Consider the following 57671-nt stretch of genomic DNA (forward strand, 5'->3'; position numbering starts at 1 on the left):
CTACTTAAAAAAGTAATTATGAATTTTCAGTTAAGCACCTATTAAGACTTCAAAATTAAAATATTTTAAAACAAGTCAATCAACAAGTGCCCACACAGATTGTCTGATATATTGTTAAAGAGCAAAAAACAACGACGCACTTGGAAACTTAAAGACTTCACAACAGTGCGTCGTTGTGTGCGGTGCATTATAGGGATTTTAAAAACCCTTGCAAGTACTTTTTTGTAAAAATATTTAAAAAAATGATCTTTTGATGGAAATATAAACATTTCATCAAAAAGTGCGGTTAGAATGCTCAAATTTTTATCGCTATAATTTCTTACGCAATGAAACTTCACCACCATTAAACATCTGAATTTTATTGCCACATAATACTTTTAAATAACCGCGTTCATCTATGCCTTGTTCAATACCTGAAATAATACCTTGTTCAGTCAGCACATTTACTCCACTATTTGAAAACGCATTATATGATTGCCATGTTTGTTGGAATTCAGCATTAATACCATTTTTCTCAAAGATATTTAAACGTGCATATAAATTTTGTATGAGTTTTGGTAATAAGGTTTGTCGCTCTACATCAGGATCAATTTCACATAGTTCCGCGTAAGGCTGAGTAATTTCCGTTTGTTTTGGCAACAACACATTAATACCTACGCCAATCACTAAATTGAGCATACCATTTTTATGGCTAGCAATTTCAACTAAAATACCACCTAACTTTCTTCCATCAAACAAAATGTCATTTGGCCATTTCACTTGCACATTTAGCACCTCGACAATCGCCAAACCGATGACTAAACTTAACCCCTCAATTGATCTTTTAGGATCAAATGCCCAATAAAAACTAAACATGATTTGCCCGGCAAAAGGCGATAACCATTGACGACCACGCCGACCGCGTCCTGCAGTTTGATATTCAGCCACACAAAGATCACCTTTTTTTAAGGAAGGAATATTTTGTAGTATCCATTCATTTGTAGAGGAAATAATCGGCTGATAATGGATACTATAAGGAAAAAGTGCGGTTGAAATTTGCTTAGGATTTAATAAAGGAAGGCTAGGCACTAAGCAATAATTTTGGCCATCAACGACAATTTCCAAGCCTAGCTCACGTAATTGTTTAATGTCCTCTTCAATATCTGGAGAAAACTTTTCCAATTCAAACCGCACTTTCGGCTGACAATCAGATAAATATGTCAATAAAGCGAAATTCATCATTTATTCCTTGTAGCAAACGGAGCGAAAATCATAGCACAAATCCAAAAATTTCGTTTTCAAAATCTAGTAAAATCTGTATAATCCCGCCGCAATATTTTTTAACTTCAACTTAGCGAGAATATTGCAATGTCATTACACATTAAACAAGAAGCCCTTACTTTTGACGATGTTCTACTCGTCCCGGCACATTCAACTGTGCTTCCAAATACAGCCAATCTTTCAACCAAACTCACTAAAGAAATTACTTTGAATATTCCTATGCTTTCAGCAGCAATGGATACTGTGACCGAAACCAAACTTGCAATCTCTTTAGCACAAGAAGGTGGCATCGGCTTTATTCATAAAAATATGACCATTGAACGCCAAGCGGACCGTGTTCGTAAAGTAAAAAAATTCGAAAGTGGTATCGTGTCTGAACCTGTCACCGTTTCACCTGATTTATCCCTTGCAGAATTATCAGAACTAGTGAAGAAAAACGGCTTCGCGGGCTACCCTGTTGTAGATAGTGAAAATAACCTAATCGGTATCATTACTGGACGCGACACCCGTTTCGTAAAGGATTTGAGAAAAACTGTTTCACAAGTAATGACGAAAAAAGAAGACTTGGTGACAGTAAAAGAAGGGGCGAGTCGCGAAGAAATTTTGGAATTAATGCATCAACACCGAGTTGAAAAAGTATTAGTGGTTAATGATAGTTTCAAACTTAAAGGCATGATTACCGTTAAAGACTTCCAAAAAGCAGAACAAAAACCAAATGCATGCAAAGATGAATTCGGTCGTTTACGCGTGGGTGCCGCTGTAGGAGCAGGCCCAGGCAACGAAGAACGTATTGATGCTTTAGTGAAAGCTGGCGTAGATGTACTGTTAATCGACTCATCTCACGGTCATTCAGAAGGCGTATTACAACGCGTGCGTGAAACCCGCGCGAAATACCCTAATCTTCCAATCGTGGCAGGTAACGTGGCAACTGCTGAAGGCGCAATCGCATTAGCCGATGCAGGGGCAAGTGCGGTGAAAGTAGGTATCGGCCCTGGTTCAATTTGTACAACTCGTATCGTAACCGGTGTAGGTGTTCCACAAATTACCGCTATCGCAGATGCAGCAGCAGCATTAAAAGATCGTGGTATTCCTGTAATTGCTGACGGTGGTATCCGTTTCTCTGGCGATATTGCAAAAGCCATCGCTGCGGGTGCAAGCTGTGTAATGGTTGGCTCTATGTTTGCGGGTACTGAAGAAGCACCAGGCGAAATCGAACTTTATCAAGGTCGTGCATTTAAATCTTACCGTGGTATGGGTTCATTAGGTGCCATGGCGAAAGGTTCATCAGACCGTTACTTCCAATCAGATAACGCGGCAGATAAACTCGTACCAGAAGGTATCGAAGGTCGTATTCCATACAAAGGTTATTTAAAAGAAATCATCCATCAACAAATGGGTGGCTTACGTTCTTGCATGGGCTTAACTGGCTGCGCAACCATCGAAGAATTACGCACAAAAGCAGAATTCGTTCGCATCAGTGGTGCGGGTATTAAAGAAAGCCACGTTCACGATGTAACGATTACTAAAGAAGCACCAAACTACCGTATGGGCTAATCCGCAAGGTGGGCTTTAGTCCACCTTTTGTTGTTAAAAGTGCGGTTGATTTTTAAGAGATTTTAATCTTTATCTAGTTATAAGGAATATACAATATGAAAAAATTGATCATTCTTTCTGTGAGTTTCTTCTTATCTGCTTGTGCAAATGACTGGTCTTCAAGTGGTGTGCCAGATATGTATGAAGGTCAATCACAAGAAAGTGTTCTTAAAGCCTTACAAAAAAATAATTGGATTATAAAAAAACAACATACTGATGAAAAAGGTAATTTGTATTTACTTGCCCAAGGTAAACCAACAAAACAATTTGCTGGACTTTTCGGTTCTGATTGTCGTCAAAGTTCATTTGCAATTTATAAAAAAGAAGGCTTACAAGCTCTTGAAACAGCACCATGCCAGGAAACTAAAAAATAATTTTTTAATTAATAGAGATTTTTATGACAAATATCCACAATCACAAAATCCTGATCCTCGACTTCGGTTCACAATATACTCAACTGATTGCACGTCGCGTACGTGAAATCGGTGTGTACTGCGAACTTTGGGCGTGGGATGTAACCGAACAACAAATTCGTGAATTTGCCCCAACGGGTATCATTTTGTCAGGTGGTCCAGAAAGTACCACTGAAGAAAACAGCCCGCGTGCACCTGAATATGTATTTAATGCCAGCGTGCCTGTATTGGGTATTTGCTACGGCATGCAAACCATGGCAATGCAACTTGGTGGTTTAACTAAGACCTCTGAGCATCGTGAATTCGGCTATGCTTCTGTTTTAATGGATAATCCGACCGCACTTTTTGCTCATCTAAATGATGGCGATAGCAAATTAGATGTATGGATGAGCCATGGCGATAAAGTCACGCGTTTACCTGAAAACTTCCAAGTTACCGGTACGACTCCAACCTGCCCAATTGCCGCGATGTCTGATGAAAGCCGTCGTTTCTACGGTGTACAATTCCACCCTGAAGTAACCCATACCAAAAAAGGTTTGGAATTATTGATGAATTTCGTGGTGAACATTTGTGGTTGCGAAACCAAATGGACTGCAGAAAACATTATCGAAGATGCCGTTGCTCGCATTAAAGAGCAAGTGGGCGATGATGAAGTGATTTTAGGTTTATCTGGTGGTGTGGACTCTTCTGTGGTTGCATTACTTTTACACCGCGCTATCGGTAAAAAATTACACTGCGTATTCGTGGATAACGGCTTGCTCCGCTTACACGAAGGCGACCAAGTAATGGAAATGTTTGGCGATAAATTCGGCTTAAACATTACCCGTGTTGATGCGGAAAGCCGTTTCTTAGGTGAACTTGCAGGCGTATCGGATCCTGAGGCAAAACGTAAAATTATCGGTAAAGTATTCGTGGATGTATTCGATGATGAATCGAAAAAACTCACCAACGTGAAATGGTTGGCACAAGGTACGATCTACCCTGATGTCATCGAATCTGCAGCAAGCAAAACCGGTAAAGCGCATGTGATTAAATCACACCACAACGTAGGTGGCTTACCGGACTATATGAAACTTGGCTTGGTTGAACCGCTACGTGAATTATTCAAAGACGAAGTGCGTAAAATCGGTTTAGCATTAGGCTTACCTGCGGAAATGATCAACCGCCACCCATTCCCTGGCCCAGGTTTAGGCGTGCGTGTATTAGGCGAGGTGAAAAAAGAATACTGCGATTTATTACGCCGTGCGGATGCAATCTTTATCGAAGAATTACGCAATAGCGGTTGGTATGAAAAAACCAGTCAAGCCTTCAGCGTATTCTTACCTGTGAAATCTGTTGGCGTAATGGGCGATGGCCGTAAATACGACTGGGTTATTTCCCTACGCGCAGTAGAAACAATCGATTTTATGACCGCACATTGGGCTCATTTGCCTTATGATTTATTAGGCAAAGTGTCTAACCGTATCATCAACGAAGTGAACGGCATTTCTCGCGTCGTGTACGACATTAGCGGAAAACCACCCGCAACGATCGAGTGGGAATAGAACCAGAATAAATAACGCCTTGTAAAACAAGGCGTTATTTTTTAATTTAACAATATTTTCGCTGCATCTATTACCACTGAAACGGCTTTCTCTTCAGTCTCTTTCATTGTCGCTTCATTTGGAATTTCTTGTTGAGTGCGGTTTACAATCACGCCTGCAACCATTCCTGCTCGTAACCCCAATGCGCTACACATGGTAAACAATGTTGACGATTCCATTTCATAGTTCATAACATTCAAATCTTGCCACTGTTTAAGTAGTCCTTGGTAATCACGATATACTTTACCACTATAGGTATCATAACGTTCTTGACCTGGATAGAATGTATCGGATGATGCAGTCACACCTACATAAGGTTCAATCCCTTTTGCTTTCGCTGCATTATAAAGTGCAGTTGTACATTCAAAGTTTGACACAGCCGGATATTCTAACGGTGCAAAATGGCGGCTTGCACCATCTAAGCGAACAGAAGCCGTTGTAATAAGAACATCACCCACATTAATATGTGGTTGAATTGCCCCCGTTGTACCAATACGTAAGAAAGTGCGAATGCCAAGTTGAGCCAGTTCTTCCACACAAATTGAGGTTGATGGCCCGCCAATACCGGTAGAGCATACAACAACAGGTTGTCCATTAAGATAACCTAACCATGAAGTAAATTCACGCGTGCTAGCAAGAAACTCTGGATTATCAAGTTGTTTAGCAATACGCTCACTACGCGCAGGATCGCCGGGAACAATAGCGAGTGTTGAGCCTTTAAGTTGAGATTTTGTAAGATTAAGATGGAATACATCTGACATAGTCGCCTCCTTATTATTTTTATATTGTATGTTTACATGCAAAAAAAATTAAAGCAATAGCATTGAACCCCATTTGATAATATCAAAGAAGAATTTATTTTCATTCGTCGCGATACCATCAGGATTTTTCGGTGTGCCATCTTCATTTTTCTGCACTTCCACCATGCCATTTTTATATTGACCTTTCACGACAGCCAAATCATCGCGCGCTTCATTACGTAATTTTAAACACGCCTGTTCAGTTAAAGGTTCAACATTACCCACTTCGGTACGGAATTTTTTAAACTGATAGCTTGCATAATTCATCGACTTTTCATCACCTTGAATAATCTTCACATATTGCTCGCCAATAATTTTTTCCAATGGGTAGAAAAAGACATATTGTGAATGAATATAGCTATCTTCTTTAGAAAAATGCTGTTGCAAAATCCGAGTTAAATTTGGGTAAACGCATTGTTCTGCTTGCTTACTTGCAATCGCCCATTGTTTTGCATCTTGATCGGAAAGTTGGTAATCCGCACCCGCAAATTCACCGGGGATTGCGGATTGTGAGCTACCAAACATTGAGCAGCCAGACAGCAATGCTGCCATACCTAAGGTTGCAATTAATTTCACATTTGATCCTTATAAAAGTGAGAATGCGCAAAATTCTAGCAATATCTTCACAACAGATAAAGCAGCAAATGAATTTAGTTTTCCTGATCCGAAAAACTTCCGCTATAATGACCGCACTTTTTTACGTTAATTAAAAGGAATTCTCATGCAAAATCCAAAAGATGATGTGTTATATGCGCCTGTTGAATGGGTCGATCACAGCGAAGGCTATAACGACATTCGTTATCATAAATCCACTGATGGTATTGCTAAAATCACGATTAACCGCCCAGAGGTTCGCAATGCGTTCCGCCCACAAACAGTGAAAGAAATGATCACTGCATTTTCTGATGCACGTTTTGATGAAAACATTGGTGTCATTGTACTAACCGGTGAAGGCGAAAAAGCATTCTGTTCTGGTGGTGACCAAAAAGTGCGTGGCGATTACGGCGGTTACAAAGATGACAGTGGCGTACATCACTTAAATGTATTAGATTTCCAACGCGATATTCGTTCTTGTCCAAAACCAGTCGTGGCAATGGTGGCAGGTTATGCAATTGGTGGCGGCCATGTATTACATATGCTTTGTGACTTAACGATTGCTGCTGAAAATGCTATTTTCGGGCAAACTGGACCAAAAGTTGGTTCATTCGATGGCGGTTGGGGCGCAAGCTATATGGCTCGTTTAGTGGGTCAAAAAAAAGCGCGTGAAATTTGGTTCTTATGCCGTCAATATAATGCACAAGAAGCATTAGACATGGGCTTAGTCAATACTGTTGTGCCTTATGCTGATCTTGAAAAAGAAACCGTACGTTGGTGTCGTGAAATGTTACGCAATAGCCCGATCGCGATTCGTTGTTTGAAAGCGGCATTAAATGCGGATTGTGACGGCCAAGCTGGTCTTCAAGAATTAGCGGGTAACGCGACAATGTTGTTCTACATGACTGAAGAAGGTCAAGAAGGTCGCAATGCGTTTAACGAAAAACGCGCCCCAGACTTCAGCAAATTCAGACGTAACCCTTAATTTATCGTTCTAAAGTGCGGTTAAAAATCTTCGTGAATTTTGACCGCACTTTTGTATTGGGAGCAAACATGGCTGAAAAATCATTTAATCTTTACCGTTATTCCATCCCCGTTGATAGCCAACTTATCCTGCGTGATCGTTTTTTAAAACGCCGTGAAGGCTTAATCGTAAGAGTGAGTTGCAGCCGAGACGGTTGGGGAGAAATCGCCCCGCTACCTGGTTTTAGCGAAGAAACCTTAGACCAAGCTCAAGAACAAGCAATTGAATGGCTAACGACATGGTGCAATGCAAGCTGTGACGCACCTCGCGTACCATTAGATGGCACCTATCCCTCCGTTGCTTTTGGTATCAGTTGCGCAATGGATGAAATGAAAGGTTATTTACAAGCTGAAGGCAATTATCATACGGCACCACTTTGTTATGGCGATCCAGATGAACTGTACGCTAAACTTGCGAGCATGGAAGGCGAAAAAGTGGCAAAAATGAAAGTGGGCATATACGAAGCCAATCGCGATGGATTAATTGCCGATATGTTTTTAGAGGCCATTCCTGATTTACAATTACGACTAGATGCAAACCGCCATTGGTCGTTAGAAAAAGCGTTACAATTTGCCACTAAAGTCAAACCGCAGCATAGAAAACGTATTCAATTTTTAGAAGAACCTTGTAAAACACAAGCACTCAGTCGTGAATTTGCATCGCAAACCGATATTGCAATTGCATGGGATGAATCCCTGCGAGAGCCTAATTTTTGCCTGGAAAAAGAACCACACTTATCGGCTGTCGTAATCAAACCCACTTTAATTGGTTCAATTCAACGTTGTGCTGAACTCATTAACCAAGCACATTCGCTAGGTCTAAAAGCGGTTATTAGTTCAAGTATCGAAAGTAGTTTAGGGCTCTCTCAGCTCGCGCGAATTGCACAACAATACACCCCGAATGTAACTCCAGGCTTAGACACTTTAGATTTGATGGAATATCAAGTACTACGCGCTTGGCCTGGTTCTGATTTACCTATTGTGGATTTAGAATCTGAATTTATCACTAAAATTATCTGATTCGACCACCAAAAATCGAAAAACCAGTATAATGCGCTACACAAAAAGGATTAAAAATGTCGCAAACACACAGAATTTTGCTGTTAAATGGCCCGAACTTAAATATGTTGGGGGCTCGCGAGCCAAAGCATTATGGCAGTATTTCTCTTGCATCAATTGAAGAGAAAATACAAACATTAGCCACTCAGCACAATGTAAAAGTGGAATGTTTTCAAACCAATAGTGAAGAAAAATTAATTAATAAGATCCACGAAAGTTTTCAACAAGTCGATTTTATTTTAATCAATCCTGCTGCTTACACCCATACCAGTGTGGCATTGCGCGATGCACTTTTAGCTGTTTCAATTCCTTTTGTGGAGATTCATTTATCCAACGTGCATAAACGTGAACCATTTCGTCATCATTCTTATTTTAGCGATGTGGCTGAAGGCGTTATTTGCGGTTTGGGCGCAAAAGGTTACGAGTTTGCCTTTTTATTTGCTATCGATTACCTTGCTAAAAAATAAGAAAATCGAGCATTTTTGGCGAAATTCACAGAATTTTATCGCAAATTTGCAAAATTTAAGGTAATCTTTACAACATAAAAATAAGTTTATTCATAACCGCAATTTTTCATTTAAAAGTGCGGTTAAAATTTCAATCTTTTTTAGGAAGAACGTATGGACATTCGTAAAATCAAAAAATTAATCGAATTAGTAGAAGAATCTGGCATTACTGAATTAGAAGTGCAAGAAGAAGAAGGTACAGTACGTATTAGCCGTGCAGCGCCAGCAGTTGCTCCAGCAGCAGTTCAATACGCTGCGGCACCAGTAGTAGCACCAACTCCAGCTGCTGCGCCAGCTCAAACGCCCGCAGCTGCGACTCCAGCACCAGCTGCATCTGATGAATTATCAGGCCATCTTGTACGTTCACCAATGGTAGGAACGTTCTATCGCAGTCCAAGCCCAGAAGCAAAAGCATTTGTTGAAGTGGGTCAATCTGTGAAAGTTGGCGACGCGCTTTGTATCGTTGAAGCAATGAAAATGATGAACCGTATTGAGGCGGATAAAGCTGGCGTAGTAAAAGCAATTCTTATCCACGACGGTGACGCTGTTGAATTCGACGAACCATTAATCGTTATTGAATAATTTCCAATATTTTCGTCGGGCGGACTTTAGTCCGCCTATTTCATATACAAACAATTAGAGCGAATTTATCGTAGGCGATATAAATTGAAATCTGTTCACACCTAATTTTATAGGGAGAACAATATGTCAAAAACCTACATAAAAATTCACGTCTATCTGACTAAACGGACTCTTTTATGTTAGAAAAAGTTGTGATTGCTAACCGCGGTGAAATTGCACTACGCATTTTACGTGCTTGTAAAGAATTAGGTATTAAAACTGTGGCGGTTCACTCCACCGCAGATCGTGATTTAAAACACGTTTTACTCGCTGATGAAACCGTTTGTATCGGTCCAGCGCCTTCCGCAAAAAGTTATTTAAATATTCCAGCTATTATTGCTGCCGCCGAAGTAACAGGCGCAGATGCAATTCATCCAGGATACGGTTTCTTATCTGAAAATGCTGATTTTGCTGAACAAGTTGAACGTTCAGGTTTCACTTTCATCGGCCCAACAGCAGATGTCATCCGTTTAATGGGCGATAAAGTTTCAGCTATTAAAGCAATGAAAAAAGCAGGCGTGCCTTGTGTACCGGGTTCGGATGGCCCTGTAGGTAATGATATTGCTAAAAATAAAGAAATCGCCAAACGTATTGGCTATCCAATCATCATCAAAGCATCAGGCGGTGGTGGCGGCCGAGGAATGCGTGTTGTACGTAGCGAAGACACATTAGAAGAATCTATCGCGATGACCAAAGCAGAAGCGAAAGCAGCATTCAATAATGATATGGTCTATATGGAAAAATACTTAGAAAATCCACGTCATGTAGAAATTCAAGTATTAGCAGATACTCATGGTAACGCAGTTTATTTGGCTGAGCGTGACTGCTCAATGCAGCGTCGTCACCAAAAAGTTGTGGAAGAAGCACCAGCTCCTGGTATCACTGAAGAAGTTCGTCGCGATATCGGCTCACGCTGTGCAAAAGCTTGCGTAGAAATCGGCTATCGCGGAGCTGGTACGTTTGAATTCTTATATGAAAATGACGAATTCTATTTCATTGAAATGAATACTCGTATCCAAGTAGAACATCCAGTAACTGAAATGATTACAGGCGTAGATTTAGTGAAAGAGCAATTACGCATCGCAGCTGGCTTGCCGATTTCCTTTAAACAAGAAGACATCAAAGTTAAAGGCCATGCAATGGAATGCCGCATTAATGCAGAAGATCCAAAAACATTCTTACCGTCTCCGGGCAAAGTAAATCACTTACATTCACCTGGCGGGTTGGGCGTTCGTTGGGATTCTCATGTTTATGGCGGCTATACGGTGCCTCCACATTACGACTCTATGATCGCAAAACTTATCACTTATGGTGATACACGAGAAGTTGCAATCCGTCGTATGCAAAATGCATTATCTGAAACGATTATTGATGGTATCAAAACCAACATCCCACTTCATGAATTAATTCTTGAAGATGAAAATTTCCAAAAAGGTGGAACAAACATCCACTATTTGGAGAAAAAATTAGGTATGCATGAATAATTAAAATTTAAATGGCTAACAGGCGTTAGCCATTTTCGCATATCCCTAAAACTTATTTAATGATAATAAATACTAGAATCAGCAAAACATTTTGAATTATTCAAAAAAGTTGTAAGATTAGCAAACATAAGGGGCGTATAAAATATATGCCCCTTATACCATTCAAAAATATACTTTCACTTATAAAAATTTTAAGGAAGAAACATGACATTAAAACAACGTTACCAACAAGCGGCCAAGGAAGCTAGTTGGGCATTAGGTCTATCTATTTTATATGTGATAGGTTGGTGCTTATGTGCTTATTTGCCTAAAGAAACTCAAGGGCCGATTGGTTTCCCCCTCTGGTTCGAACTCTCTTGTATTTATTTGCCTATTCTGTTTATTGTAATTGGCCATTGGATTATCAAAATTATTTATCAAGATATCTCTCTTGAAATCAAGGATGAGGAGAATCAAAAATGAATTTAGGTATTATTCTCCCTTTAATTATTTATCTTGCATTTATATTTGGTGCTGCGATTTTCGCTTATGTAAAACGTACAAAAGGCGATTTTCTAACGGAATATTATGTAGGTAACCGCTCGATGACGGGTTTTGTGCTCGCCATGACAACCGCGTCAACTTATGCCAGTGCAAGTTCTTTTGTCGGAGGGCCTGGTGCAGCTTATAAATACGGATTAGGCTGGGTATTACTTGCGATGATTCAAGTCCCTGCAGTGTGGCTTGCATTAGGCGCATTAGGTAAAAAATTCGCACTATTATCAAGAGAAACCAATGCGTTAACGATTAACGATCTTTTCCTTTATCGTTATAAAAACAAATATTTAGTCTGGCTATCAAGCCTTGCCCTTCTTCTCGCATTTTTTGCGGCCATGACCGTGCAATTTATTGGCGGTGCGCGTTTATTAGAAACTACTATCGGTATTTCTTATACTCAAGCATTGCTCTTATTTGCTTTAACGGTAGGTATCTATACATTTATCGGGGGATTCCGTGCTGTCGTACTCACGGACACCATTCAAGGTACTGTCATGATTTTAGGTACTATTATTCTCCTTGTAGGAACCATTTATGCGCTCGGAGGGGTAGAAAGTGCGGTTAATAAATTAACAGAAATCGATCCTGCGTTAGTCACGCCTTACGGGCCAAATGGAATGTTAGATTTTCAATTTATGGCTTCCTTCTGGGTGCTCGTCTGTTTCGGGGTCGTCGGTCTTCCACATACTGCTGTTCGATGCATGGCATTTAAAGATAGCAAAGCCTTACATAGAGGGATGCTGATAGGAACAATTGTTCTTTCCATCATTATGTTCGGTATGCACTTAGCCGGTGCACTTGGTCGTGCAGTTATTCCAAATTTAACGGTATCGGATCAAGTGATTCCAACTTTAATGCTCAAAGTATTACCGCCTATTATTGCCGGTATTTTCTTAGCCGCACCGATGTCAGCAATTATGTCCACAATTGATGCGCAACTTATTCAATCTTCTTCTATTTTTGTAAAAGATTTATACCTTTCTACGAAACCTGAAGCGGCAAAAAATGAGAAAAAAGTGAGTTATTTTTCATCTATTATCACGCTGATTTTGACCGCACTTTTAATCTTTGCCGCCCTCAATCCACCAGATATGATTATTTGGTTAAATCTATTTGCTTTTGGCGGACTGGAAGCCGCATTTTTATGGGTGATTGTGCTGGGTATTTACTGGGATAAAGCAAATGCTTATGGTGCGTTAAGTTCAATGATTATCGGCTTGGGAAGTTATATCTTGCTCACTCAACTTGGCATAAAATTATTTAACTTCCATCAAATCGTACCGTCATTAGTATTTGGATTGATTGCCTTTTTAGTGGGTAATAAATTGGGCGAACGCCGTATTGAAAAAACTCAATTAAAAGTTACCGTACTTTAAGCGTCAATCAATATGCTGTCACCTTCTTCTAAATGAGAGGAAGGTGATATTTAATTTTCTCACTTTCAGAAAGTTCTACGCTAAAACACAGAATTGGAACAATTCACAAGGATACATCAATGCTCTATCAAATTCTTGCGCTACTTATTTGGAGCAGTTCATTAATCGTCGGTAAACTCACTTATTCGATGATGGATCCTGTGCTTGTTGTGCAAGTGCGGTTAATTATTGCAATGATTATTGTCATGCCACTCTTTTTACGTCGTTGGAAAAAAATTGATAAACCAATGCGTAAACAGCTTTGGTGGTTGGCATTCTTTAACTATACCGCCGTATTTTTATTGCAATTCATCGGACTAAAATATACATCCGCATCCAGTGCAGTCACCATGATTGGGTTAGAACCGCTGCTCGTTGTATTTGTTGGACATTTCTTCTTTAAAGACAAAGCAAAATGGTTTCACTGGCTATTCGGCGCAATGGCATTTATTGGCGTGGCAATTTTAATCAATGGTGGAAAAAATAATGAAGGCATTGATAACATCAGTTTATTTGGCTGTTTATTAGTGCTAAGTGCTGGGATCATTTTCGCAGCCGTGTTACGTTGGACACAGCGAGTTGTGGCCAAAGTCTCAACGCAAGCTTATACCTCCGTCAGCATTGTACTTGGGACCATCACAACGTTGCCATTTACGCTATTACTCACAGAAAACTGGCAAATATCATTAAATTCCACAGGTATTGCAGGTTTATTATATCTTGCCATTGGCTGTAGTTGGCTTGCCTATTGGTTATGGAATAAAGGCCTTAATAGTGTGGATGCCAATATCTCCGGTATTTTAGTCGCACTTGAGCCGTTATTCGGCATCTTATTTGCCGTATCATTACTTGGCGAAACGCTGTCATTTTCAGCCGCACTTGGTATAACAATCATCATGCTTGCCACACTTGGCTCGACTTTACTGCCGAAACTTTTGAAAAAATCAGTATAATACGCCCCATTTTATGAAATAAAGGAAAAAACAAATGGCTTGGATTCAAATTCGCCTAAATAGCACCAATGAAAAAGCAGAACAAATAAGTGATTTTTTAGAAGAAATCGGCTCTGTTTCTGTGACTTTTATGGATAGTCAAGATACACCGATTTTTGAGCCTTTGCCTGGTGAAACTCGTTTATGGGGCAACACCGATGTTATTGCGTTATTTGATGCAGAAACAGATATGGCAGAAATCGTCCGCTTATTAAAAGAAGCGAAACACTTAGATAGCAATACGGTATACAAAATTGAACAAATAGAAGATAAAGACTGGGAGCGCGAGTGGATGGATAACTTCCACCCAATGCAATTTGGTAAGCGTTTATGGATTTGTCCAAGTTGGCGTGATGTGCCTGATGAAAATGCCGTCAATGTGATGCTTGACCCAGGCTTAGCGTTTGGTACAGGTACTCATCCTACAACTGCGCTATGTTTAGAATGGCTAGATGGCCTAGATTTAAAAGATAAAACCGTCATTGATTTTGGTTGTGGTTCAGGTATTTTAGCCATTGCTGCATTAAAACTTGGTGCGAAAAGTGCAGTGGGAATTGATATCGATCCACAAGCGATTCTAGCTAGTCGTAATAATGCCGAGCAGAATGGCGTAGCTGATCGCCTACAACTGTTCTTATCTGATGAAAAACCCGCTGATTTAAAAGCAGATGTCGTGGTGGCAAATATTCTTGCTGGCCCGCTCAAAGAACTTTACCCAATCATTAGTCAACTTGTTAAACCTAATGGCGATCTTGGTTTATCGGGCATTTTAGAAACTCAAGCTCAATCCGTATGCGACGCCTATACGCAAACATTTGCGTTAGAGCCAGTCGCAGTGAGAGAAGAATGGTGCCGAATTACGGGTAAGCTAAAAACGCTTTAATTTCTTTTTGTCAATCAAAAAAAGTGTATTTTTTAAACAAATTTCACTTTGCAAAGTAAGGCAAAATGCGTATTATAGCCAGCCTTGTCGGTCGTCGACCAGTTCGACACTAATTAGATTTAGGCTTGCTAGGAAGGTAACGTAAAATGCGAATCGGTTCATACCAATTAAAAAATCGTGTTTTACTTGCACCAATGGCAGGTATTACCGACCAGCCTTTCCGTCGTCTTTGTACATATTATGGTGCTGGACTCACATTTTCAGAAATGATGTCCACAAATCCGCAAGTTTGGCATACCGAAAAATCCAAATTGCGTTTGGCACATAGTGAAGATTTAGGTCTCAATGCCGTGCAAATTGCAGGTAGTGATCCACTCGAGATGGCGCAAGCCGCTGCTATCAACGTGGAATATGGCGCTCAAATCATTGACATTAATATGGGGTGTCCTGCCAAAAAAGTAAATCGCAAACTCGCAGGCTCTGCGTTGTTGCAATTTCCTGATCTCGTAGAAAAAATTCTGCGTGAAGTGGTGGCTGCCGTGAATGTGCCGGTGACCTTAAAAATTCGTACAGGCTGGGATAAATCTAATCGAAACTGCGTTCAAATCGGCAAAATTGCAGAACAATGTGGCATACAAGCATTAACGGTGCATGGTCGTACACGCGCTTGTCTTTTTGAAGGCGAAGCGGAATATGACAACATCAAAGCCGTTAAACAAGCGATTGCCATACCAGTTATAGCCAATGGTGATATTGATTCTGCTCGGAAAGCAAAATTCGTTCTCGATTATACCGGAGCGGATGCCATTATGATCGGTCGTGCTGCGCTAGGTAACCCTTGGCTATTTCAAGCCGTGGAAGACCTAATTGAGCATGACTCGATAAGCCAAATGCCAAGTTTAAACGAAAAGTGCGGTCAAATTTTGCGTCATATTCAAGAATTACATCAATTCTATGGAGAACAAAAAGGCTATCGCATTGCGCGTAAACACGTGGCTTGGTATTTACAGGGAATTCAACCTGATTCCGTTTTTAAACAGACTTTTAATGCAATTAGTAATCCAAAAGAGCAACTTATTGTATTGGAAGATTTTTTCAATTTAATTTTGGATAAAGAAAAATGTTAGAACAACAACGTAATCCTGCTGAAGCCTTAACGGTATCAGTATTAAATGCGCAATCACAAGTGACCAACAAACCATTACGCGATTCAGTAAAACAAGCATTGCGTAATTATTTAGCGCAATTAGATGGTCAAGATGTGAATGATCTTTATGAATTAGTATTAGCGGAAGTTGAACACCCGATGTTAGATATGATTATGCAATATACTCGTGGTAATCAAACCCGTGCAGCAAATATGCTTGGTATCAACCGTGGTACATTACGTAAAAAACTAAAAAAATACGGTATGGGCTAAGTTATACGTTTTTTTAGATAGAAAAGGGCGAACATTTTTATGTTCGCCCTTTTCATTCAATCAGATAAAGCACAAGCTATAACCTGTGCTTTAAATTTATCTTAAAATCAACCGCACTTTATTCTACGGTGACGGATTTCGCTAAGTTACGAGGTTGATCTACGTCAGTACCTTTAATTAAAGCCACATGATAAGAAAGCAACTGCATTGGGATGGTGTAAAAAATCGGTGCAACGATATCATTGACTTTTGGCATCGTGATGATTTTCATTCCTTCACTTGGTGTAAAGCCCGCTTCTTTATCAGCAAATACGTATAATTGGCCACCACGAGCACGAACCTCTTCAATGTTCGATTTTACTTTCTCTAATAATTCATTATTTGGTGCCACAACAATTACTGGCATATCAGCATCGATCAACGCTAATGGACCATGTTTTAATTCTCCAGCCGCATACGCTTCAGCGTGAATATAAGAAATCTCTTTCAATTTCAAAGAGGCCTCTACGGCAATTGGATAAAATGCACCACGACCTAAGAAAAGCGCATGATGTTTTTCAGCAAAATCCTCAGCTAATGCTTCAATTTCTGTATCAAAAGCCAACGCTTTTTCAATTTCAGCAGGTAAAGATTGCATTGCTTTAATAATCTCATGCTCTTTTTCTGCAGAAATATGACCTTTAACTTTACCAAGTGCCGTCACCAACATTAATAACGCAGCAAGCTGTGTCGTAAATGCTTTTGTTGATGCCACTCCAACCTCAACACCGGCACGCGTCATAAATGCAAGATCTGATTCGCGTACTAACGAAGAGCCTGCCACATTACAAATTGTTAATGCCGCCATATAGCCCTTTTCTTTCGCTAAACGAAGTGCAGCTAAAGTATCTGCTGTTTCGCCAGATTGAGAAAGTGTAATCAATAAGCTATTTGGACGTGTAACAAATTTGCGATAACGAAACTCTGATGCAATTTCAACATCACAGCTCACGCCAGCCAAAGATTCAAACCAATAACGTGCCACCATACCTGCATTATAAGATGTACCACAAGCAACAATTTGAATATGCTCAACTTTTTCTAAAATGTCTTTTGCACCATTACCGATTGAATCGACAATCACATTTTCATGATTGAGACGCCCTTCCATTGTATTGATAAGTGCGGTTGGCTGTTCGTAAATTTCTTTCTGCATAAAATGACGGAATTTACCTTTCTCTGCCGCATCATTTTCAAGATTAGATTCGTGAATTTCACGCTCAACTTTATTGCCGTAAGTATCATAAATATCAACTGTACGACGTGTAATTTCTGCAATATCCCCTTCTTCTAAAAAGATAAAACGGCGGGTAACACTTAAAAGTGCAAGTTGATCTGAAGCTAAGAAATTTTCACCAAGGCCTAAACCAATCACTAGCGGACTACCAGAACGGGCCGCAACTAAATGTTCAGGATGGCGACTATCCATTACTACCATACCATATGCGCCCGTGAGTTGTTTTACTGCTTTTTTCACAGCTTCTAAAAGTGAATCCGTGCTACGCATTTCCCATTCGACGAGATGAGCAATCACTTCAGTATCTGTTTGTGATAAAAATATATAACCACGAGATTTTAGTAACTCTCGAAGTTCTTCATGATTTTCAATAATACCATTATGTACTACGGCGAAGGTACCTGACACATGTGGATGAGCATTGGTTTCCGATGGCTCACCATGCGTTGCCCAACGAGTATGCGCAATCCCTGTACCACCAATCAATGGTTTCTCCGATACAGTATCGTCTAAGGCTTTAACTTTACCTAAGCAGCGCACGCGTTGTAATTCATGATTTTCATTTACCACTGCTACGCCTGCAGAATCATAACCACGATATTCTAAACGATGTAAACCATTAATTAAGATTTCCGCTACATCTCGTTGCGCTACCGCGCCGACAATACCACACATAAGCTTTCCTTATTGTTCATTAAATAAAAAATACGTCTAATTTTTAACCGTACTTTATACACAAATTACTTCTACGCCATGAGCTAAAATGGCTTGTTTATCTTGTTCTGATAATCCCGTATCAGTAATAAGCACATCAATTTGTTGCCAAGTTAATTCTAAATTTGGCATTTTCCGACCAATTTTCTGAGATTCCACCATCACAACAACTTCGCGAGAAACTTCCGCCATCACCTGACTTAATCCTACAAGTTCATTAAAAGTCGTAGAACCTCGCGCTAAATCAATGCCATCAGCACCAATAAAAAGTTGGTCAAAATCGTAAGAACGCAGCACCTGTTCAGCTACTTTTCCTTGAAACGATTCCGAACGAGTATCCCAAGTTCCACCAGTCATCAGCAATGTTGGCTCATTTTCTAATGCTCTCAATTCCGTTGCCACGGAAAGAGAATTCGTCATTACAACTAAGCCTTGTTTTAAATTAAGTTGTTTAATCAGAGTCGCCGTAGTACTACCGCTATCTACTATAATGCGGTTGTGATCTCGAATACGTTCAGCGGCAGCTTTCGCTATGACAAACTTTCGCTTCGTAAGTTCATCATTTTCGTTTTCATCCATAATTTCTTTTGGCATTAAAATTGCGCCACCATATTTACGCAATAAAAAACCACTTGTTTCTAGCGCACTTAAGTCTTTCCGAATCGTCACTTCAGATATATCAAAAAGCTGCACTAGTTGATCCACACTCACCTCACCTTGCTCTTGTAAAAGTTGCATAATGGTATGGCGACGTTGTTTAGTATTACGAGGCTGGCTATTTTTTTTCATTAAGCTATCTTTAGACACAAAAGTTTCGGTTCGAAAGTTTATATAAACAATATTGTTTTGTAAAGTAAATTTTTGTCAACAAAAAACCCTGCTCATTGGCAGGGTTTAAAATCATTCAAATATTAATTATTTAATTGCGTCTTTTAATGCTTTACCAGATACGAATGCTGGTACTTTAGATGCGGCGATTTTAATTTCAGCACCAGTTTGTGGGTTACGACCAGTACGCGCTGCGCGTTTATTTACTTTGAATGTACCGAAACCGATTAATTGTACAGGCTCTTCCTTTTTAAGACTTGCTGTGATTGCATCTAAAGTAGCTTCTAATGCAGCCTTAGCTTGTTTTTTATTTAATTCTGCTGCGCTTGCAATCGCATCAATTAGATCTGTTTTGTTCATAAATTTGTACCTTCTGTTAAAAGAAAAATTCTACTATTTAAATACGCCAGCGGGCTTTTACCGCAATAGCTTTGCAAAGGATAATCTAACTTTCAAAGAAATAAAAGAAAGATTTTCATTTTTTGTGACAAATATCACATTATTGATGGAATTCTATACCAATATTAGACATACCTTCAGCTCTAATTTCATTCTTTAAGCCTAAAATTAAAGCAATATCTCGCTTTTCACACTCTTTAAGCAAACGATAAACTTGCCATTGTATATCTAATTCACCTTGGATATCTTCACTTTCTTTCAATTCATGTTCAGTCCAATCTCGTCCTGTTTCAGTTTCTAGCAAACTCGTGATTGTACCTAAAGAAATTTGACTAATTTCAACCGCTCTTTCTAAGGTTTCGCCCGCTATGATGCCGTGTAATATCTCTGAAAGAGATTGACACGCATCTAATGCTGGAATAACCCCAAAACTATTATAATCATTTACATCAGGAATAATTTCTTCTAATTTTTCAAGCTGACTCTCAAAATTGATTTTCGCATCTTTTACGATTAAATATTCCCATACTAGATTAAGTATGTTTTGATAAACCTTTACTTCCATTTCAAGATTATTCATCTGACAGAATAAATTGAAATTAGGTGCCATACGTTCACATAATGCAGCCATAAAAGTAAGATGTTGCCAACTTTCTAAATTCTCCAAACGTTTATGAATTGGATTTCGCATGATATTCTCTTATTTATGATAGATTCTAGAATAATGGTGCACGGCATCTACAAAAACTTTAGGTGCATTTTCTGGCACATCTTGATGAATTCCATGCCCAAGATTAAATACATGACCACTTCCAGTACCAAAATCAGCTAAGATCGATTGAACTTCTTGTTCGATACGCTCTGATGATGCATACAATACGCTTGGATCCATATTACCCTGCAATGCAACTTTATGCCCTACACGTGCTTTAGCATCAGCAAGATTCACTGTCCAATCTAATCCAATCGCATCACATCCGGTATTAGCTATGGCTTCTAACCATAAACCACCACCTTTGGTGAACAATGTTACGGGGACTCGACGACCATCATTCTCACGAATCAATCCATCTACAATTTTATGCATATACTGAAGAGAGAAATCTAAATATTCTCTATGTCCCAACACTCCGCCCCAAGTATCAAAGATCATCACAGCCTGAGCGCCAGCCTTAATTTGGGCACTCAAATAAAGCGTGATGGAATCAGCCAGTTTATCGAGTAATAAATGAAGTGTTTTCGGATCAGAATACATCATTTTTTTGATTTTTCCGAAAGTCTTACTTGAGCCACCTTCTACCATATAAGTAGCTAATGTCCAAGGACTACCAGAGAAACCAATGAGAGGGACCTCGCCTTTTAGCTCACCACGAATTGTGCGTACAGCATTCATAACATATTGAAGTTCTTCCTCAGGATCTGGAATAGGTAAATTTTCTACCGCGCTTTTACACTCAATTGGTCGGGTAAATTTAGGACCTTCCCCCGCACCAAAACTTAAACCTAGCCCCATAGCATCTGGAATAGTCAAAATATCAGAAAATAAAATCGCAGCATCTAAATCATAACGACGAAGCGGTTGGAGCGTCACCTCACAAGCTAAGTCAGCATTGCGACAAAGTGACATAAAATCTCCTGCTTGGGCACGCGTCGCTTTATATTCAGGCAAATAACGTCCAGCTTGACGCATCATCCAAACAGGGGTGTAATCCACTGATTCACGTAATAAAGCTTTTAAATAACGATCATTTTTTAATACTGACATTTAGATTTCCTTCTGATTATCCTCTGCTCGACAAAGCTCAAGCGTCGTATGTATAAGTTTATGTGCGATAGTACCTGTTGGCGGTAATTCTGGCAAGGGTTGATCATAAGAAAACCACTGTGCATCATGAATTTCACTTTCTTGCAAAGTAATTTCACCGCTCTCATAATCAGCAAAAAAACCGACCATTTGAGAATTCGGGAATGCCCAAGGCTGGCTACCAAAATAACGAATATTTTTTATCAAAATCCCGGTTTCCTCAAAAACCTCTCTCCGCACCGCTTGTTCAAATGTTTCACCGACTTCTACAAAGCCAGCAAGAGTGGTATACATTCCTCCGTTCGGGTGATAATGACGCCTATGATTTGCCAATAAAATTTCATGGCCACGTCGAACCGCAACAATAATGGATGGGCAAATTACAGGATAAATTCGATACCCGCAGTAAGTGCATTGCACGGCAAGCTCTTCTTGAGTTTGTTGTGTTTTATGACCGCACTTTCCACAGAATTTATGGGTTTTCAGGAAATGATTAATTTCCACACCTCGGCTTAATACATGGAATTCATCCTCTGGCAGTGAAAGTAATCCACGTAAACTTACATATTCCCGTTCATCACTTTCTTGCTCAGCCACAAGCCGTAACGGATGATTTTTCCATTCCCCGATTTGCATTGCCTGCAATCCTTCCATTCCAAGTGTTTTAGCCGTACCACAAGGCAACTCATTATTCAGCAAATAAAGATTCGAACCTTGAGTAAGCAACCAATAACCAAAATCATCTGGATGAAGTGTTTTCATTTTTTACTCCATAAAAATAACCGCACTTTCAAAGTGCGGTTATTATAAATCTTCTTTTTAGCACTCACTAATAATAAGAGTGCTCTCCACGCTGATGTTCGGTTACATCTTTTGCACCTTTTAATTCATTAGGGAATAGGCTAATAAGTTGTTTTTCTACGCCATCTTTTAACGTAACGTCCACCATTGAGCAACCATTACAGCCACCACCAAATTGTAAAATTGCGTAACCATCTTCAGTAATTTCAATTAAGGTTATGCGTCCACCATGACTTGCAAGCTGTGGATTAATTTGAGTTTGTATCACATATTCAACACGTTCAATTAATGGCGCATCATCAGCCACCTTACGCATTTTGGCATTTGGTGCTTTTAAGGTAAGTTGCGCACCAAGTTCTTCGGTAACATAATCAATTTCTGCTTCTTCTAAGAAAGGCAGGCTGACCTCATCAATAAATGCAGAAAAAGTGTCATATTTCATTTCAAAATCACTTTCTTCTACGGCATTCGGTGGGCAATAAGATACGCCACATTCCGCGTTAGGTGTGCCTGGATTAACCACGAAAATACGAATATTCGTTCCTTCTTCTTGCGTGTCTAAAAGTTTTCGAAAATGCGCTTGTGCGGCATCAGAAATAGCGATTTGCTGGGTTGCTTGTTCCATAATATTATGTCCTAAATACTTGAGAGAAAGTATCGGGAATAATACGCTCATCGCGCTTTTTTTTCCAGTGCTTTATATTAAGCCCGCGCCAGCCCCCACACTTGGATCTCCTCTACACCTAATTTTCGCAACAATTTTGATATTTCATTGAGTGTAGAACCAGTAGTAATCACATCATCCACCAATGCTACGCGACGATAAGGAAATTCATTTTTCGAAACAGCAAGAGAAAAGGCATTTTTTAAATTCTGACGACGATCTTTTGCACTCAAACCTCGTTGAGTATGGGTATGTCTCACGCGTTTTACAATATTGTTCAAATTAGGAATATCTAGCCAACGACTTAATTGCCGAGATAATAAATCAGCCTGATTATAACCTCGTCGCCACTGACGAAAATGATATAAAGGCACTGGAATGATTGCTTCTGGCAATTTAAGTTGATGCGTTCGTTTAGCATCACGCACCGCAAGATATAAAAGGCGAGCTAAAGTGCGGTCAATCCAAAATTGATTTTGAAATTTAAAACGGTGAATCAATATAGAAAGTGGCTCAACATAATGCCCAATAATGACTATCTTATCCCAACTAGGCTCTTGTTTAAGACAATTACCACAATGCTGCGCATAATATTGCAATTCCGCACCACAATGACCGCAATAAGGAAAAGATTTAATTTGTTTTTGGCAACGGGAACATAGCCCATTTTTTGCGATATGAAGATTGCCACGACAGTGGATACAGCGAAAATTAAAAAAATTCATCATCTAAAAAAGTTATTTTTTACCCGCACTTTTTTGTTTCAACGCATCTAACGTTTCTCCTGCTTTTAAAATATGCGGCGTCACGAAAATCACTAGCTCACGTTTTTGATGTCGTTCACTTTCTTTACTAAACAATCGTTTAATGCCAGGTATATCGCCAAGTACTGGCACTTTATCTTCGCTTTTCGTGATCGTATCGTGGAATACACCGCCAAGCACAATGGTTTCCCCATCTTTGGCAAAAACTTGAGTATTAATTTCTTGCTTATCAATAGAGACCACCTCGTTTTGTCCATAAGCGACACGAGAACCTGGTGAGTTTTGACTCACTAATAAATCAAGCAAAATATTGTTATCTTTAGAAATATGTGGCGTCACTTCCAAACCAAGCACTGCCTCACGAAATTCCACAGATTGCGTATCATTACGAGTATTACTCACAACATAAGGAATTTCTGTCCCCTGTTTAATGCTTGCACTTTTCTTATTCGTGGTTAGTAAGCGAGGACTTGCGATAATTTCTACATTATTTTCACGCTCCAAAGCGCTCAATTCTAAATCGAGCAATCGCCCATTAATTTTCGCGACTTGTAATGCTATTGATCCAGCAGGTGTCGTCGTTGTCGCAAAATTCACATTAAGATTATCCGTAATATTTTCAAAGCCATTGCCGGCTAAGCTACCCGCTACACGCCCCGCATTTTCCGTTGGATTAAAAATCCCCCACCGGACACCAAGTTCTTTCAAACTCTCATCCGTAATTGTCACAATACGTGCTTCAATAGCGATCTGCTCAATAGGTTTATCCATTTCAGAAATTAGTTTTTTGATATTTTGCACAGAACGAGGCTCATCCTGAATAACCAGTAAATTACTGCGATCATCAAAGGTAATGCTCCCAGCTGGTGAAAGCAAAGAGCCACTTCCTGTCGTTAAGGATTTCATTAATTCAGAGGCTTTAGCAAAATGGAGTTTTACCGTATGACTCACTAAGTGCGGTTCATTTGTAGTAAGATTTCCTGCAATTTGACCTTTGCCTGATAGCCCTCCATTCAGATAGTAAATACCCTCATCTTTATTCAAAGTAAGCTTCTTACTTTTAGCGATTATTTGTAGCAAACGTGGCATATCAATATTGTCTAATTTCAACGAAACATTGCCTTCTAGCGTCTCATCCATCACTAAATTGACATCATGTTGAAAAGCTAATTGCTCCAGTGTTTGAGCTAAAGGCGCTTGCGATAAACGAATAAAAAAACGTTCGTTATCTGTTTTGGGATTAGCAAAAACGATTAATGGCAAACAAAAACACACTAAAAAACAACCGCACTTTAAAAGATATTTCTTCATAATCTTCCTTTAAAAACTTAATTCTTTCTGTTCAGTGCTATCACATTGAGCACCAGACTTACGCATAAATTGAACTTTATTTTGATTGATTTTTGTTACAACATATCCTTCTTGAGCTACATCAACGCCCTCTAAAACGCTGTAAATTTGCAAATCCTGATCCAGCAATAACGCAAACGCTTTATCTTTAGAAATCACTACCCCCGCCAATTTTAAATCCTTCAAAGGAATTTCAGCCGCTTGGCGATTTTCATCCGCTCCGCATAGATTATTAGGTACATCAGAGGAAATTATTTCTGTCTGCTCCATTACTGTTTGTGCGTTATCAAACTGAGAATGGGTGCGCTGTGTTTTATCGAAAGGATCTTGTCCCCAACTGCAATTCATAAAAAATAATGCAACTAGGAAAAACCAATACTTCATTTTGCCTCCTTATCTAGCTGAAAAATGATCTCGGTTTGCAATGGGCTGTCTTCGGGTTTGACAAACTGCAATCGACTCACTGAAAGCTGTGACGTATTAGCCAAAAGTGTGGTTAAAAATGTCTTCGTTTTTTCAAAATGCCCAGTAAGCTGTAAATGCAAAATAGGCTGTTGCCCCATTTCCCAACGTAAATTCTGAGATAAATTGTTACGCGCAGCTAAACGTTGAATTTGTTTATTCAACGGCATAATTTGTGCAGCCAGTTCTGGAGAAAGTTTTCGACCTTCCGACTGCTGCTGTAAAGAGGTTAAAATTTTCTGTTGATGCAACAATTCTGATCTTTTCCCGGCTAATTCACTTTCTATTTCATGGAAACGCGAACTCCCCTCGATATAATCTAAAACGGGGCGAAAAATCACCGCACTTAATAACAATAAAAAAGTTAAACCGTGCACATAAAAAGGCTGACTTAGCCATTTTCCAAAAGGTGTAAAAGGATCGTTAAAAAAGGCTTTCACTTTTCCTCTCCTTGTTCCATATCAAAGCGAAAAAACAATGTATGTTGTTCAGGCTGAACCTGACTTAATTTCACATTGGGAAAATGTTTATTTAAAAATTGATGTACCGATTCAAATTCTGTTTGATCTTGTGCTCGACCTTCCAAACTTAAGTTATGGACATCTTGTTTAAATCGGTTTAATTCGCCTTTCTGAAGAGGCAATTCACTTAATTGCTGCAAACTATTTTGAACTTGCCCATTTGTGAGAGATTGCAAAACTTCACCAACTTTCAACGCACTACGTAACAGATCAATTTGCGTGGCAGTTTTGTGAAGTTGCTGGTTGAGTTGCTCAAATAACTTTTGCTGCACCTGCAAATTTTGTTTCTGTTGTTCAATCAAATGGCTAAAAGCCAAGGCTAAATTGATTGCAAGTAAGATAAATAAAGCGAAATAAAAAACTAAACGACGTAAACGCTTTTGATGTTGATAAGTACGCCAAGGCAATAAATTCATCGACATTTAGTTACCCATTTTTTGTTGATGTAAATCTTTTTGCCATAGTGCGTTACCAAGCGCAATAAAGGGTAAATCCGTTTCTACTCGTTGCCAATTTTCTGGTAATGGTGTATGACTTGAAGGAACTTGATACACAAAAATTTGTTCAATTTTTCCCTCAAAACGTTCCGTAAATTGCTCATAAAGTACAGTGAGATTTTCATGAGATTGTAAAATTTGCGATTGCTGAGATCTTTCACAAATCGCTAAACAATAGTCATCTTCTTGAAATAAAAATAAGGTATTTTCTGACCGCACTTGTTCATTCAACAAATATTGAAATGCACGCAAGATGGTATGAGGAATAACATCTAACACATTAATTCTAAATGGTTGAAAATCCTGCAAATAAGTTCGAGCACTCGCCTCTCGAATGGCCGTAATTTCTAAACAAAAACCTTGCTTTAACGGAGTAGAAATATAATCAAACCACAATTCATCCAAAGGAATAGGTAACTCTTTCTCAATCACAAATTTACATTGTTGATGACATTCTTGTACATTTAATATTTGCGGTAACATTAATACTTTCGACCAAGTCAAATGAGCGGAAATACTTGCCACAAACTGCAAAGGAAAGGTTTTCCCTTGAAATTGTATTTTTAAGTGTTGTAAAAAACGATTTTTAAAATCTTTATCATTGACAAAGATTTGATAACATTGTGGTCGTTCTAACTCATCAAACCACACGAAATCAAAATACCCTTGCTTACGGTGAATACCAATTTGTAAAGTGCGGTGATTTTTCCGGGAGAATTGCATATTCTTTCCTATTCTTTAAAGGCTGAATCTTTTATACTTAGCAGCTAAATCATAGGTCTCTTGACAAGAATATTCATTAACGAAGCGAGAATTTTACGATGCGGATCGCAAAATTAATATTTAGCACCTTATTAACTTTATGTATTTTAGGTTTAGTCGCAGGCGGAATGCTGTATTTCCACCTAAAATCAGAATTGCCCTCAGTAGAAGCATTAAAAACCGTTGAATTACAACAACCAATGCAGATTTATACGGCCGATGGTAAATTAATTGGCGAAGTGGGTGAGCAACGACGTATTCCAGTGAAATTAACAGATGTGCCACAACGCTTAATTGATGCATTTTTAGCGACGGAAGATAGTCGTTTTTACGATCATCACGGATTAGACCCTATCGGTATTGCTCGTGCATTGTTTGTCGCAGTGAGTAATGGCGGTGCATCACAAGGTGCAAGTACGATTACTCAACAATTAGCGCGTAACTTTTTCTTAACCCCAGAAAAAACTATTATTCGTAAAGCTCGTGAAGCGGTGCTTGCGGTAGAAATTGAAAATACCCTCAGCAAACAAGAAATCTTAGAGCTTTATTTAAATAAAATCTTTTTAGGCTATCGTTCTTATGGTGTTGCAGCAGCGGCACAAACCTATTTTGGTAAATCATTAAATGAATTGACCTTATCTGAAATGGCGATTATTGCTGGTTTACCTAAAGCACCTTCAACCATGAACCCGCTTTATTCTTTAAAACGTTCAGAAGAACGCCGTAATGTGGTGTTAAGCCGTATGTTAGATGAAAAATACATCAGTAAAGAAGAATATGATGCTGCATTGAAAGAGCCGATTGTGGCGAGCTATCACGGCGCAAAATTTGAATTTCGTGCGGATTATGTCACTGAAATGGTACGCCAAGAAATGGTTCGCCGTTTTGGTGAAGAAAATGCCTACACCAGTGGTTATAAAGTATTTACCACTGTACTTTCAAAAGACCAAGCTGAAGCCCAAAAAGCCGTACGTAACAACTTAATTGATTACGATATGCGTCGTGGGTATCGTGGTGGTGCGCCTTTATGGCAAAAAAATGAAGCGGCTTGGGATGATGAACGTATTCTAGCATTTTTACGTAAATTGCCAGATTCTGAACCATTTATTCCAGCGGCTGTGGTTGGCATGGCAAAAGGTGGGGCTGATCTATTATTAGCATCTGGTGAAAAAATGACGCTCTCCACTAATGCAATGCGTTGGACTGGCAGAAGTAATCCTGTAAAAGTAGGTGAGCAAATTTGGATTCGTCAACGTGCTAATGGTGAATGGCAATTAGGTCAAATTCCAGCGGCTAACTCTGCATTAGTATCGCTTAACTCAGATAATGGTGCGATTGAAGCAATTGTTGGTGGTTTTAGCTATGAACAAAGTAAGTTCAACCGTGCGACACAATCCTTAGTTCAAGTGGGTTCTTCTATTAAACCATTTATTTACGCAGCGGCATTAGAAAAAGGTTTAACACTTTCTAGCGTATTACAAGACAGCCCAATTTCTATTCAAAAACCTGGACAAAAATTGTGGCAACCCAAAAACTCACCAGATCGTTATGATGGCCCAATGCGTTTACGCGTAGGATTAGGTCAATCCAAAAATATGATTGCTATTCGCGCTATCCAAACGGCAGGTATTGATTTCACAGCAGAATTTTTACAGCGTTTTGGTTTTAAACATGATCAATATTTTGCTAGTGAAGCCTTAGCGCTTGGCGCAGCCTCTTTCACACCATTAGAAATGGCTAGAGCTTATGCTGTGTTTGATAATGGCGGTTTCCTCATTGAACCTTATATCATTGAAAAAATTCAAGATAACACGGGTAAAGACTTATTTGTTGCAAACCCTAAAATTGCTTGTATTGAATGTAATGATATCCCTGTTGTTTATGGTGAAACGAAAGACAAAATCAACGGCTTTGCGAATATTCCTTTAGGAGAAAATGCCTTAAAACCATCAGATGACAGTACAAACGGTGAAGAAGTTGATCAACAACCTGAAACTGTACCTGAACTGCCAGAATTACAGTCAAATGTCACCGCACTTAAAGAAGATGCGATCGATTTAATGGCGGATGCAAAAAATGGTTCATCTAAAACTGAATATGCCCCTCGAGTAATCAGTGGCGAGTTAGCATTTTTAATTCGCAGCGCCTTAAATACTGCGATTTATGGTGAACAAGGTTTAAGCTGGAAAGGAACCAGCTGGCGTATCGCACAAACCATTAAACGTAGCGATATAGGCGGTAAAACAGGTACCACCAATAGTGCGAAAGTGGCTTGGTATGCGGGATTTGGTGCAAACTTAGTAACCACAACTTATGTCGGGTTTGATGATAACAAACGCGAATTAGGTAAAGGTGAAGCGGGTGCGAAAACTGCAATGCCAGCTTGGGTCGCTTATATGAAAACTGCATTGAGCGACAAACCAGAACGTAAATTACCATTACCACCAAAAATAATGGAAAAAAGTATTGATACGATGACTGGTTTACTCTCTCCATCCGGTGGTCGAAAAGAATACTTTATTGTGGGAACTGAGCCAACCCGTACATACGTTTCCGAAATGCAAGAGCGTGGTTACTATGTTCCACCGGAACTACAACAACGCTTAAATGGTACTGGAGGCAAAGCGCCAGTGCCAGTTAGCCAGCCAGAAGAACTCTTCTAAAAATGACCGCACTTTAGTGCACAATCAGGCGAGTCAATTGGCTCGCTTTCGTTATTAAACAAAGGATATATTATGCTGAGTTATCGTCACTCATTCCATGCGGGCAATCATGCTGATGTCTTGAAACATATCGTCTTAATGCTCATTTTGGAAACTCTTAAACTCAAAGAAAAAGGCTTTTTTTACTTGGATACGCACTCAGGTGTAGGTCGTTATCGTTTATCCTCAAACGAATCAGAAAAAACGGGGGAATATAAAGAAGGCATTGGACGTCTGTGGGATCAAACCGACTTACCCGAAGATGTTGCTCGTTATGTAAAAATGATCAAAAAACTCAATTATGGTGGCAAAGAACTACGTTATTACGCTGGATCACCATTAATTGCCGCGGAATTGTTGCGCTCACAAGATCGCGCACTATTGACCGAGCTTCATCCTAGCGATTATCCAATTCTTCGCAATAATTTTAGCGACTACAAAAATGTCACCGTAAAATGTGACAATGGCTTTCAACAAGTCAAAGCAACACTACCTCCAAAAGAACGCCGTGGCTTAGTACTAATCGATCCGCCTTATGAATTAAAAGAAGATTATGATCTCGTTGTCAAAGCCATTGAAGAAGGCTATAAACGTTTTGCCACTGGTACCTATGCGATTTGGTATCCTGTTGTATTACGCCAACAAACTAAACGTATTTTTAAGGGATTAGAAGCAACGGGGATTAGAAAAATTCTAAAAATTGAACTCGCCGTTCGCCCTGATAGCGATCAACGAGGTATGACGGCAAGCGGTATGATAGTAATTAACCCACCTTGGACATTAGAAACCCAAATGAAAGAAATTTTGCCTTATCTCACAAAAACATTAGTTCCAGAAGGTACAGGAAGCTGGACTGTCGAATGGATTACACCTGAATAGAAAAATGAGCATCACCAGAAGATAACGCTCATTTTTATCAACTTAACTCTATGGAATAACGGGTAATTAACCTTTCTGTACGTTATATGCTTCTAATGCACGTAAAGAATAAGTATAAGCCGCGCCTGCATTTAATGCGATAGACATTGCTAATGCTGCAGCGACTTCAGCTTCGCTTGCGCCAGCTTTCACAGCTTCTTCTGCGTGTACGCTAATGCAGCTTTCACAACGAGTTGTTACCGCAACGGCTAATGCGATAAGTTCACGAGTTTTAGCGTCAAGCACATTGCCTTCTGCCGCTGCTGCGCCTAATGCTTGATAAGCTTGTAACATTTTTGGATATTGTTTACCTAACGCACCAAATGATTTTTTAACGTGTGATGTTTCTTCTTTCCAATCTGCAAACATAATGTTCTCCTAAATATATTGAATTAATAACGAACTGGTGTGGTAAATTATAGGCAGATTGGATTATGATACTTGCTTATTTATCTCAATTTTTATCGCTAACATCTCATTATGGATTATTTGGATAAACTCACCCATTTAGCACAAGTGCGTGGGGAAATTAATATTCGCTGTGAATTTCAAGGTGAATGGCAAGTTGCCCATCAAGAAAAAGATGCAGGAAAAGGCGTATTTCATCTTATTGAACAAGGCGAATGCTGGCTTACACTCGGACAAAAGCAATTTCATTTAAAGGAAGGTGATATCTTTTTCCTTCCCCAAAATCAACCGCACTTTATGCGTCATTCATCCAACCAAACAAAGGACGCATCATTGAAAAAAAGCTGGCAAGGTGCATTTGAATTGTATCAAGTAGGGCAAGGCACACCAGATTTAAAAATGTTCTGCGGGGCGTTTTATTATCAGCAAGATGCCCTTCTTACAGCTTCTATGCCTGAATATTTACATCTCAATTTATGCGATACACCGATTCATCCTTTGGTTCAACTTTTTCTACAAGAAGCACAAAAAAATGATGCAGGTACGAAATCAGTCGTCGATGCACTTTCGAATGTGCTTTTAATTTATATTTTACGCCATGCGATTCAAGAGAACTTAATTACAGATGGTGTGCTACTTGCGTTGCAAGACAAGCGATTAAATACAGTGCTAGGTGCGATATTACAATGCCCTCAAGAAGATTGGCGAATTGAACAGTTAGCCGATCTTTCTGCAATGTCTCGTGCAAACTTTATTCGTGTTTTTCAACAACAACTTGGTATGTCGCCAGGGCGTTTTATTACTCAAGTGCGGTTACAATCGGCAGCATTTTTATTAAAACAATCCCAACAATCCGTACTTGCCATTGCTTTAGAGGTGGGGTATCAATCGGAGGCGCATTTTAGTAAAGCCTTTAAGAATTACTACCAACTTTCACCAAGCCAATACAGAAAATCTGCCAGCCTATAAATTGGAGAATTTTTGCGCTATAATCGCCAAGTTTTTTGAAAGGCAACATCTGTTGCCTTTTCTTTTTAAGGAAAAGATATGTTTAACAAAATTTTTTCGTGGTTTGAAAACCGTTTAAATCCTTATCCAGAAGGTAATCCAACAACACCTAAAAAAGGCTTATTGCGCTTTATTTGGTCTAGCATTGAAGGAATGAAAGGCTGGATTCTCTTACTGACAGTGCTAACGGTTGGTACCGGTGTAATGGAAGCCGTATTATTCCAATTTATGGGAACGCTTGTAGATTGGTTAGGGACATTTACGCCTGAGACATTATGGCAAGAAAAAGGCCATTTATTAATTAGCATGGCTGCCCTATTACTTGTTAGCATCGTGTGGGGATTTTTAGCCTCTACCGTACGTTTACAAACCTTACAAGGCGTATTTCCAATGCGATTACGTTGGAATTTCCATCGTTTAATGCTTGGACAAAGTTTGAGTTTTTATCAAGATGAATTTGCTGGCAGAGTGTCTGCCAAAGTAATGCAAACCGCACTAGCTGTTCGTGATACGGTGCTCACACTAGCGGATATGTTTGTATATGTCATCGTATATTTTATTACATCGGGCTTGGTTCTAGCCGTATTAGATTCTTGGTTCTTACTGCCATTTATTGCTTGGATTACGATTTTTATTTTTATCCTACGAACCCTCATTCCTAAATTATCAAAAACGGCACAACGACAAGCTGATGCTCGTTCTTTAATGACAGGACGCATTACAGATGCTTATTCCAATATTGCCACAGTAAAATTATTCTCTCATGGTTCGCGCGAGGCCGCTTATGCCAAACGTTCTATGGAAGATTTTATGGTCACAGTACACGCTCAAATGCGCCTAGCAACATCACTGGACACGCTCACTTATGCAGCTAATATTTTACTTACACTAAGCACCGCTGTACTCGGAATTATCTTATGGAAAAGTGGTCAAGTTGGCGTGGGTGCAATTGCAACAGCAACCGCAATGGCATTACGAGTAAATGGACTATCTCGTTGGATTATGTGGGAGTCTGCACGTTTGTTTGAGAATATCGGAACCGTAAACGATGGAATGAATACTTTAACTAAACCTCATACTATTGTAGATAAACCTCAAGCATCACCTTTACAAGTGACACAAGGGGAAATCAAGTTTAACGATATTACCTTTGCTTATGATCCGACGAAACCATTACTCAATCATTTCAATCTTACTATCAAACCTGGCGAAAAAGTTGGGCTAATCGGCCGTTCTGGTGCAGGAAAATCTACAATTGTGAACTTGTTGCTTCGTTTCTATGAAGCACAACAAGGTGCGATTACCATTGACGGGCAAAATGTACTAGATGTGCAACAAGAAAGCCTACGCCGCCAAATCGGTTTAGTGACTCAAGACACTTCGCTGCTACATCGCTCTGTTCGTGACAATATTATTTATGGACGACCTAATGCTACAGATGAAGAAATGGTTTTAGCTGCTGAACGAGCGGAGGCTGCTGATTTCATTCCATTCCTCACTGATGCTCAAGGCAGAAAAGGCTACGATGCCCATGTGGGTGAACGCGGTGTAAAACTTTCAGGTGGTCAACGGCAACGAATTGCTATTGCTCGTGTCATGTTAAAAGATGCACCAATTCTATTGTTAGATGAAGCCACAAGCGCATTAGATTCGGAAGTGGAAGTGGCAATACAAGAAAGTCTAGATAAGATGATGGAAAATAAAACTGTGATTGCCATTGCTCATCGTTTATCCACTATCGCAGCGATGGATCGCCTGATTGTGCTTGATAAAGGACAAATTGTCGAACAAGGTACCCATGCTGAATTACTAGAACAAAATGGACTATATGCAAAACTATGGGCTCACCAAAGCGGTGGATTCTTGAGTGAACATATAGAATAAAACCCAAAGTGCGGTTTGTTTTTACCTATTTTTTATTGGAGTCTAAATGAAAAAATTATTACTTCCTATGTTAATTCTCCCCACTCTATGTCTAGCACAGGAAACAAAAATCGATCCTATTTTACTCGGTCTTGGAGAAGTTTTCTTTTTTGATAAATCCCTCTCTCATAATAAGACCCAATCCTGCTCCACTTGCCATATGCCAGTAGCAGCCTTTGCTGACTTGCGTCAAAATGATATCGCTCATATGGTCTCTCAAGGAGATGATCCAACAAAATTTGGTAACCGTAACACACCAACTGCACTTTATGCTAAGTATTCACCTAGCTTCCATTTTGATGAAAAAATTAACGATTATGTGGGCGGACAATTCTGGGATGGTAGAGCAAAAAATCTTGCAGAACAAGCCGGAGGTCCACCATTAAACCCCGTAGAAATGGGCATGAAAGATAAAGCAGATGTAGTAAAACGTATTGAAGAAAATCAAGCCGTGAAAGATTACATTACAAAATATTTTGGTGCCGAAATATGGAAAGATAATCAGAAAATATATGCCATTATGGAACAAGCATTAGCTACTTTTGAACATTTAGATTTATTTAGCCAATTCAGCTCAAAATACGACCGCACTTTAGCTGGAAAAGATACCCTCACAGAACAAGAATCTTTAGGAAAGGCATTATTTTTTGATAAAGAAAAAACAAATTGTAGTAATTGTCATCAATTACAAACAGCCGATAACGATGAAGAAACTTTCACAAACTATCGTTATTTTAATCTTGGTGTTCCTAAGAATGAAGCCTTAATTGCACATAATAAATTAGACAATAACTGGATTGATAATGGCTTGCTCGATAATCCAATGGTAAAGGGAGATGAAAAACAAAAAGGAAAATTCAAAGTGCCCACACTCCGTAATGTCGCAGTTACTGCACCTTACATGCACAATGGAGTATTTAAAGAACTTCGCACCGTATTATTATTCTTAGATAGCTACAATAACCCTGCACGAAAAATTAATCCAGAAACCAGTAAGCCCTGGGATTTGCCCGAATATGCACCAACTGTAAGCCACGACGCGCTTAAAGGAAAACCATTAACTGATACAGAAATTGATGCACTAGAATCTTTTTTAAAAACCTTAACGGATGCACCTTATGAAAGAAATTAAGAAAACTAGACAATTTTTAATTAAATTGAATCCATCCTAAAATCTAGGCTCTTCTTTACTTAATCTAGCGAGTAAAATAAATAACCCAACTTGTCTCATATAAGTTGGGTTATTTTCTAACTAATAAAGTACTCGCGCACGAATTGTGCCATCGATTTCCTTCAATTTCGCCAGTAATGGCGATGCATCATTTGTTTCTACATCAACGACAACATAACCAATTTTCGGGTCAGTTTGTAAATATTGCGCGGCAATATTCAGGTTGGCTTCGACGAAAATTTGGTTCAGTTTATTCAATATACCAGGACGATTTTCATGAATATGCAATAAACGTTTTGTTCCCTCGTGTTCTGGTAAAGATACTTCAGGGAAGTTGACGGAAGAAAGTGTTGAACCATTGTCTGAATATTTGACAAATTTACCTGCTACTTCAAAACCGATATTTTCCTGTGCCTCTGCTGTTGAACCACCGATATGTGGAGTTAAAATCACATTATCAAATTCGCGTAACGGTGAGACAAATTCTTCATTAATTGACGCAGGTTCAATTGGGAATACATCAATGGCAGCACCGTGAATTTTACCGTCTTTTAAGGCTTGAGCGAGAGAATCAATATCTACCACTGTACCACGCGCAGCATTGATCAAAATTGCACCTTGTTTTAATTGTGCGATACGCTCAGCATTCATTAAGTTTTTGGTAGATGGCAGCTCTGGCACATGTAATGAAACCACATCGCAAGAACTGAGTAATTCTTCAAGGCTACGAACCTGTTTGGCATTACCGAGCGGAAGTTTATTTTCGATATCGTAGAAATGTACATCCATGCCTAATGATTCCGCAATAATACTTAATTGTGAACCAATGTGGCCGTAACCAATAATTCCAAGTTTTTTACCCCGCACTTCATGAGATCCCGTCGCTGATTTATTCCAGACGCCACGATGTACTTCGGCATTCGCCTGTGGCACATTGCGCATAAGTAATAAAATCTCGCCTAATACAAGTTCTGCGACAGAACGAGTGTTTGAGAATGGCGCATTAAATACAGGGATTCCACGCGCTTTTGCCGCATTTAAATCCACTTGGTTGGTACCAATACAGAAACAGCCTACTGCGATTAATTTGGGTGCGGCCTCAATCATTTCTGCCGTTAAATGGGTGCGAGAACGCAAGCCGATAAAGTGTGCATCTTTAATGGCTTCTTTTAATTCATTACCATCTAGTGCTTTTTTATAGTAATCAATATTGGTATAGCCTGCCGCATGGAGCGTATCAAGTGCGCTTTGATGCACACCTTCAAACAATACAAATTTGATTTTTGATTTGTCTAGAGAGACTTTGTTTGTCATGTTTGCTTCCTTATGATTTTTATTATGAATTAGTCAATAATTTTGGCGCCTTCAGGCGTACCGACGATCACAACGTCTGCGCCACGTAACGCGAATATCCCGTTAGTGACGACACCCGCAACGTTGTTTAATTCTTTTTCCATTTCAACTGGATTTAAAATAGTAAAGTTGTGCACATCTAAAATCACATTGCCGTTGTCAGTCACCACTCCTTCACGATATTCCGGTGCGCCACCAAGTGCGGCTAATTTTCTGCCTACTTGTGAACGAGCCATTGAAATAACTTCAACTGGTAATGGGAAGGTCGAACCTAACACATCCACTTGTTTACTCGAATCCACAATACAAATAAATTTTTTCGCTAATGCAGCGACGATTTTTTCACGAGTGAGTGCTGCGCCACCACCTTTAATCATCATTTTTTGTGGATTGATTTCATCTGCACCATCCACATAAATATCTAAGCTCGAGACATCATTTGCATTAAATACTTCGATACCTTGTTTACGGAGTAATTCTTCTGATGCTTTGGAAGCCGCAACTGCGCCTTGAATTTTATCTTTGATTGTACCTAAAGCTTCAATAAAGCAGTTCACAGTGGAGCCACTTCCCACGCCAACAATTGTGTCAGCTTTTACATATTGTAATGCAGCTTGTGCTGCGAGTTTTTTCATTTCTAATTGATTCATTTCTTTTCCTTATTTTAATAAGTAAACGATTGCGTTACTTTATTACGAGAGTATTTAATAAACAAGTGTAATTTTCAGCAGTGATAGGTTTAACGGATAAGCTACGATTCCGTTAAAAATAATTCCAAAAGTCCATTGAGAAATAATTTGCCATGCTCAGTGATTTGCCAAGAATCATTGTTTTCCACAATATAGTTTTGTTGAATAGCAAAATCAATTTGATTTTTCACCGCACTTTGCGATAAACCTGTGTAATCTTCAAATTCTTGTTTGGGTACCGCTTCTAACAAACGAAAGCGATTCATAAAAAATTCAAAAGGGCGGTCAATTTCTGGCACGTTTTTTTCTTCGTAAAGATATTCGCCACGCAAATAACCTTTCGGGTGCTTAGTTTTAGAAAAGCGGGTAATCTCGCCATTCGGAAACGTCAATTTCCCGTGTGCGCCACAGCCAATGGCTAAATAATCCCCAAACCGCCAATAATTCAAATTATGTTTACATTGAAAACCCGCTTTTGTGTAAGCCGATGTTTCATATTGCTGGTAGCCTGCCGCAGTTAACAGTTGGTGGCCTTGTTCAAAAATATCCCAAAGCTCATCATCATCTGGCAATTTAGGTGGGCGGTAAGCAAACATCGTATTTGGCTCAATAGTAAGCTGGTACCAAGAAAGGTGAGGAGGAGATAGCTCAATAGCTTGGCGAAGATCATCTAAGGCTTCTTCCAACGTTTGGTTTGGCAAACCGTGCATTAAATCTAAGTTGAAACTTTTTAGCCCAGAAACTTTCGCTAAATTGACCGCACTTTTTGCCTCTGCTGCATTATGAATCCGCCCAAGACGCTGTAATTTGTCATCATCAAAGCTTTGTATCCCCATAGAAATTCGCGTAATGCCTGCTGATACATAACCTTTAAAACGTTCAGCTTCTACCGTGCCAGGATTCGCTTCTAATGTGATTTCAATATTATCTTCAAAATCAATCTGCGTTTTTATTTCTTTTAAGAGATATGCAATGCTTTTTGCTGAAAATAAACTTGGCGTACCGCCACCAATAAAAATTGAATGGAGTTTTCGTTGTTGAATTGAATCTTTAAAGCGCTGTAAATCAGCCCGTAGATCTTGCAGAAGGTGGTAAATATAGTCTTGTTCTGGTATATCGCCTTTTTGTGCGTGAGAATTAAAATCACAATAAGGGCATTTTTGAACGCACCATGGAATGTGTACATAAAGGGAAAGTGGAGGAAGTTTGAGCATGCTGTTATTAACAAGTTTTAAATGTGAGAACAGTTGAAAAAGTACAAATTAACGTTGTGTAAATATGAAATCTTAGCTGACACTATGAATGTTGATAAAAAGGGCCTGTTTTCACAAGCCCTAAAACATTCAATTAATTGACCGCTCTTGTTGTCTTACTGGTCGCTTTACGGCGGGGTGATTTTGCCGCTTTAGCTTCAACTTTGACAAACTCAATGCCTTCAGGCGGATTTTCCAATGCAAGGCCAAGTACTTCATCAATGGTTTCTACTGCATGAATCGCAAGATTTTGTTTTACGTTTTCTGGAATTTCTTCGAGATCTTTAACGTTCTCTTTTGGAATTAATACGGTTTTAATTCCGCCACGATGTGCAGCAAGAAGTTTTTCTTTTAATCCACCGATTGGTAATACTTTACCGCGTAAACTGATTTCACCTGTCATGGCTACATCCGCACGTACAGGATTACCTGTTAAACAAGAAACTAATGCAGTACACATTGCAATACCTGCACTCGGACCATCTTTTGGTGTTGCACCATCTGGCACATGAATGTGAATATCGCGTTTCTCATGGAATTCAGAATTAATACCAAGTTTATCCGCACGAGCGCGCACAACAGTCATAGCCGCTTGGATGGATTCTTTCATTACATCACCTAATGAACCGGTAAATGTGAGTTTTCCTTTACCAACAACGGAGGCAGTTTCAATAGTGAGTAAGTCGCCGCCGACTTCTGTCCAAGCTAGACCTGTCACTTCACCAATGCGGTTTTGTGTGTCGGCTTTGCCAAATTCAAAGCGTTTGACACCAAGATAATCGTGCAGATTATCTGAATTTACGGTGATAGATTTAAGTTTTGGATTTACCAATAAATTTTTCACTGCTTTACGGCAGATTTTTGAAATTTCACGTTCTAATCCACGAACGCCCGCTTCACGTGTGTAATAGCGGATAATATCTAAAATTGCGCTTTCTTCGACGGTAAGTTCGCCTTTCTTTAAACCATTACGTTCAATTTGTTTCGCTAACAAATGACGCATCGCGATATTAAGTTTTTCATCTTCTGTATAACCAGAAAGACGAATAACTTCCATACGATCCAATAATGGGCCTGGAATGTTCATAGAGTTTGATGTCGCCACAAACATTACATCAGAAAGATCATAATCCACTTCTAAATAGTGATCGTTAAACGTGGTGTTTTGCTCAGGGTCGAGCACCTCAAGTAATGCTGAGGCTGGATCGCCTCGCATATCGGATGCCATTTTGTCGATTTCATCAAGCAAGAATAATGGATTTTTCACCCCCACTTTTGCCATTTTTTGAATTAATTTACCCGGCAATGCACCAATATAGGTTTTACGGTGACCACGGATTTCTGCCTCATCGCGAACACCGCCTAATGCCATGCGTACATATTTACGACCAGTGGCATTCGCAATAGATTGACCAAGAGAGGTTTTACCTACGCCTGGAGGGCCAACTAAGCAAAGAATGGGTCCTTTCACTTTGTTTAAACGAGCTTGTACTGCAAGATATTCAAGAATACGTTCTTTCACTCGTTCTAAACCATAGTGATCGGCATCTAATACTTGTTGTGCTTTCGAAATGTCTTTTTTCACTTTAGAACGTTGATGCCAAGGCACTTGGATCATCCATTCAATGTAACTACGAACAACGGTTGCTTCAGAAGACATGGCTGACATCATTTTGAGTTTTTGTAGCTCATTTTCCACTTTATTGCGCACATCTGCTGGCATGCCAGCAGCTTCTACTTTTTGACGAAGTTGTTCAACTTCATCAATCGTATCCTCACTTTCACCATCATCCATTTCTTTACGAATGGCTTTAATTTGTTCGCTAAGATAATAGTTGCGCTGGCTTTTCTCCATTTGTTTTTTTACTCGGCCACGAATACGTTTTTCAATTTGGAGAATGTCTGCTTCTGATTCCATCATGCCAAGCAGATATTCTAGTCGGTCTTGTACGTTAGCAAGTTCCAAGACACTTTGTTTATGGCGAACACTTACTGGTAAATGAGCTGCCATTGTATCTGATAAACGATCTGCATCACCAAGACGATGAAGTGCATTTAATACATCTGCAGGGATTTTTTTATTTAAGGTGAGATAATTTTCGAATTCAGAAAGTACCGCTTTTTTCGCAACATCTAACTCTTTCTCATCACCATAAGTGGTTTCGATAGGGGTAATTTTTGCGGAAAAGCACTTTTCGCCATCTTCAAGGCTGTTAATTTTCGCGCGATTTTGACCTTCAACTAGCACTTTCACTGTGCCATCAGGTAATTTTAGCAATTGAATAATATTAGCAATGGTACCCACGTCAAATAAATCTTCAGGGGTAGGTTCTTCCAAATCAGCTTCTCTTTGAGATACCAAAAGAAGCTGTTTATCATCGTTCATCGCTTCTTCAAGGGCATTAATTGATTTTGCACGCCCTACAAAAAGTGGCATCACCATATAAGGGAAAACGACGACATCGCGTAATGGCAATACGGGCATCGTACGTTGGGTATTCTTCGCCATAATTTATCTCTCTTAATTCTTTCCGATAATTTGGGTAAATATTGGGATAGGGAAAAAGGAATTCAAGGAAAAGATTATAACAAAATCTGAGTTATAAAGTGGGTTTTAAACAAAAAAGAATTTTGGCAAATGAAGTGATAATCGCTAAAATGGCCGATAATTTTATTAAATTTCACAAAATATTGAGTTATGTCCACGAAAAATAATTTTATTTTCCCCACTTACGTTCAAATGTATCCTTATTCCAAGGATCGCCCTTTTCTCAAACAAGTGCGGGAAAAATTACGCTATTATGGCTATAAATGGTTATATCAAAAGCAATGTAACCAATTAGTGGATTTTCTTAATACAGAAACTCAATGGCAGCCTTTATTTACACAAGATTATTATCGTATCAATACGGTTCTGACTACTTTTTGCGATAAACGCTTTTCTGCTTCAGAACGTTTAACGGCGATTACGGAGAATTTACGTTTGGCTGAAGAGAAAATGGGACGTTCGCTTTGCCAACAATTATTAGAACAACAAAATATCGTGTTAACACAATTAACTGACGATTTGCGTTTATCTTTGAGTATCAACCATATCGATCCCTTTGAAGGGTATTTTTCTATTAATATTCGTAATCAACATAATGAGCGAGTATACGATGCTTCTTTCACTTTTTTGAGCCCAAATAAATTGCTTATCGCCTCGATTCAAGGCCCTTCAAGTGACAATGCTCAAGAACTTGTAAAACAGGCTACGAAGGCATTGCACGGTATGCGCCCAATGTTTCTGTTGGTTAATGCATTCAAAATGCTTGCTGAAAAATGGCAATGTGAGCTAGTGGGCATTCCGCACAAAGCGCAAGGAAAATATCGTCTTGCTGCGCGCAGTAAGATTTTGTTTAATTACGATGAGTTCTGGCAAGAGAATCAAGGGAAATATCGCCATAATTATTGGCAATTACCTTTGGATATTGAACGCAAACAGTTAGAAGATATCGCAAGTAAAAAACGTTCTATGTATCGTAAACGTTATGAAATGTTAGACCAAATGGCATTGGATATTCAGCAACTTTAACAAAGAAAGTGCGGTAAAAATGAGAGAAATTTTTACCGCTCTTCTCAATTAGTTTCCTTGTTTTTTCACTTCATCCCACAACAAATCTAACTCAATAAGTGGCACATCATTAACTTGCTTACCTTGTTGTTGAACCGCTTGTTCTACTGCTCTAAAACGACGTTCAAATTTTAAATTCGCTTTTCTTAATGCATCTTCAGGATCACATTTTAAATGGCGAGCAAGATTGACGGTTGCGAACAATAAATCGCCGATTTCTTCTTCCACTTTGTTCTGTTCAATCGAAGTGCGGTGAATTTCAGCTTGAACTTCTTCTAATTCTTCCTGCACTTTGTCAAATACTGGGGAAATTTCTTCCCAATCAAACCCTACTTTAGAACAACGTTTTTGTAATTTTGCTGCTCGAGTAAGAGAAGGCAAAGCACAAGGTACATTATCTAAAATAGAGGTTTCTTCACTTTTACCTTGTTTTTCTTTCGCTTTCATTTCGTTCCAACGAGAAAGGGCTTCTGTTTCATCCCCAGCTTTTTCATCACCAAACACGTGAGGATGACGGCGCACAATTTTTTCAGCAACATCTTGCAATACATCGTCAAAAGTAAAGTATTTATCTTCCGTAGCAAGCTGGCTGAAGAAAACAACTTGTAACAATAAATCCCCTAGTTCTTCGCGTAAATTTGGTATATCTTTTTTCTCAATCGCTTCGATTACTTCGTAAGTTTCTTCCGTTAAGCAAGGAATCATAGATTCATAATTTTGTTTTAAATCCCAAGGACATCCGTCATTTGGATTGCGCAATTGAGCAATAAGTTGAATAAAATCCTGAATAGAATAATGCATTGTCTCGCCTCCTAATCAATAATCTATCTGTTTAGTAGTATAACGGAACAATAAGAAAAAGGGTGTAAATACAATCGCTTTTTAACTACTTTTTCTTTATACTCTAGCCCCTAGAAAATCTTTTATTAAGCTGGACAAGATGGAAAAAATTATTATCGATCACGATCGTTTTTCTCGTACAATTTCACGCATTTCCCATGAAATCATTGAAAAACACCAATCTCTCGATAATGTAGTGATTGTTGGAATCAAACGCCGAGGGGCTGAAATTGCCGCATTATTACAGCATAGAGTAGAGAAATTAAGTGGTAATAAATTACCATCTATGGAACTGGATATTACCTTTTACCGAGACGATCTAACCTTAGTAGATCAAGAGGATAAAATGCCGGTATACAGTGGCTCCTCACAATATTTGAATATTCAAGACAAAACAGTAATTCTTGTCGATGATGTACTTTTTACTGGTCGAACCATTCGAGCAGCAATGGATGCACTCACTGATTTTGGTAGAGCGGCAAAAATTGAGTTAGTCATTTTTATCGATCGTGGACATCGAGAACTACCAATTAGAGCTGACTATGTAGGAAAAAATGTCCCAACAAGTCGCGAGGAATTAGTACAAGTTCGCACTGAAAAATATGATGGTTGCTATGAAGTTGCTATTATTGGGAAATAATTACTGTCACTTGTGAACCTTCTTTAGAACTGATAATCTAAAGAACATTGTTGATACTTTTTGATAAAACAGAAATGAAAAAATCTACATTTAAATCATTGTTTTTAGCCACTATTAGCGCCATTGTTTTAGCTTCTGTTGTAAAAGCCGAAGAACGTGTTGTAGCAATGGTGAATGGCGTTCCAATCCTTGAAAGCCAGGTTCAAGCAAATATAGGAAAAAGTGGAAATCGCCAAGTTGCTTTAGATAAAATTATTGATGACATTTTGCTTCATCAAGCAATGCAAGATGTGAAAGCCCCTTCAATTGACCCTAAAGCATTAAATGCAGCTGTAGAGCAACAGCTTAATCATATTGCTGCAGCAAACAATTTAACCTTGGGGCAGTTCGCTATTGCGCTAAGTAATGAAGGTTCCTCACTAAATGAATTTCGCCAACGTATCGCAAAAGATGTCAAAAAAGCCTGGGAAAACCAATTACAAACGATGACCCGCGATGCAATTCGAAATAGAGCAATTCATGAAAGCGTGGATGTTGAACAAGCACGTAGTGAAGCTTGGGCCCTTGGACAAAAAATGTTAGAGGAAGCAAAAGAAAAAGGTTCTGCACAGAAAATAACAGGAAAAGAATATGAAGTTCGTCATATTTTGCTTAAACTAAATCCAATGCTAAATGATGCTCAAGCTAAAGCAGAACTTACAAAAATTCGCTCAGATATTCTTGCTGGAAAAATTTCTTTCGCAGATGCAGCGTTAAAATATTCAAAAGATTATTTATCCGGCGCAAATGGCGGCAGTTTAGGTTATGCATTCCCCGAAACTTATGCGCCACAGTTTGCACAAACTGTTGTACAAAGTAAACAAGGTGTAATTTCTGCACCGTTTAAAACAGAGTTTGGCTGGCACATTTTAGAAGTGACAGGGATGAGAGACGGCGATCTTACTGCAGAGGCCTACGCACAAAAAGCCTATGAACATTTAGTAAACTCTCAGTCGCAAGATGCAACAAAAGACTGGGTTAAAGCATTGCGTAAAAAAGCAGATATCCAATATTTTAATAAATGATTTAATATTTAAAAGAAAGGGGCTTAATTGCCCCTTTTGTTGTTTTTTATTTTCTCTTTCTTATATCTTATGAAGAAATTTTTAATTGCGATTTTACTTTTAATTTTGATTTTAGCGGGCGTGGTTAATTTTGGTTATTACAAAATTACTGAATTTGTAAAAACTCCGGTAAATGTGCAGGCAGATCAACTTTTAACTATTGAACGTGGCACAACTGGTTCAAAATTAGCCGCACTTTTTGAGCAAGAAAAGTTAATTGATGATGGGAAATTATTACCTTATTTGCTGAAGTTGAAACCTGAGCTAAATAAAATAAAAGCAGGGACTTATTCTCTTGAGAATGTTAAAACTGTGCAAGATTTACTGGATTTGCTTAATTCAGGTAAGGAAGTGCAGTTCAATGTAAAATGGATTGAAGGAAAAACCTTCAAGGATTGGCGAAAAGATCTTGAAAATACACCGCACTTGGTGCAAACCTTGAAAGATAAGAGTAATGAAGAAATTTTCACATTACTTGATTTGCCAGATTTTGGTCGAAATCTTGAACTAAAAAATGTGGAAGGTTGGCTTTATCCTGATACTTATAACTACACGCCTAAATCGACAGACTTGGAGCTACTTAAGCGATCGGCTGAGCAAATGAAAAAGGCGTTAAATAAGGCGTGGAACGAGCGTGATAAGGATTTACCTTTAGCTAATCCTTATGAAATGTTGATTCTGGCTTCTATCGTAGAAAAAGAAACAGGCATTGCTACTGAGAGAGCAAAAGTGGCCTCTGTATTTATCAACCGTTTGAAGGCAAAAATGAAATTACAAACGGATCCAACGGTAATTTATGGTATGGGTGAGAATTACAGTGGTAATATTCGTAAAAAAGATTTAGAAATGTCAACGCCTTATAATACCTATGTGATTGATGGATTGCCGCCAACACCAATTGCTATGCCAAGTGAAAGTTCGTTACAAGCTGTTGCAAAACCTGAAAAAACAGATTTTTATTATTTTGTGGCAGATGGTTCTGGTGGGCATAAATTTACCCGCAATTTGAATGAACATAATAAAGCGGTACAAGAATATTTACGTTGGTATAGCAGTCAGAAAAATGCCAAATAAAAGAGCGGAAGAAAATATGAAAGGAAAGTTTATTGTTATTGAAGGCTTAGAAGGCGCGGGGAAAAGCTCTGCTCACCAGTCTGTTGTGCAAGTCTTGCATGAACTGGGAATTAAAGATGTGGTGTTTACTCGCGAACCGGGCGGAACGCCATTGGCAGAAAAATTACGTCATCTAATCAAATATGAAACTGAAGAACCTGTGACAGCAAAAGCAGAGTTATTAATGCTTTATGCAGCACGTATTCAGTTAGTAGAAAATGTGATTAAACCTGCTTTAATGCAAGGAAAATGGGTGGTAGGTGATCGCCACGATATGTCATCTCAGGCGTATCAAGGTGGTGGACGTCAATTAGACCCGCATTTTATGCTCACCTTGAAAGAAACCGTATTAGGTGATTTTGAGCCTGATCTCACAATTTATTTGGATATAGAACCGAGTGTCGGTTTAGCACGAGCTCGTGGACGAGGTGAATTAGATCGTATTGAGCAAATGGATTTGGATTTTTTCCATCGCACTCGAGCACGCTATTTAGCGTTAGTAAAAGATAATCCAAAAGCAGTGGTGATTAATGCTGAGCCGAGTATTGAACTTGTTCAAGCTGATATCGAAAGCGCGGTAAAAAATTGGTGGAAATCAAACGAAAAATGATCGCACTTTACCCTTGGCTAATGCCAATTTATCATCAAATTGCTCAAACCTTTGACGAAGGTTTGGGGCATCATGCTGTGCTGATTAAAGCTGATTCTGGTTTAGGTGTAGAACGTTTATTTGATGCACTTGTACAGAAAATAATGTGTGTGGCTCAAGGCGATAAACCTTGTGGTCAATGCCATTCTTGTCATTTAATGCAAGCCCATAGCCATCCAGATTATCATGAATTGAGCCCTATTGATGGTAAGGATATTGGCGTTGATCAAGTGCGCGATATTAATGAAATGGTTGCTCAACACGCACAACAAAACGGCAATAAAGTGGTCTATGTGCAAGGTGCGGAGCGTTTAACGGAAGCGGCTGCCAATGCATTATTGAAAACATTGGAAGAGCCTCGTCCAAATACTTATTTTTTACTTCAGGCGGATAGTTCAGCAAGTTTATTAGCAACCATTTATAGTCGATGCCAAGTGTGGAATTTGTCCGTGCCTAATGAGCAAACGGCTCTTGATTGGTTGAAATCAGAAAGTGCGGCTGAAAATCAGGAAATTTTGACCGCACTTGCGATGAATCTTGGGCGTCCGCTTTTAGCATTAGAGACTTTACAACAAGGGCTTATTGAACAGCGTAAAAACTTCTTACGTCAATTTTGGGTGTTCTATCGCCGACGTTCACCATTGGAATTGCTTCCGTTGTTTGATAAAGAACGCTATGTTCAGCAAGTGGATTGGATTTTGGCTTTTCTTTCCGATTGTTTAAAACATAAACTTGAAATTGATAGTCATCGACAAGTTGCCGATCTTGGCCGCGGTATCGAACAATTCAGCGATGAGCAAACCGCTCTTGGTTTATTACAAGCAATCAAAATTATGCAAAAAGTGCGGTCAGATTTGCTTACAATTAATGGTGTGAATGTTGAATTGATGCTATTAGATAGCTTGACCAGATTAGTCACAGAAGTATTTGAAACGCAATAAATTAAAGATATATCGTCTATGGCGTTCAAGCCTTAGGTATAAGGAAAAATAATTATGTTCATTGTTGACTCCCACTGCCATTTAGATGCATTGGATTATGAAAATTTACATAAAAACATTGCAGATGTGGTGGAAAAAGCGCGCGCGCGTGATGTGAAACATTTGCTCGCAATTGGTGTAACGTTAAGCCGTTTTGAGCAGGCTTATGAATCTTTACGCGAATTTAATAATGTCTCGCTTGCTTGTGGTGTTCACCCACTGGATTTTGAAGAAGAACCTTATGACGCAGAACGCTTATTGCGTTTAGCGCAAGATCCAAAAGTGATTGCGATTGGCGAAATTGGATTAGATTATTATTACAGCGCGGACAATAAAGCGGAGCAACAAGCGGTGTTTGGTAGCCAAATCGATATTGCAAACCAGTTAGATAAGCCTGTAATTATTCATACACGTTCTGCAGGTGATGATACCATTTCAATGTTACGCCAACACCATGCTGAAAAGTGCGGTGGCGTTATTCATTGTTTTACGGAAACCATGGAATTTGCGAAAAAAGCGTTAGATTTAGGTTTTTACATTTCTTGTTCTGGCATTGTGACCTTTAAAAATGCCGAAGTGATTCGTGAGGTTATTCGTTATGTGCCAACGGATCGCTTATTGGTGGAAACAGATTCGCCTTATCTTGCGCCAGTGCCTTATCGGGGAAAAGAAAATCAACCGGCTTATACGAGAGAAGTATGTGAATACGTGGCAACCTTAAAGGGCTTTTCTACTGAGGAGTTTGCTCGAATCACTACGCAAAATTTCGAGCGTTTATTTAAAATTCGTGTAGAATAAATGCACAGTTCTGACAAGGGAAAAGTATGCGAAAGTTTTTTAAATATTTCTTATTTATTGTTGTTTTTTTATTCCACGGTTTTATGTTTTCTGTGGTGAATTATGTGTTCCCTCATTATGATGTGACACGTGTTACTGGCGTAGAAGTTAAACGTGTTGATAAAGATGGGCCAATCACAAAATCGAATCCAGCTGATGGCCCAACACGTGATGTGTATTACATCAACACGCAAAATGACGATGGCAAAATTATGGTGTATCGCAATGAAGATACACGTTGGGGTTTTCCGTTCTACTTCAAATTTGGCTCAGCCAATTTACAGGCTGAAGCGCAGGCTTTGGGTAATGACAACAAACTTGTGCAAATTAAATACTATGGTTGGCGTATTACGATGATGGATGAATATCGCAATGCAACCTCAATTAAAGAAATTACGGCTGATGACACGCCAAGTCATCCAATCGTTTCTTGGATTTTCTATGCATTCCTGTTAGCTACCTTATTCTTGTCTATTCAATTTGTTCGCGGCTGGTTTGACAGCGAAGAGTAATATCCTGAACGGCCGCAAAGTGCGGTCGTTTTCTTTCATATTTTTGAGTAATGATTATGGAATTATTTCATACTATTTTGGCGATTATTGCCTTAATTCTAATTAGTGCGGTTGTTTCTTCTGCAGAAATTTCACTGGCGGGTTCGCGTAAATTGAAACTACAAACCCTTGCGAATGAAGGGGATGTGCGCGCGCTTCAAGTGCTTAAATTGCAAGAGCACCCTGGTCGTTTTATTACCGTGGTTCAAATCGGTTTGAATATGGTGGCGATTCTTGGCGGGGGAATTGGTGAAAGCGCACTAAGCCCTTATATCGCGGAAATTTTAAGCCGCTCTTTTGTGGGCGATTGGATTGAGCCAACCGCTTCTACAATTGCGTTTGTGTTGGTTACTTGTTTCTTTATCTTATTTGCTGATCTTATTCCAAAACGTATTGCCATTACTTATCCTGAAATGGTGGCATTGCGCGTTGTCGGCATTATGAATTTCAGTATGTTTGTCTTTAAGCCGCTTGTGTGGTTTTTTGATACGATTGCTAATGTATTTTTCCGCTTATTTCGTATTTCCACTGTGCGTGAAGATGGCATGACGTCTGAAGATATTTTCGCTGTAGTAGAAGCGGGGGCTGAAGCTGGTGTATTAAAAACTCAAGAGCATTATCTCATTGAAAACATTTTCGATATGCAATCACGTACAGTGACTTCCACCATGACAACGCGTGAAAATATCGTGTATTTAGACCGCACTTTTTCTCGCCAAGAAGTCATGGATACGCTTTCTCGTGATTCTCATTCTAAAATTGTGATTTGTGACAATAGCCTCGACAAAATCTTAGGTTATGTAGAATCCCATACGTTGCTCACCATGTATTTGCAGAATGAAAATGTGGTGCTCACAGATCCTAAACTACTCCGTAAAGCATTATTTGTGCCGGATACGCTTTCTCTTTACGAAGTATTAGAATTGTTTAAATCTACCGGTGAAGATTTTGCGATTATTGTAAATGAATATGCCCTCGTAGTGGGTATTGTTACGCTAAATGATGTCATGAGTATTGTTATGGGGGAATTAGTTTCTAACGAAGAAGAATATATTGTGAGTCGTGATGAAAACTCATGGCTTATTGATGGCGCAACGCCATTAGAAGATGTGACACGAGTATTAGATATTGAATCTTTCCCAGATGAAGAAAATTACGAAACCATCAGTGGCTTTATGATGTATATGCTACGTAAAATCCCGAAAAAAACCGATTCTGTGGTTTACGGAAAATACAAGTTTGAAGTGATTGATACGGAAAACTTTAAAATCGATCAGATTTTGGTGTCTTTAGTAAAAGAGGCGGAATAATTACCGCCCTTTCTTTAATCCCCTTCAGCCAGTATAATGGCGGCGTTTTATTAACTTTAATCAGGTATGACTATGTTTAAAAAAATCTCTGTTTTATTTTTTACGTTAATGTTGGCAGGTTGTTCTTCTTGGTCATCGGTTACCAACTACATTCCATTTATGGGGAACGATAAAAAAGTGATTGATTTAGATAAGGATAAAATCGATCAAAAATCTTATGCGGCTGCTTATGAAGCGACTATAGCGACATATAAAGGTCGCGTGAATGAAAATTTCTTTGTAGATAATTTTGCAAGTGGTGCGAATGACTGGTATCTAGGCCGTATTTTAGTTCCTGTTAAACAAATTCAGGATAAACTTTATACAGGCGGCCATGATTCTGATGTATATGCTTATTATAGCGGCGTGTTACATGCGGAAGCATTGCAAGCGAACCTTAAACGTTTGAACGCAAATTGTTGGGAAAAAGTGGATTCGCAAAGCATAACTCAAGGTATTTATGATGCGATGCGTGATTTGCAAAAAGGCAAAGAGCGCGGTGAAAATGATGAATATATTGCGCAAGGTAGTGAAGCACTGCTGAAAGCCTGCACATCTAAATAATTGTTTTTCAACAAGCTGCTGGTCGATTTATTTCACCAGCAGCTTTATTTTTAAATTATTAAGGAGCAAGAATGTTAGAACTTTCGGAAAGCAACATTCATTTAAATGCTAACGCAGCTGATAAACAACAAGCGATTGAAATCGCAGCGTCCGCATTAGTTCAAGCAGACAATGTGGAAAATGGTTACTTGCAAGGAATGCTAGCGCGCGAGTTGCAAACCTCAACCTTTTTAGGCAATGGCATCGCTATTCCTCATGGCACCTTGGATACTCGTTCGATGGTAAAGAAAACGGGCGTGCAAGTGTTTCAATTTCCTCAAGGCATAGAATGGGGAGAAGGAAATATTGCTTATGTCGTGATTGGTATTGCGGCGCGATCTGATGAGCATTTGTCCTTATTACGTCAACTTACTCACGTTTTGAGTGATGAAGATACCGCAGCGAAATTAGCAAAAATAACGGATGTTGCTGAATTTCGTGCGATTTTAATGGGCGAGACAATTGAGCCATTTGAAATTCCTGCTGCCAATATCAGTGTAGATGTAGATACCCAAAGTTTATTAACTTTAGTCGCGATTAATGCGGGGCAATTACAGATGCAAAGTGCGGTAGAAAATCGCTTTATTTCTGAGGTGATTAATAATGCGGCATTACCACTTGGCAAAGGGTTATGGGTAACCGATTCTGTCGTAGGGAATGTGAAAAATGCCTTGGCATTTAGTCGTGTCAAAACGATTTTTAGCCACAATGGCAAAGCTGTAAAAGGCGTGATAACCGTTTCAGCTATCAGTGATCAAATTAATCCAACTTTAGCGCGTTTATTAGATGACGATGTCCAAACAACCTTACTCAATGGTAATTCAACAGAAATTTTGACCGCACTTTTGGGTTCAGAGTGTGATGTTGAAACTCAATCTGTAGAAGGTGCTGTTGTAGGAACCTTTACGATTCGTAATGAACATGGTTTACATGCGCGTCCAAGTGCGAATTTGGTTAATGAAGTGAAAAAATTCACTTCGAAAATTACCGTGCAAAATCTTACTCGTGAAAGTGAAGTCGTCAGTGCAAAAAGTTTGATGAAGATTGTTGCACTTGGTGTAATACAAGGGCATCGTTTACGTTTTGTGGCAGAAGGGGAAGATGCAAAACAAGCTATTGAAGCATTGGGCAAAGTGATTGCCGACGGCTTGGGTGAGAATGTTTCTGCCGTGCCGCCATCTGAACCAGATACCATTGAAATTATGGGGGAGCAAATTCACGCACCAGAGGTAACAGAAGATAATAACTTGCCGGCAAATGCTATTGAGGCAGTGTTTGTAATTAAGAATGAACACGGTTTGCACGCTCGCCCAAGTGCAGTGTTGGTAAACGAAGTGAAAAAATATAATGCCTCTGTAGCGGTTCAGAATCTTGATCGTAATTCTCAATTAGTGAGTGCTAAAAGCTTAATGAAAATTGTGGCATTAGGCGTAGTAAAAGGGACTCGTTTACGTTTTGTTGCAACGGGCGATGAAGCGCAACAGGCTATTGATGGAATCGGTGCTGTGATTGAATCGGGTTTAGGGGAATAGTATGGCAAGCGTTGTAACAATTACTTTAAATTCCGCCTATGATTTAGTCGGGCGTTTAACTCATATCCAACTTGGTGAAGTAAATACCGTAGAAACCCTTGGCTTATTTCCTGCGGGGAAAGGCATTAATGTCGCAAAAGTACTAAAAGATTTAGGCGTTGATGTTTCAGTAGGCGGTTTCTTGGGCGAGGATAATTCAGCTGATTTCGAGCAAATGTTTAATAAGCACGGTTTGGAAGATAAATTCAACCGTGTGGATGGCAAAACTCGTATCAATGTAAAAATTACCGAAACTGAAGCAGATGTGACAGATTTAAATTTCTTGGGATATCAAATAAGCCCACAAGTTTGGCAACAATTTGTGACGGATTCTTTGGCTTATTGTTTAAATTATGACATTGTCGCAGTTTGTGGCAGTTTACCTCTAGGTGTATCTCCTGAATTATTTGCTGATTGGTTGAGTCAGCTTCACCAAGCTGGCGTAAAAGTGGTGCTTGATAGTAGCAATGCTGCGCTTACCGCTGGATTAAAAGCGAAACCTTGGCTAGTAAAACCCAATCATCGAGAACTTGAGGCTTGGGTTGGTCATCCATTAAATCGTCTTGAAGAAATTATTGCTGCTGCACAGCAACTCAAAGCGGAAGGTATTGAAAACGTGATTATTTCAATGGGAGCCAAAGGTTCTTTATGGATTAATAATGAAAGCGTGCTCAAAGCCGAACCGCCAAAATGTGAAAATGTAGTGAGTACTGTTGGGGCAGGCGATTCAATGGTAGCAGGCTTAATTTATGGTTTTGAAAAAGGTTTATCGAAAGCTGAAACCTTAGCTTTTGCTACGGCTGTGTCCGCTTTTGCGGTGTCTCAAAGTAATGTCGGTGTGAGTGATTTGAATTTACTTGAGCCCATTTTAGAAAAAGTACAAATAACGATGATTGAAGGATAGTATGAAGTTATTTTTAACCCAATCAGCTAATGTAGGCGATGCGAAAGCCTATTTATTACATGAAGTTTTTCGAGTAGCTGCGCAAAAAGCAAATGTCTCTATTGTAGAAACACCAGCCGAAGCAGATCTTGTTCTCGTATTTGGTTCTGTATTACCCAATAACCCTGCGTTAGTTGGTAAAAAAGTCTTTATTATCGGCGAAGCTATCGCCATGATTTCTCCTGAAGTCACGCTGGCAAATGCCTTAGCCAATGGAGCAGATTATGTTGCTCCGAAAAGTGCGGTGAATTTTACAGGTGTTTCTGGTGTAAAAAATATTGTTGCGGTAACTGCTTGTCCAACTGGCGTTGCACATACGTTTATGTCAGCCGAAGCGATTGAAGCCTATGCGAAAAAACAAGGTTGGAATGTAAAAGTTGAAACCCGTGGTCAAGTTGGGGCTGGCAATGAAATTACTGCAGAAGAAGTCGCGGCGGCTGATTTGGTATTTGTTGCAGCAGATATTGATGTGTCTTTAGATAAATTTAAAGGTAAACCAATGTATCGCACTTCAACAGGATTAGCCTTGAAGAAAACCGAGCAAGAATTTGATAAAGCATTTAAAGAGGCCAAAGTTTTTGATGGCAGAAATAATGCTGGCTCAAAAGAAGAAAGCCGTGAGAAAAAAGGTGTGTACAAACACTTAATGACTGGCGTTTCTCATATGTTACCGTTAGTGGTTGCGGGTGGGTTGTTGATCGCGATTTCGTTTATGTTCAGTTTTAATGTAATTGAAAATACAGGAGTTTTTCAAGATCTTCCCAATATGTTGATGAATATCGGTAGTGGTGTGGCGTTCAAGTTAATGATTGCCGTGTTTGCCGGTTATGTTGCATTTTCTATCGCTGATCGTCCAGGGCTTGCAGTTGGTTTGATTGCGGGGATGCTGGCAAGTGAAGCGGGTGCAGGGATTCTTGGCGGTATTATTGCGGGTTTCTTAGCGGGCTATGTAGTGAAAGGGCTGAATGTGATTATTCGATTGCCAGCAAGCCTGACTTCATTAAAACCGATTTTAATTTTACCGCTCTTGGGTTCGATGATTGTTGGTTTGACGATGATTTACCTCATTAATCCACCAGTAGCTGAAATTATGAAAGAGCTAAGTAATTGGCTTACTTCAATGGGCGAAGTGAATGCGATTGTGTTAGGCGCAATTATTGGTGCAATGATGTGTATCGATATGGGCGGGCCGGTAAATAAAGCAGCATACACCTTTTCTGTTGGATTGATTGCATCCCAAGTTTATACGCCAATGGCTGCGGCAATGGCCGCGGGTATGGTTCCACCAATTGGTATGACAGTGGCGACTTGGATTGCTCGCAATAAATTCACTGTTAGCCAACGCGATGCGGGGAAAGCATCATTCGTTCTTGGTTTATGTTTTATTTCCGAAGGTGCATTACCATTTGTGGCAGCAGATCCAATTCGTGTCATTATTAGCTCTGTGATTGGTGGTGCAGTGGCTGGTGCGATTTCTATGGGCTTAAATATTACATTACAAGCTCCACACGGCGGATTATTTGTAATTCCATTTGTATCTGAGCCGTTGAAATATCTTGGTGCAATTGCGATTGGTGCTTTATCAACAGGTGTGGTTTATGCCATTATTAAATCGAAAAACAATGCGGAATAATACCGCACTTTGAATGTAAAAAAGCCGATTCATTTGAATCGGCTTTTGTTTTGGAATAGATTTATTTTTCACGATCGTCGATAGTTTGTAGCAAATAATTTCCATCTGCATCAGCAAGACTGCGGAAACCTACATTCGTGATTTTGTAGGGATACTTTGTTCGATAAGTAAAGTTTTCGTGATGATGACCGTGGAATACTTGCTTAACACCCATCTTCATTGCCAAATCATTAATCACTTGGAAACCCATCGGATGTGGCTTAGGGGCTTCGTGACAAATCAACACATCCGCTTGTTGGTTTTCTAAGATTTCAATATCCGATGGGAAAATTGACGTGCGATGACGTAAAGGCACACCGCCTCGCCAGATTTTCTCTTGTGGGCTATATTGACAATAATGAATAGGATCAAAAAACATGGGGCGATTTGGCGGCATCCAAATTTGCCCTCGGAATACACCGCCTAATCCTGCAATGTGGGTGCCTTGAATATCAACTACGCGATTGTGTAAATTCCGTGATTGCCATTCAGAACCCCAAATCGCATCAAAAGCACTAATTGTTTTGCTATCATGATTTCCATGAATAAACCAAATATCACAATGTTTAGCAAGTTTATCCAACTCATCTGTTGTCGTGAGCTGTAAATCGCCTAAAATTATGAGTGCGACATTTTCCTGTTCTCTCACAAAAGGGTAAATATGATCGTAGCTTCCGTGTGGATCACCGGCAAATAAGATCATTGATGTTTTCCTTTTATAACAAATGGACTATTTTGCAATTCACTGATTTCTTCTTCATTTAACACTTTCTCAATGACTGCTTTCACTTGGTTATAGCGATCAAGATAACTTGGCGATTCAATTTCTATGTAAGGGACTTTATATTTATCTAACAGTTTTTTGAGTAGTTGTTGAAATTGTTGGCGTTGCTTTTGTGAACCTAAACTGCGCAAGCCATCATCCACCCATTCAGTATTATTTTTAAGCAAAATAGTGACATCGAATGGATATTCTTTAATCATCGAATCTAAAAATGGATGGGCTTTTCCTTCGTACTGAATGCAGAACGCTTGCGTGGTGATGAAATCCGTATCAATAAATGCAATTTTATGTGCATGGCGCACTGCATAATCAATGTATCGTTGATGACCAAGAGCCATTTGCGGATAGTCAGAATATTGCATGGCCTGCTCATTGCCACCTAGCTTTTCAAATACAAATTCACGGCCGTATTCCCATGCAGACGTGGTATTAAATACGGCAGCTAACTTATTCACAAGCACACTTTTACCGCTGCTTTCTCCACCTAAAATCGCCACCGTTTTGGCAAAGAAAGGGCGAACTTCTTTCGGAATAAATTTCCAATATTGGAATGGAGTCGTACGAATTTTAGTTGCAGACACATTAAAGAAAGTGCGGTCAGGATCGACTAACGAAACTTCTAAACCTAAGTATTTCTCGTAAGGTGCTTTATCTTGAGGTTCGCTACTAAATACGATTGAAGGTTCAAAATGTTTTTCATGAAATAGGGTTTTAACCGCTTCGCTCCAAGATTGCCAGCCATTTGGATAACTCGGAATACCGTCTTCAACCAAATGATGAATAAAAATCTGATTTTTTTGATATTTGAAAATTTGCTGCATCCAACGCAAACGATCTTGCACGGTTGGCATGCGTTTCATTTTACTATCGTAAAATAATTTCAAATCGCGCTCCGTATCACTACACACGATAACGTGTAGTTCATCTACTTTACTGAACGCTTCATAAATCATATTTATATGGCCTGTGTGCACGGGATAAAATTTCCCGAAAATGACACCGACTTTTTTCTCTTTTGCTTTTGACATAATCGGCTCTTGATAGCGTAAGAATTGAGTACGTTTATTGTAGGCTAAATGAAAATATTTTTCACGTTCTGATTTAGTGCCTAGGTATTTTGCGCTATACTTAGTGCGCATTCTCAGGGCAGGGTGAAATTCCCTACCGGTGGTAAAGCCCACGAGCGTTTAAAAGTGCGGTCAATTTTTGGCAAATTTTTCCAGCTAAATTGTCCTGATTTTCACTTTTAAAGTCAGCAGATTTGGTGAAATTCCAAAGCCGACAGTAAAGTCTGGATGAAAGAGAATAAAACGAGTTGGGTTCCCAAATCGTTCATTTTATTTGCATTTCTCAGCCCTGATTCTGGTATTTAATTGAAATCTCAAATTAGGAAATTACTATGAATCAGTCAATTTTATCTCCATTCGGCAATACCGCTGAAGAACGCGTACTTAACGCAATTAATGCCTTCAAAAATGGAAATGGCGTATTAGTTTTAGATGATGAAGATCGTGAAAATGAAGGCGATTTAATTTTCCCAGCAGAAACAATCACGCCAGAGCAAATGGCAAAATTAATTCGTTATGGAAGTGGTATCGTTTGTTTATGCATTACCGATAAACGTTGCCAACAACTCGATTTACCGCCAATGGTAGAACATAATAATAGCGTAAACAAAACGGCTTTTACTGTAACGATTGAAGCCGCGAAAGGTGTTTCTACAGGCGTATCTGCCGCAGACCGAGTCACAACCATTAAAACAGCGATTGCTGATAATGCAGTTCCAAAAGATTTACATCGTCCCGGTCATGTTTTTCCACTTCGTGCAGCAAATGGTGGCGTACTTACCCGCCGCGGACACACTGAAGCTTCTGTTGATTTAGCACGTCTAGCTGGATTTAAACATGCAGGTGTGATTTGTGAAATCACGAATGACGACGGCACAATGGCTCGCGCCCCTGAGATTGTAGAAT

56 protein-coding genes, 1 pseudogene and 1 riboswitch (1 of these 58 running past the window's edge) are annotated in these 57671 nt (G+C 39.2%); of the genes and pseudogenes, 33 read left to right on the forward strand and 24 right to left on the reverse strand.

The features are described 5' to 3' along the window. Positions 1-309: 309 nt before the first annotated feature. Entirely contained in the window at positions 310-1218 is a 909-nt protein-coding gene (birA, locus tag KP710_RS05890; RefSeq protein ID WP_165818747.1) for a bifunctional biotin--[acetyl-CoA-carboxylase] ligase/biotin operon repressor BirA, read from the reverse strand. A 129-nt stretch (positions 1219-1347) separates the two neighbouring features. Between birA and guaB the strand changes: the two genes are divergently transcribed. The 3 genes from guaB to guaA all read left to right on the forward strand — a co-directional run bounded on the left by guaB (position 1348) and on the right by guaA (position 4810). Beyond that, on the forward strand, positions 1348-2814 hold the full coding sequence (gene guaB, locus KP710_RS05895) for an IMP dehydrogenase (RefSeq protein WP_111407677.1): 1467 nt from the start codon (positions 1348-1350) through the stop codon (positions 2812-2814). Positions 2815-2909: 95 nt separating this feature from the next. Continuing rightward, positions 2910-3227, forward strand: coding sequence for a hypothetical protein (locus KP710_RS05900; protein ID WP_111407678.1), 318 nt, complete (start codon positions 2910-2912; stop codon positions 3225-3227). 23 nt (positions 3228-3250) lie between these two features. Further along, on the forward strand, positions 3251-4810 hold the full coding sequence (gene guaA, locus KP710_RS05905) for a glutamine-hydrolyzing GMP synthase (RefSeq protein ID WP_111407679.1): 1560 nt from the start codon (positions 3251-3253) through the stop codon (positions 4808-4810). Positions 4811-4851: 41 nt separating this feature from the next. On the opposite strand, the gene udp is transcribed toward guaA, so the two are convergent. Together udp and KP710_RS05915 are read right to left on the reverse strand one after the other, a co-directional pair. Continuing rightward, positions 4852-5610 carry a uridine phosphorylase gene (udp, locus tag KP710_RS05910; protein ID WP_111407680.1) on the reverse strand — a complete coding sequence of 253 codons (759 nt, stop codon included), beginning with the start codon at positions 5608-5610 and terminating at the stop codon, positions 4852-4854. Positions 5611-5658: 48 nt separating this feature from the next. Further along, positions 5659-6225, reverse strand: a complete 567-nt coding sequence (locus KP710_RS05915) for a DUF5358 domain-containing protein (RefSeq protein WP_046949870.1) — start codon at positions 6223-6225, stop codon at positions 5659-5661. Between the two features lie 145 nt (positions 6226-6370). On the opposite strand from KP710_RS05915, the gene menB reads away from it, so the two are divergent. The 11 genes from menB to fis all read left to right on the forward strand — a co-directional run bounded on the left by menB (position 6371) and on the right by fis (position 16183). Beyond that, positions 6371-7228, forward strand: coding sequence for a 1,4-dihydroxy-2-naphthoyl-CoA synthase (gene menB / locus KP710_RS05920; protein WP_005626704.1), 858 nt, complete (start codon positions 6371-6373; stop codon positions 7226-7228). 68 nt (positions 7229-7296) lie between these two features. Further along, positions 7297-8286 carry an o-succinylbenzoate synthase gene (gene menC, locus KP710_RS05925; RefSeq protein ID WP_165818748.1) on the forward strand — a complete coding sequence of 330 codons (990 nt, stop codon included), beginning with the start codon at positions 7297-7299 and terminating at the stop codon, positions 8284-8286. A gap of 56 nt (positions 8287-8342) precedes the next feature. Then, the gene (gene aroQ / locus KP710_RS05930) at positions 8343-8792 is read left to right on the forward strand and encodes a type II 3-dehydroquinate dehydratase (RefSeq protein WP_005639157.1); all 450 of its coding nucleotides are present in this window, start codon (positions 8343-8345) and stop codon (positions 8790-8792) included. A gap of 153 nt (positions 8793-8945) precedes the next feature. Beyond that, a complete protein-coding gene (gene accB / locus KP710_RS05935) occupies positions 8946-9413 on the forward strand; it encodes an acetyl-CoA carboxylase biotin carboxyl carrier protein (protein ID WP_111407682.1) in 468 nt (155 codons plus the stop codon). A 176-nt stretch (positions 9414-9589) separates the two neighbouring features. Further along, positions 9590-10936: an acetyl-CoA carboxylase biotin carboxylase subunit gene (accC, locus tag KP710_RS05940; RefSeq protein ID WP_111407683.1), complete on the forward strand. Its 1347-nt coding sequence runs from the start codon at positions 9590-9592 to the stop codon at positions 10934-10936. A gap of 204 nt (positions 10937-11140) precedes the next feature. Next, positions 11141-11398 (forward strand): YhdT family protein, encoded by a 258-nt coding sequence (locus KP710_RS05945; protein WP_005634512.1) that lies wholly within the window; start codon positions 11141-11143, stop codon positions 11396-11398. Beyond that, positions 11395-12849, forward strand: coding sequence for a sodium/pantothenate symporter (panF, locus tag KP710_RS05950; RefSeq protein ID WP_111407684.1), 1455 nt, complete (start codon positions 11395-11397; stop codon positions 12847-12849). The genes KP710_RS05945 and panF overlap by 4 nt, the downstream gene beginning before the upstream one ends. A gap of 119 nt (positions 12850-12968) precedes the next feature. Continuing rightward, a complete protein-coding gene (locus KP710_RS05955) occupies positions 12969-13841 on the forward strand; it encodes a DMT family transporter (protein ID WP_111407685.1) in 873 nt (290 codons plus the stop codon). Positions 13842-13875: 34 nt separating this feature from the next. Then, positions 13876-14763 (forward strand): 50S ribosomal protein L11 methyltransferase, encoded by an 888-nt coding sequence (gene prmA, locus KP710_RS05960; RefSeq protein WP_111407686.1) that lies wholly within the window; start codon positions 13876-13878, stop codon positions 14761-14763. 146 nt (positions 14764-14909) lie between these two features. Continuing rightward, the gene (gene dusB / locus KP710_RS05965; RefSeq protein ID WP_215770998.1) at positions 14910-15890 is read left to right on the forward strand and encodes a tRNA dihydrouridine synthase DusB; all 981 of its coding nucleotides are present in this window, start codon (positions 14910-14912) and stop codon (positions 15888-15890) included. Next, positions 15884-16183: a DNA-binding transcriptional regulator Fis gene (gene fis, locus KP710_RS05970; RefSeq protein ID WP_009500196.1), complete on the forward strand. Its 300-nt coding sequence runs from the start codon at positions 15884-15886 to the stop codon at positions 16181-16183. Before dusB ends, fis begins: the two co-directional genes overlap by 7 nt. Positions 16184-16301: 118 nt before the next feature. Here fis and glmS read toward each other — a convergent pair whose 3' ends face one another. From glmS to KP710_RS06035, 13 genes are all read right to left on the reverse strand, one after another. Then, the gene (gene glmS / locus KP710_RS05975; RefSeq protein WP_106013557.1) at positions 16302-18134 is read right to left on the reverse strand and encodes a glutamine--fructose-6-phosphate transaminase (isomerizing); all 1833 of its coding nucleotides are present in this window, start codon (positions 18132-18134) and stop codon (positions 16302-16304) included. Between the two features lie 54 nt (positions 18135-18188). Then, the gene (locus KP710_RS05980) at positions 18189-18962 is read right to left on the reverse strand and encodes a DeoR/GlpR family DNA-binding transcription regulator (protein ID WP_106013558.1); all 774 of its coding nucleotides are present in this window, start codon (positions 18960-18962) and stop codon (positions 18189-18191) included. Between the two features lie 126 nt (positions 18963-19088). Continuing rightward, a complete protein-coding gene (locus KP710_RS05985; protein WP_048952927.1) occupies positions 19089-19361 on the reverse strand; it encodes an HU family DNA-binding protein in 273 nt (90 codons plus the stop codon). 139 nt (positions 19362-19500) lie between these two features. Further along, a complete protein-coding gene (locus KP710_RS05990) occupies positions 19501-20091 on the reverse strand; it encodes a YjaG family protein (RefSeq protein WP_106013559.1) in 591 nt (196 codons plus the stop codon). Between the two features lie 9 nt (positions 20092-20100). Further along, positions 20101-21165, reverse strand: coding sequence for a uroporphyrinogen decarboxylase (gene hemE / locus KP710_RS05995; RefSeq protein ID WP_111407689.1), 1065 nt, complete (start codon positions 21163-21165; stop codon positions 20101-20103). Further along, a complete protein-coding gene (gene nudC, locus KP710_RS06000) occupies positions 21166-21966 on the reverse strand; it encodes an NAD(+) diphosphatase (RefSeq protein ID WP_111407690.1) in 801 nt (266 codons plus the stop codon). 67 nt (positions 21967-22033) lie between these two features. Further along, on the reverse strand, positions 22034-22630 hold the full coding sequence (nfuA, locus tag KP710_RS06005) for a Fe-S biogenesis protein NfuA (RefSeq protein WP_005634545.1): 597 nt from the start codon (positions 22628-22630) through the stop codon (positions 22034-22036). Positions 22631-22707: 77 nt separating this feature from the next. Next, positions 22708-23394, reverse strand: a complete 687-nt coding sequence (locus KP710_RS06010; RefSeq protein ID WP_032828001.1) for a ComF family protein — start codon at positions 23392-23394, stop codon at positions 22708-22710. 12 nt (positions 23395-23406) lie between these two features. After that, a complete protein-coding gene (locus KP710_RS06015) occupies positions 23407-24744 on the reverse strand; it encodes a type IV pilus secretin PilQ family protein (RefSeq protein WP_215770776.1) in 1338 nt (445 codons plus the stop codon). A 9-nt stretch (positions 24745-24753) separates the two neighbouring features. Further along, positions 24754-25167: a pilus assembly protein PilP gene (locus KP710_RS06020; RefSeq protein ID WP_215770775.1), complete on the reverse strand. Its 414-nt coding sequence runs from the start codon at positions 25165-25167 to the stop codon at positions 24754-24756. Further along, the gene (gene comC, locus KP710_RS06025; RefSeq protein WP_215770774.1) at positions 25164-25685 is read right to left on the reverse strand and encodes a competence protein ComC; all 522 of its coding nucleotides are present in this window, start codon (positions 25683-25685) and stop codon (positions 25164-25166) included. The genes KP710_RS06020 and comC overlap by 4 nt, the downstream gene beginning before the upstream one ends. After that, positions 25682-26188, reverse strand: coding sequence for a PilN family protein (locus KP710_RS06030; RefSeq protein ID WP_215770773.1), 507 nt, complete (start codon positions 26186-26188; stop codon positions 25682-25684). The genes comC and KP710_RS06030 overlap by 4 nt, the downstream gene beginning before the upstream one ends. Beyond that, positions 26189-26986 carry a type IV pilus biogenesis protein PilM gene (locus tag KP710_RS06035; protein ID WP_215770772.1) on the reverse strand — a complete coding sequence of 266 codons (798 nt, stop codon included), beginning with the start codon at positions 26984-26986 and terminating at the stop codon, positions 26189-26191. It abuts the gene before it with no gap. A gap of 98 nt (positions 26987-27084) precedes the next feature. On the opposite strand from KP710_RS06035, the gene KP710_RS06040 reads away from it, so the two are divergent. Both KP710_RS06040 and KP710_RS06045 read left to right on the forward strand, forming a co-directional pair. After that, positions 27085-29688 (forward strand): penicillin-binding protein 1A, encoded by a 2604-nt coding sequence (locus tag KP710_RS06040; protein ID WP_215770771.1) that lies wholly within the window; start codon positions 27085-27087, stop codon positions 29686-29688. A 72-nt stretch (positions 29689-29760) separates the two neighbouring features. Next, positions 29761-30606, forward strand: a complete 846-nt coding sequence (locus KP710_RS06045) for a 23S rRNA (adenine(2030)-N(6))-methyltransferase RlmJ (protein ID WP_215770770.1) — start codon at positions 29761-29763, stop codon at positions 30604-30606. A 66-nt stretch (positions 30607-30672) separates the two neighbouring features. Here KP710_RS06045 and KP710_RS06050 read toward each other — a convergent pair whose 3' ends face one another. Continuing rightward, positions 30673-31014 carry a carboxymuconolactone decarboxylase family protein gene (locus tag KP710_RS06050; protein WP_005627672.1) on the reverse strand — a complete coding sequence of 114 codons (342 nt, stop codon included), beginning with the start codon at positions 31012-31014 and terminating at the stop codon, positions 30673-30675. Between the two features lie 111 nt (positions 31015-31125). Between KP710_RS06050 and KP710_RS06055 the strand changes: the two genes are divergently transcribed. From KP710_RS06055 to KP710_RS06065, 3 genes are all read left to right on the forward strand, one after another. Beyond that, complete coding sequence (locus tag KP710_RS06055; protein ID WP_111407692.1) at positions 31126-32022, forward strand: cupin domain-containing protein; 897 nt, start codon at positions 31126-31128, stop codon at positions 32020-32022. Positions 32023-32100: 78 nt separating this feature from the next. After that, positions 32101-33945: an ABC transporter ATP-binding protein gene (locus tag KP710_RS06060; protein ID WP_111407693.1), complete on the forward strand. Its 1845-nt coding sequence runs from the start codon at positions 32101-32103 to the stop codon at positions 33943-33945. Between the two features lie 46 nt (positions 33946-33991). After that, complete coding sequence (locus KP710_RS06065) at positions 33992-35116, forward strand: cytochrome-c peroxidase (protein WP_111407694.1); 1125 nt, start codon at positions 33992-33994, stop codon at positions 35114-35116. Positions 35117-35236: 120 nt separating this feature from the next. Here KP710_RS06065 and serA read toward each other — a convergent pair whose 3' ends face one another. The 4 genes from serA to lon form a co-directional block, all read right to left on the reverse strand. Then, positions 35237-36469 carry a phosphoglycerate dehydrogenase gene (serA, locus tag KP710_RS06070; RefSeq protein ID WP_048952942.1) on the reverse strand — a complete coding sequence of 411 codons (1233 nt, stop codon included), beginning with the start codon at positions 36467-36469 and terminating at the stop codon, positions 35237-35239. 29 nt (positions 36470-36498) lie between these two features. Further along, positions 36499-37158, reverse strand: a complete 660-nt coding sequence (rpiA, locus tag KP710_RS06075; RefSeq protein WP_048952943.1) for a ribose-5-phosphate isomerase RpiA — start codon at positions 37156-37158, stop codon at positions 36499-36501. A 101-nt stretch (positions 37159-37259) separates the two neighbouring features. After that, positions 37260-38411, reverse strand: coding sequence for a radical SAM family heme chaperone HemW (gene hemW, locus KP710_RS06080; protein WP_048952944.1), 1152 nt, complete (start codon positions 38409-38411; stop codon positions 37260-37262). A 133-nt stretch (positions 38412-38544) separates the two neighbouring features. Next, positions 38545-40959 (reverse strand): endopeptidase La, encoded by a 2415-nt coding sequence (lon, locus tag KP710_RS06085; protein WP_048952945.1) that lies wholly within the window; start codon positions 40957-40959, stop codon positions 38545-38547. A gap of 189 nt (positions 40960-41148) precedes the next feature. Here lon and KP710_RS06090 point away from each other — a divergent pair, with 189 nt between their 5' ends. Further along, positions 41149-42024, forward strand: a complete 876-nt coding sequence (locus KP710_RS06090; RefSeq protein WP_048952946.1) for a VirK/YbjX family protein — start codon at positions 41149-41151, stop codon at positions 42022-42024. Positions 42025-42072: 48 nt separating this feature from the next. Here the strand turns inward: KP710_RS06090 and mazG are convergent, their stop codons facing one another. Continuing rightward, the gene (gene mazG, locus KP710_RS06095; protein WP_048952947.1) at positions 42073-42864 is read right to left on the reverse strand and encodes a nucleoside triphosphate pyrophosphohydrolase; all 792 of its coding nucleotides are present in this window, start codon (positions 42862-42864) and stop codon (positions 42073-42075) included. 139 nt (positions 42865-43003) lie between these two features. Here mazG and pyrR point away from each other — a divergent pair, with 139 nt between their 5' ends. The 12 genes from pyrR to KP710_RS06155 all read left to right on the forward strand — a co-directional run bounded on the left by pyrR (position 43004) and on the right by KP710_RS06155 (position 54875). Beyond that, a complete protein-coding gene (gene pyrR, locus KP710_RS06100; protein WP_048952948.1) occupies positions 43004-43543 on the forward strand; it encodes a bifunctional pyr operon transcriptional regulator/uracil phosphoribosyltransferase PyrR in 540 nt (179 codons plus the stop codon). A 74-nt stretch (positions 43544-43617) separates the two neighbouring features. Continuing rightward, complete coding sequence (locus KP710_RS06105; protein WP_111407846.1) at positions 43618-44607, forward strand: peptidylprolyl isomerase; 990 nt, start codon at positions 43618-43620, stop codon at positions 44605-44607. Between the two features lie 69 nt (positions 44608-44676). Next, a complete protein-coding gene (gene mltG / locus KP710_RS06110) occupies positions 44677-45720 on the forward strand; it encodes an endolytic transglycosylase MltG (RefSeq protein WP_048952980.1) in 1044 nt (347 codons plus the stop codon). Next, a complete protein-coding gene (tmk, locus tag KP710_RS06115) occupies positions 45710-46369 on the forward strand; it encodes a dTMP kinase (RefSeq protein ID WP_048952949.1) in 660 nt (219 codons plus the stop codon). Before mltG ends, tmk begins: the two co-directional genes overlap by 11 nt. Further along, complete coding sequence (locus tag KP710_RS06120; RefSeq protein ID WP_048952950.1) at positions 46366-47349, forward strand: DNA polymerase III subunit delta'; 984 nt, start codon at positions 46366-46368, stop codon at positions 47347-47349. Before tmk ends, KP710_RS06120 begins: the two co-directional genes overlap by 4 nt. 54 nt (positions 47350-47403) lie before the next feature. Continuing rightward, complete coding sequence (locus KP710_RS06125; protein ID WP_048952951.1) at positions 47404-48186, forward strand: YchF/TatD family DNA exonuclease; 783 nt, start codon at positions 47404-47406, stop codon at positions 48184-48186. Between the two features lie 26 nt (positions 48187-48212). Further along, positions 48213-48737 (forward strand): DUF1523 family protein, encoded by a 525-nt coding sequence (locus KP710_RS06130; RefSeq protein ID WP_005626131.1) that lies wholly within the window; start codon positions 48213-48215, stop codon positions 48735-48737. 50 nt (positions 48738-48787) lie between these two features. Beyond that, positions 48788-50086, forward strand: a complete 1299-nt coding sequence (gene paeA / locus KP710_RS06135) for a polyamine export protein PaeA (RefSeq protein ID WP_048952952.1) — start codon at positions 48788-48790, stop codon at positions 50084-50086. Positions 50087-50158: 72 nt separating this feature from the next. Further along, on the forward strand, positions 50159-50689 hold the full coding sequence (locus KP710_RS06140; protein ID WP_165818743.1) for an HI_0449 family lipoprotein: 531 nt from the start codon (positions 50159-50161) through the stop codon (positions 50687-50689). 71 nt (positions 50690-50760) lie between these two features. Next, positions 50761-52260: a fused PTS fructose transporter subunit IIA/HPr protein gene (fruB, locus tag KP710_RS06145; RefSeq protein ID WP_215770999.1), complete on the forward strand. Its 1500-nt coding sequence runs from the start codon at positions 50761-50763 to the stop codon at positions 52258-52260. Position 52261: 1 nt separating this feature from the next. Further along, on the forward strand, positions 52262-53203 hold the full coding sequence (gene fruK / locus KP710_RS06150; RefSeq protein WP_065265600.1) for a 1-phosphofructokinase: 942 nt from the start codon (positions 52262-52264) through the stop codon (positions 53201-53203). A gap of 1 nt (position 53204) precedes the next feature. Next, positions 53205-54875 carry a fructose-specific PTS transporter subunit EIIC gene (locus KP710_RS06155; protein WP_111407696.1) on the forward strand — a complete coding sequence of 557 codons (1671 nt, stop codon included), beginning with the start codon at positions 53205-53207 and terminating at the stop codon, positions 54873-54875. A gap of 61 nt (positions 54876-54936) precedes the next feature. Here KP710_RS06155 and KP710_RS06160 read toward each other — a convergent pair whose 3' ends face one another. After that, a complete protein-coding gene (locus tag KP710_RS06160; protein ID WP_111407697.1) occupies positions 54937-55617 on the reverse strand; it encodes a metallophosphoesterase family protein in 681 nt (226 codons plus the stop codon). Then, a pseudogene (nadR, locus tag KP710_RS06165) lies at positions 55614-56855 on the reverse strand (multifunctional transcriptional regulator/nicotinamide-nucleotide adenylyltransferase/ribosylnicotinamide kinase NadR); the annotation flags it as partial. The gene KP710_RS06160 and the pseudogene nadR, both read right to left, overlap by 4 nt. Continuing rightward, positions 56832-57009, forward strand: a riboswitch (FMN riboswitch). Its footprint overlaps the pseudogene before it by 24 nt. An 88-nt stretch (positions 57010-57097) precedes the next feature. Between nadR and ribB the strand changes: the two are divergent. Then, a protein-coding gene (ribB, locus tag KP710_RS06170) for a 3,4-dihydroxy-2-butanone-4-phosphate synthase (protein ID WP_009500753.1) crosses the window boundary here: on the forward strand, positions 57098-57671 show its 5' portion. The gene runs 74 nt beyond the window's last position; the window shows 574 of its 648 coding nt (coding positions 1-574); its start codon is at positions 57098-57100; its stop codon lies beyond the right edge, outside the window.

Origin of the sequence: Haemophilus sp. SZY H35 (assembly GCF_018829705.1) — a bacterium.
Taxonomy (GTDB): domain Bacteria; phylum Pseudomonadota; class Gammaproteobacteria; order Enterobacterales; family Pasteurellaceae; genus Haemophilus; species Haemophilus haemolyticus_K.

What these genes read in the sequence shown, in the direction of transcription:
- birA (WP_165818747.1), bottom strand. Translation starts at nt 1,218, where the DNA reads ATGAATTTCGCTTTATTGACATATTTATCTGATTGTCAGCCGAAAGTG.
- guaB (WP_111407677.1), top strand. Translation starts at nt 1,348, where the DNA reads ATGTCATTACACATTAAACAAGAAGCCCTTACTTTTGACGATGTTCTA.
- KP710_RS05900 (WP_111407678.1), top strand. Translation starts at nt 2,910, where the DNA reads ATGAAAAAATTGATCATTCTTTCTGTGAGTTTCTTCTTATCTGCTTGT.
- guaA (WP_111407679.1), top strand. Translation starts at nt 3,251, where the DNA reads ATGACAAATATCCACAATCACAAAATCCTGATCCTCGACTTCGGTTCA.
- udp (WP_111407680.1), bottom strand. Translation starts at nt 5,610, where the DNA reads ATGTCAGATGTATTCCATCTTAATCTTACAAAATCTCAACTTAAAGGC.
- menB (WP_005626704.1), top strand. Translation starts at nt 6,371, where the DNA reads ATGCAAAATCCAAAAGATGATGTGTTATATGCGCCTGTTGAATGGGTC.
- menC (WP_165818748.1), top strand. Translation starts at nt 7,297, where the DNA reads ATGGCTGAAAAATCATTTAATCTTTACCGTTATTCCATCCCCGTTGAT.
- aroQ (WP_005639157.1), top strand. Translation starts at nt 8,343, where the DNA reads ATGTCGCAAACACACAGAATTTTGCTGTTAAATGGCCCGAACTTAAAT.
- accB (WP_111407682.1), top strand. Translation starts at nt 8,946, where the DNA reads ATGGACATTCGTAAAATCAAAAAATTAATCGAATTAGTAGAAGAATCT.
- accC (WP_111407683.1), top strand. Translation starts at nt 9,590, where the DNA reads ATGTTAGAAAAAGTTGTGATTGCTAACCGCGGTGAAATTGCACTACGC.
- KP710_RS05945 (WP_005634512.1), top strand. Translation starts at nt 11,141, where the DNA reads ATGACATTAAAACAACGTTACCAACAAGCGGCCAAGGAAGCTAGTTGG.
- panF (WP_111407684.1), top strand. Translation starts at nt 11,395, where the DNA reads ATGAATTTAGGTATTATTCTCCCTTTAATTATTTATCTTGCATTTATA.
- KP710_RS05955 (WP_111407685.1), top strand. Translation starts at nt 12,969, where the DNA reads ATGCTCTATCAAATTCTTGCGCTACTTATTTGGAGCAGTTCATTAATC.
- prmA (WP_111407686.1), top strand. Translation starts at nt 13,876, where the DNA reads ATGGCTTGGATTCAAATTCGCCTAAATAGCACCAATGAAAAAGCAGAA.
- dusB (WP_215770998.1), top strand. Translation starts at nt 14,910, where the DNA reads ATGCGAATCGGTTCATACCAATTAAAAAATCGTGTTTTACTTGCACCA.
- fis (WP_009500196.1), top strand. Translation starts at nt 15,884, where the DNA reads ATGTTAGAACAACAACGTAATCCTGCTGAAGCCTTAACGGTATCAGTA.
- glmS (WP_106013557.1), bottom strand. Translation starts at nt 18,134, where the DNA reads ATGTGTGGTATTGTCGGCGCGGTAGCGCAACGAGATGTAGCGGAAATC.
- KP710_RS05980 (WP_106013558.1), bottom strand. Translation starts at nt 18,962, where the DNA reads ATGAAAAAAAATAGCCAGCCTCGTAATACTAAACAACGTCGCCATACC.
- KP710_RS05985 (WP_048952927.1), bottom strand. Translation starts at nt 19,361, where the DNA reads ATGAACAAAACAGATCTAATTGATGCGATTGCAAGCGCAGCAGAATTA.
- KP710_RS05990 (WP_106013559.1), bottom strand. Translation starts at nt 20,091, where the DNA reads ATGCGAAATCCAATTCATAAACGTTTGGAGAATTTAGAAAGTTGGCAA.
- hemE (WP_111407689.1), bottom strand. Translation starts at nt 21,165, where the DNA reads ATGTCAGTATTAAAAAATGATCGTTATTTAAAAGCTTTATTACGTGAA.
- nudC (WP_111407690.1), bottom strand. Translation starts at nt 21,966, where the DNA reads ATGAAAACACTTCATCCAGATGATTTTGGTTATTGGTTGCTTACTCAA.
- nfuA (WP_005634545.1), bottom strand. Translation starts at nt 22,630, where the DNA reads ATGGAACAAGCAACCCAGCAAATCGCTATTTCTGATGCCGCACAAGCG.
- KP710_RS06010 (WP_032828001.1), bottom strand. Translation starts at nt 23,394, where the DNA reads ATGAATTTTTTTAATTTTCGCTGTATCCACTGTCGTGGCAATCTTCAT.
- KP710_RS06015 (WP_215770776.1), bottom strand. Translation starts at nt 24,744, where the DNA reads ATGAAGAAATATCTTTTAAAGTGCGGTTGTTTTTTAGTGTGTTTTTGT.
- KP710_RS06020 (WP_215770775.1), bottom strand. Translation starts at nt 25,167, where the DNA reads ATGAAGTATTGGTTTTTCCTAGTTGCATTATTTTTTATGAATTGCAGT.
- KP710_RS06030 (WP_215770773.1), bottom strand. Translation starts at nt 26,188, where the DNA reads ATGTCGATGAATTTATTGCCTTGGCGTACTTATCAACATCAAAAGCGT.
- KP710_RS06035 (WP_215770772.1), bottom strand. Translation starts at nt 26,986, where the DNA reads ATGCAATTCTCCCGGAAAAATCACCGCACTTTACAAATTGGTATTCAC.
- KP710_RS06040 (WP_215770771.1), top strand. Translation starts at nt 27,085, where the DNA reads ATGCGGATCGCAAAATTAATATTTAGCACCTTATTAACTTTATGTATT.
- KP710_RS06045 (WP_215770770.1), top strand. Translation starts at nt 29,761, where the DNA reads ATGCTGAGTTATCGTCACTCATTCCATGCGGGCAATCATGCTGATGTC.
- KP710_RS06050 (WP_005627672.1), bottom strand. Translation starts at nt 31,014, where the DNA reads ATGTTTGCAGATTGGAAAGAAGAAACATCACACGTTAAAAAATCATTT.
- KP710_RS06055 (WP_111407692.1), top strand. Translation starts at nt 31,126, where the DNA reads ATGGATTATTTGGATAAACTCACCCATTTAGCACAAGTGCGTGGGGAA.
- KP710_RS06060 (WP_111407693.1), top strand. Translation starts at nt 32,101, where the DNA reads ATGTTTAACAAAATTTTTTCGTGGTTTGAAAACCGTTTAAATCCTTAT.
- KP710_RS06065 (WP_111407694.1), top strand. Translation starts at nt 33,992, where the DNA reads ATGAAAAAATTATTACTTCCTATGTTAATTCTCCCCACTCTATGTCTA.
- serA (WP_048952942.1), bottom strand. Translation starts at nt 36,469, where the DNA reads ATGACAAACAAAGTCTCTCTAGACAAATCAAAAATCAAATTTGTATTG.
- rpiA (WP_048952943.1), bottom strand. Translation starts at nt 37,158, where the DNA reads ATGAATCAATTAGAAATGAAAAAACTCGCAGCACAAGCTGCATTACAA.
- hemW (WP_048952944.1), bottom strand. Translation starts at nt 38,411, where the DNA reads ATGCTCAAACTTCCTCCACTTTCCCTTTATGTACACATTCCATGGTGC.
- lon (WP_048952945.1), bottom strand. Translation starts at nt 40,959, where the DNA reads ATGGCGAAGAATACCCAACGTACGATGCCCGTATTGCCATTACGCGAT.
- KP710_RS06090 (WP_048952946.1), top strand. Translation starts at nt 41,149, where the DNA reads ATGTCCACGAAAAATAATTTTATTTTCCCCACTTACGTTCAAATGTAT.
- mazG (WP_048952947.1), bottom strand. Translation starts at nt 42,864, where the DNA reads ATGCATTATTCTATTCAGGATTTTATTCAACTTATTGCTCAATTGCGC.
- pyrR (WP_048952948.1), top strand. Translation starts at nt 43,004, where the DNA reads ATGGAAAAAATTATTATCGATCACGATCGTTTTTCTCGTACAATTTCA.
- KP710_RS06105 (WP_111407846.1), top strand. Translation starts at nt 43,618, where the DNA reads ATGAAAAAATCTACATTTAAATCATTGTTTTTAGCCACTATTAGCGCC.
- mltG (WP_048952980.1), top strand. Translation starts at nt 44,677, where the DNA reads ATGAAGAAATTTTTAATTGCGATTTTACTTTTAATTTTGATTTTAGCG.
- tmk (WP_048952949.1), top strand. Translation starts at nt 45,710, where the DNA reads ATGCCAAATAAAAGAGCGGAAGAAAATATGAAAGGAAAGTTTATTGTT.
- KP710_RS06120 (WP_048952950.1), top strand. Translation starts at nt 46,366, where the DNA reads ATGATCGCACTTTACCCTTGGCTAATGCCAATTTATCATCAAATTGCT.
- KP710_RS06125 (WP_048952951.1), top strand. Translation starts at nt 47,404, where the DNA reads ATGTTCATTGTTGACTCCCACTGCCATTTAGATGCATTGGATTATGAA.
- KP710_RS06130 (WP_005626131.1), top strand. Translation starts at nt 48,213, where the DNA reads ATGCGAAAGTTTTTTAAATATTTCTTATTTATTGTTGTTTTTTTATTC.
- paeA (WP_048952952.1), top strand. Translation starts at nt 48,788, where the DNA reads ATGATTATGGAATTATTTCATACTATTTTGGCGATTATTGCCTTAATT.
- KP710_RS06140 (WP_165818743.1), top strand. Translation starts at nt 50,159, where the DNA reads ATGTTTAAAAAAATCTCTGTTTTATTTTTTACGTTAATGTTGGCAGGT.
- fruB (WP_215770999.1), top strand. Translation starts at nt 50,761, where the DNA reads ATGTTAGAACTTTCGGAAAGCAACATTCATTTAAATGCTAACGCAGCT.
- fruK (WP_065265600.1), top strand. Translation starts at nt 52,262, where the DNA reads ATGGCAAGCGTTGTAACAATTACTTTAAATTCCGCCTATGATTTAGTC.
- KP710_RS06155 (WP_111407696.1), top strand. Translation starts at nt 53,205, where the DNA reads ATGAAGTTATTTTTAACCCAATCAGCTAATGTAGGCGATGCGAAAGCC.
- KP710_RS06160 (WP_111407697.1), bottom strand. Translation starts at nt 55,617, where the DNA reads ATGATCTTATTTGCCGGTGATCCACACGGAAGCTACGATCATATTTAC.